Raw genomic sequence first — 57,671 nt, forward strand, 5'->3', positions numbered from 1 at the left:
TCGTCGGCCAGGTCGACCACGACGCGGTCACCGTCCCTGATCTCGCCGGCCAGCAGCGCCCGGGCGAGTTGGTCGCCGATGGACGTCTGCACCAGGCGGCGCAGCGGGCGGGCACCGTAAACGGAGTCATACCCAAGACTGGCCAGCCAGTCACGCGCCGCGTCGGAGACCTCGAGGATCAGCCGCCGATCGGCGAGCCGCCGGCTCAGCCCATTGAGCTGAATCTCTACTATTGCCCGCAAATCCTCCGGAGACAATGCGTCGAAGACCACCATGTCGTCGAGCCGGTTCACGAACTCGGGCTTGAAGTGGCCCCGGACGGCGGCGATGACGGCGTCGCGGCGCTGCTCCGCGTTGAGCGTCGGGTCGTCGGCCAGCACCTCCGAGCCGAGGTTCGAGGTCAGGATCAGGATCGCGTTGCGGAAGTCGACCGTGCGGCCCTGCCCGTCGGTGAGCCGGCCGTCGTCGAGCACGGCCAGCAGGATGTCGAACACGTCCGGGTGGGCCTTCTCGACCTCGTCCAGCAGCACGACGGTGTACGGCCGGCGGCGCACCGCCTCGGTGAGCTGGCCGCCCTCCTCGTAGCCGACGTAGCCGGGCGGGGCGCCGACCAGCCGGGCGACGGTGTGCTTCTCGCCGTACTCGCTCATGTCGATGCGCACCATCGCGCGCTCGTCGTCGAACAGGAACTCCGCCAGCGCCTTGGCCAGCTCGGTCTTGCCCACGCCGGTCGGGCCGAGGAAGAGGAAGCTGCCGGTCGGGCGGTCCGGGTCGGCGATGCCGGCCCGGGCGCGGCGCACCGCGTCGGCGACCGCCTGGATCGCCCGCTGCTGCCCCACCACCCGGCTGCTCAGCGACTCCTCCATGCGCAGCAGCTTCGCGGTCTCGCCCTCCATGAGCCGGCCGGCCGGGATGCCCGTCCAGGAGGCGACCACCGCGGCGATGTCGTCGGCGGAGACCTCCTCCTTGAGCATCGCGCCGGAGGACTGCAGGGTGGTCAGCTCGCTCTCGGCCTGGCTCAGCTCGCGCTGCAGCCCGGGGATCACGCCGTAGCGCAGCTCCGAGGCGCGGGCCAGGTCGCCGTCGCGCTCGGCCCGCTCGGCCTCGCCGCGCAACTGCTCCAGCTGCTCCTTGGTGTTGGAGATCTTCTGGATGTGCTGCTTCTCGTTCTGCCAGCGATCGGTGAGCGCGGTCAGCTGCTCCCGCCGGTCGGCGAGCTCCGCGCGCAGCCGCTGCAGCCGCTCGGCCGAGGCGGGGTCGGGCTCCTTGGCCAGCGCCATCTCCTCGATCTCCAGCCGGCGCACGCTGCGCTCGACCTCGTCGACCTCGGTCGGCCGGGAGTCGATCTCCATGCGCAGCCGGGACGCGGACTCGTCGACCAGGTCGATGGCCTTGTCCGGCAGGAAGCGGTCGGTGATGTACCGGTCGGAGAGCGTGGCGGCGGCGACCAGCGCGGCGTCGGTGATCCGCACGCCGTGGTGCACCTCGTAGCGCTCCTTGAGCCCGCGCAGGATGCCGATCGTGTCCTCGGTCGTCGGCTCGCCCACGACCACCGGCTGGAACCGCCGCTCCAGGGCGGGGTCCTTCTCGATGTGCTCGCGGTACTCGTCCAGGGTGGTCGCGCCGACCATCCGCAGCTCGCCGCGGGCCAGCATCGGCTTGAGCATGTTGCCGGCGTCCATCGAACCTTCGCCCTTGCCGGCGCCGACGATCGTGTGCAACTCGTCGAGGAAGGTGATCACCTGTCCGTTGGAGCCCTTGATCTCCTCCAGCACGGACTTGAGCCGCTCCTCGAACTGGCCGCGGTACTGCGCGCCGGCGACCATCGCGGCCAGGTCCAGGCTGACCAGGCGCTTGTCGCGCAGCGACTCGGGGATGTCGCCGGCCACGATCCGCTGGGCCAGGCCTTCCACGATCGCGGTCTTGCCCACGCCGGGCTCGCCGATGAGGACCGGGTTGTTCTTGGTACGCCGGGACAGCACCTGGATCACCCGGCGGATCTCGGCGTCGCGGCCGATCACCGGGTCGATCTTGCCGTCGCGCGCGGCCTGGGTCAGGTCGACGCCGTACTTCTCCAGCGCCTGGAAGGTCTGCTCGGCCTCTGCCGTGGTCACCTTGCGGTCGCCGCCGCGCACCTGCGGGAACGCCGCGACCAGCGCCTGCTCGGTCGCGCCGGACTCCTTGAGCAGCGTGGCGACCGCGCCGCCGACCCGGGCGAGGCCGGCCAGCAGGTGCTCGGTCGAGGTGTACTCGTCGCCCAGCGGCCGGGCGATCTGCTCCGCCGCCGCGATCGCGTTGGCGAACTCGCGGGCGACGTTGGGCTCCACCACGCTCGAGCCGCGGGCGCTGGGCAGCCGCTCCACGGCGTGCAGCGCGGCGCGGCGCACGTCGGCCGGATTCGCGCCCACCGCGCGCAGCAGGCCGGCGGCGGTCGAGCCGCCCGTGTCCAGCAGCGCCAGCAGCAGGTGCCAGGGTTCAACGGTCGCGTGCCCGCGCTGGCTCGCCGCGTCCACGGCGGCCTTGATGACCTCGCGACTCTTGGTGGTCAGACGTTCGGCGTTCATCGACTCCCTCGCTCCAGTGCGTCCTTGCCAGGTACGACACCCGTGAGGTTGAGTCTATTCCACTCAAGTCTGAATTGCTGAGTTCTTTCTACCGCGCGCTCACCGCAACGTGCGCCCAGTTACACCGCTTGTCGGCGACGGTGCACAGCCAGACCTGGCCGGACTGCTGCGCCGGGTACCCCAGAATCGTGGTCGCGTCGAGGCGGCGCAGCCGGTAGATCAGCCGGGCGGCCGGGTCGCGGGTGCGCTGCGTCATATCCACCGTGAACACGCCCTGGCCGCTGGCGACCAGCAGCGTGCCGCCGGGCAGCACCTCGGCGCTGAACACCTCGGCGACCTCCCGCATCACGGTCGCCTCGGTCCATCCGCCGGGCATCTTGCGGGCGGCGAAGCGGGCGCCGACCACCCAGACGTCGGAGCCGTCCGGGGCCACCACCGGCCGCACGACCACGTCGGGGTCGGCCGCGCGGGCGGTGCCCTGCGCCCGCCAGGTGCGGCCGCGGTCGGCGCTGCTCCAGACCGAGATCTCGGTGCCGCCCGGCTGGGTGGTGGTGTCGGGGGCCTGGGCGGTCAGCCACAGGGTGCCGTCGGCGGCGGCGGTCAGGCCGGTGTACCGGTGGGTGCCGGCCGGCCGCGACGGCAGCGCCTGGCGGTTGCCGTCGTCGCCGACGACCCACGGCTGCGGATCGGCGCAGCCGCTCGCGGCGGTGTCCTCGCAGCCGACCGAGTACTGCGGGTCGGCCAGGCCGAGCTCGGCCGGCGGCGGGCTGAGCGGCCGCCGCTCGAAGGTGTTGCCGGTGTCGCGGGAGACGAAGTACCCGGCCGGGGACGCCTTCAGGACCAGCACGTTGCCGCGACCCAGGTGCATGTCCACGTCGATCGCGTCGTCGAAGGGCAGCTTGCGGGCCACCCAGCTGGCACCCCCGTCGAGCGTGATCACCAGCCCGACCTCGCAGGCCCGCCCGGCCACACACGAGGTGAACAAGGCGTACCCCGTATTCGCGTCGGCGAACTCGACGCCGCGCGGCGAGGTGCCCTTGGGCACCGGGACCACGTTCTGGCGCTCGTTGGGGTCCTCGGAGCCGTTCGGGGCGGGCGGGAGCTCCTCGTAGGAGACGTCGTCGCCCGGGGTCTGCTCGGGCTGGGCGGTGCCCTTCGGCGCGCACGAACCGGCGCTGAGCGTCGCGACCAGGGCGGCGGCCAGCGCCACGGCCAGCCCGCGCCGGCCGGTCCGGCGCGCTGCTACCAACGCCAGCGCCAGAATCTGCGCTGGTAGCGGACCCGGACGCTGCTGCTGCGCACCTCGCCGTCGATCCGGAAGACGACGCCCTGCCCGGGCTGGTCGTAGACGGACGGCACCTTCTGCGTCAGCGAGCTGGCGTGGGGCGCGATGCTGTCGATGTCGGCGGTCGCGCCGCGCGGCAGGACGAGGTCGACGGAGCTGGACCGCGCCTCCAGGTGGATCTCGACCACCGGCCCGGTGAAGACCGCCTCGGTGAAGTCGAGCTTGACCGACCCGGCCCGGGTGCTGATGTTGAGCCGGCGCGGGACCGTCCAGCGCCCCTGGCGCTTGAGGCTCGAAGCGTGGTTGCGGATCTCGAGCTGCTCGGGGACGGCGATGGGCCCCTTCTGCGGCAGGTCGCCGACAAACGGCTCGATCTCGCCGAACGTGCGCGAGCGCAGCACGCCGTCCACGCGCTCCTCGAACTCCGGCAGCGTCAGCCGGCCCTCGGCGACAGCCGCATTGAGCTGGGCGACCACGAGCTCCCGCTCGGCGTCGGAGATGCGCATGTCCGGACGGTCCGTGCTCACGACGACACTGTAGACCTCAACCGGAATCATTGACATCCTGCATTCCCTCGCCCGCTTTAGCCGGAAAAATGCCCTTATACGGGGGTTTACCGAGAGTAAGGGAGTGCTCGCCTCTTCCGTAGCATGGCGCTGGCGGGCTAAGTTGTCGCCGAAACCACGCCCTTGGCGATATGGCGGACTCGCCCAGGGATCACCCGCTGGCCACGGGAGCTGATGGTGAGCGTGACACAAGCGGGATTCCGGGGCTTCCAGAACCCGGTCGACCCTAGCGCAGCCGAACTGCGCGCGTGGGCCTACCACCCGGACGCCACGCTGCTGCAGACCATGCCCCCCGACTGGGACTTGCTGGTGGCCGGCGACCGGCTCATCGGCACCTTGTTCGACCTGGCGATGGACCCCCGCTGCCCGGCCCGCCGGTTCGCGCTGCACTGCTTGTACATCTACGCGGCGGACGGGATTCGGACGCACTTTCGCGCCCATCCGAAGCGGCGGTTGAAGAAGTTCGTCGAGCAGGCGGAGGAGAACGGGGACGAGCTGCTGATGACGTGGGCGCACAACGTGCGGATGCTGCTGGCTCGGCCCGAGCTCTTCGAGTATCACGACTGGTGCGAGGGCGGGTTGGTTCGGCAGGGCCGGCGACTGTCTTAGCCGAATCCCGGACGCTTATCCCCTCTCCTGACGTCCTGGTTACGGTCTCCTATTGCGCCTTCGGCGCATTGGTTGGGGTCCGAAATCCTAGCCACGCGCGACTTCGTCGCGGCGCTTGCCTGGGGGGGTTCCCACCCCACCCCCCATGGCCGCTGCGCTGCCACCTTTCCCGCGCTGCGCGCCCCTGCGTCCCGGTCGCGGGGCGGGCGTATGTCTCCGTGATCATGATGTTCGTCGTGGCCGCACCGCGGGTTTGCCATGATCCCGGAGACTTTCGGTACACGGGTGTACATGGACACTCCGTGATCATGAAAAACCCTTGGTGTCGGCGGCGGGTGCGGCATGATCACGGAGACTTCTAGTGTAACTATTCAGGTGGTTGGCGGCAGGGACTTGATCGTCTGGGTGGTTTAGGGCACGGTGTCCGTTGTGAGTGCCGGTCCGCGTCCCAGCTATGACGAGTTGGCGGCGTTGGTGGTGGTCCAGGCTGAGCAGATCGCGGTGTTGCGGGCGCGGGTGGCGGAGTTGGAGCGGCGGTTGGGGCTGGACTCGCACAACTCGTCGAAGCCGCCGTCCTCGGATGGGCTGGGGAAGCCGGCGCCGCGGTCGCAGCGGCGGGCGGCGGGCCGCCGGGCGGGCAAGCAGCCCGGCGCGCCGGGTGCGGCGTTGACACAGGTGGATGAGCCGGATGCGGTGGTGGATCACCGGCCGGTGGCGTGCGCCGGGTGCGGTGAGGTCCTGGCCGGTGTCGCGCCGGTCGGGTTCGAGGCGCGGCAGGTGTTCGACCTGCCGCCGATGCGCTTGGCGGTGACCGAGCACCGGCTGTGGCGGTGCGCCTGCGCGTGCGGGACGCACACCACAGCCGCGGCGCCGGTGGGGGTGGACGCGCCGGCGCAGTACGGGCCGTCGATCGCGGCCCTGACGGTCTATCTGCTGGTCGGCCATCACACGCCGGTGGACCGTACCGCGCAGATCCTGGCTGATCTGTTCGGTGCGGCGCCGTCGGCGGGGTGGATCGCCGGGCTGACCGGGCGCGCCGCGACCCGGCTGACCGGCTTCACGCAACGGCTGCGGCAGGTCCTGCGCACCGCGGCGGTGGTGCATTTCGACGAGACCGGGCTGCGGGTGGCCGGCCGGCTGCGGTGGCTGCACGTGGCCTGCACCCCGCTGGGCACCTTCTACCACCTGGACGACAAACGCGGCCGGGACGCCATCGACGTCATCGGTGTGCTCACCGCGCTGGGCGCGGGCCAGACCGCGGTCCACGACGGCTTCAAGTCGTACCTGCACCCCGCCTACGACACCGCCGGGCATGCCTTGTGCAACGCTCACCACCTGCGGGAACTGGACGGCTGGGCCGAACACGACCCGGCCCACACCTGGGCCGGGACCCTGGCCGGGCTGCTCCGCGAGGGCAAACACCAGGTCAACCAGGCCGTCGCCGCCGGCCGGGACCGTCTCGACCAGACCGTCCTGACCGATCTGCTGCACCGCTGGGACCAGGCCGTCCAGGCCGGCTACGCCGCCAACCCACCCCCACCAGCGGCGGCCGCGGCAAGATCCTCGCGCTGATCGACCGGATGCACGGATTCCGGCGCGAGATCTGGCGCTTCGCCCACACCTTCACCGTCCCGTTCGACAACAACCAAGCCGAACGCGACATCCGCATGGTCAAAATCCAGCAGAAGATCTCCGGCGGCTGGCGCACCCCCCACGGCGCCCAGCACTGGCTGACCGTGCGCAGCTACGTCTCCACCGTGCGCAAAAACGGCCTGCACGTCCTCACCGCCCTGCGCGACGCCCTCACCGGCAACGCCTGGCTCCCACCCCAACCTGAATAGTTACCTTCTAGTCGCTGCGCTGTGCAGCGCCGGCCGTGTGGGATCGCGGTCGCCTGGAGGCGTAGGCCGAACATCGCGGTGGTGGCGGGTATGGCGGCTCCGGGCGGCAGTGGGCGCGGCCCCCTGATTGCGCCTCCGGCGCAGGGGCTGGGCTTCCTGTCGCGCCTCCGGCGCGGTGGCTGGGCTTCCTGTCGCGCCTCCGGCGCAGGGGCTGGGGTTTTTGTTGCGCCTCCGGCGCATTTGGCTGGGGGCCGAAAGCTAGCCACGCGCGACTCCGTCGCGGCGCTAACCCTGGGGGGTTCCCACCCCAGACCCCCCATGGCCGCTGCGCGACCACTTCTTCCCGCGCTGCGCGCCCCTGCGTCCTGGGCGCGGTCGCCTATCGCGCCTCCGGCGCCGTGGGCGCCGTCACTTGTCGCGCCTCCGGCGCGGTGGGCGCGGTCCCTGATTGCGCCTCCGGCGCAGTCGGTGCGGCCCCTGATTGCGCCTCCGGCGCAGGGGCTGGGGTTTTTGTTGCGCCTCCGGCGCATTTGGCTGGGGTCCGAAAGCTAGCCACGCGCGACTCCGTCGCGGCGCTAACCCTGGGGGGTTCCCACCCCAGACCCCCCATGGCCGCTGCGCGACCACTTCTTCCCGCGCTGCGCGCCCCTGCGTCCTGGGCGCGGTCCCCTGTTGCGCCTCCGGCGCCGTGGGCGCCGTCACTTGTCGCGCCTCCGGCGCGGTTGGCGCGGTCCCTGATTGCGCCTCCGGCGCAGTGGGTGCGGCCCCTGATTGCGCCTCCGGCGCGGTCGGTGCGGTCCCTGATTGCGCCTCCGGCGCAGTCGGTGCGGTCCCTGATTGCGCCTCCGGCGCGGTGGCTGGGGTTTTTGTTGCGCCTCCGGCGCATTTGGCTGGGGTCCGAAAGCTAGCCACGCGCGACTCCGTCGCGGCGCTAACCCTGGGGGGTTCCCACCCCAGACCCCCCATGGCCGCTGCGCGACCACTCTTTCTGCGCTGCGCGCCCCTGACGTCCCAGTTGCGGTCGCCTATCGCGCCTCCGGCGCCGTGGGCGCCGTGGGCGCCGTCCCCTGTTGCGCCTCCGGCGCTGTGGGCGCCGTCCCCCTGTTGCGCCTCCGGGGCGGTGGGTGCGGTCGCTTGTTGCGCCTTTGGCGCGCGGCGGGAACGCCGAGGGGCGGCTCCGTCTTGGAGACGCCCCTCGGGTGACCACACCCCTGCGCCGTGGCTCGGTCAGCCTCCGGGCCGGCGGCGCTTGTTCCCGACTTGGGGTTGCCCCCTTGGCGGGGGTGTCAAACGTTCTTCGTCGGGCGCCAGACGACCAGGGCCGTCTGGTGCTGGGGGGATGGGACCAGGTCGCGGCGGGGGAAGACCGTCGCTTCCATCTGGGCGAGTCTCGTCCTCGTGCGGAGCAGCTCGGCCTCGAGCTCCACCACCCGCTGGCGGAGGTCGCCGACCAGGCCCTCCAGCTCGATGATCCGCTTGATGCCGGCCAGGTTGACGCCCTCCTCCTGGCTCAGCCGCTGCACCTCGCGCAGGAGCGCCACGTCGCGCTCGCTGTAGCGGCGGCCGCCGCCGGCGGTGCGGCCGGGCTGCACCAGGCCCATGCGGTCGTACTGCCGCAAGGTCTGCGGGTGCATCCCGGCCTGCCGGGCCGCGATGGAGATGATCAGCACCTTCGCGTCGGAGACCGCTCCGAAGCTGAGGAAGACCTCGGTGCGGTCCATGCCGTCGTCATCGTTGTTCATAGCTGCTGCGCTCCCGTGCGATCGCGTCGAGCCGCTCGCGGGGGGCGGGCGGTCCGGCGGACGCATAGTCGGACAGGGCCTTCCGGGCCGCCTCGGACAGCTCGGACGGCACGTGAACGTCGATGGTGACGAGCAGGTCACCGACGTTGCCGTCGCGCCGGGCGACGCCCTTGCCGCGCACCCGCAGCGTCCGGCCGCTCGGCGTGCCCGGAGGCACCCGCAGCGTCACGGACGAGTCGAGCGTCGGCACGCGCAGGTCGGCACCGAGGACCGCCTCCGCGAACGTCACCGGCACCGTCAGCGTCAGGTCGTCGCCACTGCGGCCGAAGACCGGATCGGGACGGACCTTGATGAGCACGAACAGGTCGCCGGGCGACCCGCCCCGGGTGCCCGGCTCGCCCCGGCCGGCCAGCCGGATGCGCTGGCCGTCGGAGACGCCGGCGGGGATCCGCACGTTGATCGTGCGGGTCTTGGTGACCCCGCCGGTGCCATGGCACTCCGGGCACTTCTCGTCGACGATGGTGCCCACGCCCTGGCACTCGCGGCAGGGCTCGGTGAAGCTGAACGAGCCCTGGTTGCTGCTCACGACCCCCATGCCGCGGCACTTGGGGCACGCCCGCGGGGACGTGCCCGGCGCCGCGCCGTTGCCGTCGCAGGTCTCGCAGGTGCCGGGCGTGCGCAGCGTGATCGGCAGCGTCGCGCCCTGCACGGCGTCGGCGAAGTTGAGCACGACCTCGGTCTCGACGTCACGCCCGCGGCTTCGGCGGCCGACCGTCGGCCCGCCTCCGCCACCACCCGAAAAGATCGAGCTGAACAGGTCCGAGAAGCCGGCGCCGCCGAAGCGGCGGTCGCCGCCGGCGGGCGTGCCGCCGCGAGGGCCGGCCGCGCCGTTGCCGAACAGGTCGGAGAAGTCGAACCCGGGACCGCCCGCCCCGGCCGGGCCGCCGGCCCGGGCGTTGCGGCGGAACTGGCCCGCCCCGAACAGCGACCGCATCTCGTCGTACTCTTTGCGCCGCGCCGGGTCGGAGAGCACGTCATAGGCCTCCGACACCGCCTTGAACCGCTCCTCGGCCGCCGCGTTGTTCGGGTTGCGGTCGGGGTGCAGCTCGCGGGCGAGCTTGCGGTACGCCTTCTTGATCTCGTCGGTGGGAGCGGATTTGGTGACGCCCAGAACCGCGTAGAAATCCTTCTCCAACCAGTCCTTCGAACTCATTGCGCCACCTCCTCCAGCGTTCGTCTACTCCGGGTCGGCAACCGCGACCAGCGCCGGTCGCAGCAGCCGCTCGCCGAGGAGGTAGCCGCGGCGCATCACGTCGATGCAGGTTGGCTCGCTCACTTCAGTCGAGGTCAGGTGGGCCACCGCCTCGTGGCGGGTCGGGTCGAACGGGTCGCCCTTGGCCCCGAAGACGGTCAGCCCGAACTTGCTCAACGCGGCGATCAGCTGATCCGCCACCGCCCCGAACGGCCCGACCAGGTCACCGTGTTCACGGGCCCGGTCGAGGTCGTCGAGGACGGGCAGCAGCGCGCCGAGCACATTGGCGCTCGCCTGCTCGACGACCAGCGCCCGGTCGCGGTCGACCCGCTTGCGGTAGTTGGCGTACTCGGCGGTGACCCGCTGCAGGTCCCGCGTGCGCTCGTCGAGCTCGGTGCGCAGGGCCGCCAGCTCCGCGCCCAGCCCGTGCTGGTGCGCGTCGTCGGTCGTGCCCTGCGCCGCCGCCTGGTTCGGTCCGCCCGCCGGGGCGTGCATCGTGAACTCCTCGTCCACGATCTCGCCCTCGACCGGCTTCTCCTCTTCCGGCTCCTCAGTGGCCTCGGTCGTCATATCGATATCGTCGACGACGTCGGCCTCAGGCGCCTCCGGCGCGGCCGGCTCCCTGGCATCCGTCACTTCTTGTTGTCCTCGTCGATGATCTCGGCGTCGACCACGTCCTCGGGACCGCTGCCCGCCTGAGCGCCGGCGCTCGTGCCGCCGGTGGCGCCGCTCGCGTCGCCCGCGGCCTGCTGCCGCTGCTGCTCGTAGAGGGCGCTGCCGGCCTGCTGGGAGACCTGGGCCAGCTTCTCGTGCGCGGCCTTGATCCGCTCGGTGTCGTTGCCGCCGAGCGCGCTGCGCAGGTCGCCGAGCGCCTCGTTCATCTGCTCCTTGGCGTCGGCGGGGATCTTGTCGCCGCTCTCGGCCAGGAACTTCTCGGTCTGCCACTGCAGGGCCTCGGCGAGGTTGCGGGTCTCGGCCTCCTCGCGGCGGCGCTTGTCCTCGTCGGCGTGGTCCTGCGCGTCGCGCATCATCCGCTCGATGTCGTCCTTCGGCAGCGCCGAGCCGCCGGTGATCGTCATCGACTGCTCCTTGCCCGTGCCCAGGTCCTTGGCGGACACGTGCACGATGCCGTTGGCGTCGATGTCGAAGGTGACCTCGATCTGCGGGACGCCGCGCGGCGCCGGCGGGATGCCGGTCAGCTCGAAGGTGCCGAGGCGCTTGTTGTACGCCGCCATCTCCCGCTCGCCCTGGAAGACCTGGATGAGCACGGAGGGCTGGTTGTCGTCGGCGGTCGTGTAGACCTCGGAGCGCTTGGTCGGGATGGTCGTGTTGCGCTCGACCAGCTTGTGCATGATGCCGCCCTTGGTCTCGATGCCCAGCGACAGCGGGGTGACATCGAGCAGCAGGACGTCCTTGACCTCGCCCTTGAGCACGCCGGCCTGCAGGGCGGCGCCGACGGCGACGACCTCGTCCGGGTTGACGCCCTTGTTGGGCTCCTTGCCGGTGAGCTGCTTGACCAGGTCGGTCACCGCGGGCATGCGGGTCGAGCCGCCGACCAGGATGACGTGGTCGAGCTTGGCCACGTTGACGCCGGCGTCCTTGATCGCCTGCTCGAACGGCACCTTGGTGCGGTCCAGCAGGTCCTGCGTCATCCGCTGGAACTCCGAACGCGAGAGCTGGGTGTCCAGGTGCAGCGGGCCGTCGGGGCCGGCGGTGATGTACGGCAGGTTGATCGAGGTGGTGGTCGCCGCGGACAACTCGATCTTGGCCTTCTCGGCCGCCTCGCGCAGCCGCTGCATGGCCATCTTGTCGGCCGACAGGTCGATGCCGTGCTGGCCGCGGAAGGTCTTGATCAGGTGATCGATGATGCGCTCGTCCCAGTCGTCACCACCGAGGTGGTTGTCGCCGGAGGTCGACTTGACCTCCACGACGCCCTCGGCGAGCTCGAGGACGGACACGTCGAAGGTGCCGCCGCCGAGGTCGAAGACCAGAACGGTCTGCTCCTTGGAGCCCTTGTCCAGGCCGTACGCGAGCGCGGCGGCGGTGGGCTCGTTGACGATGCGCAGCACGTTGAACCCGGCGATCTCGCCGGCCTCCTTGGTGGCGGTGCGCTGCGCGTCGTTGAAGTATGCCGGCACGGTGATGACCGCGTCGGTGATCTGCTCGCCGAGGTAGGCCTCGGCGTCGCGCTTGAGCTTCATGAGGACCCGCGCGGAGATCTCCTGCGGGGTGTACTTCTTACCGTCGATGTCGATGGCCCAGTTGGTGCCCATCTCGCGCTTGACGGAGCGGATGGTCCGGTCCGGGTTGGTGACGGCCTGCCGCTTGGCGACCTCACCGACGAGGACCTCGCCGTTGCGGGCGAACGCGACGATCGACGGCGTCGTGCGCGCACCCTCGGCGTTAGCGATGACGCTGGGCTCGCCGCCCTCCAGGACACTGACCACCGAGTTGGTGGTTCCGAGGTCGATGCCGACCGCACGTGCCATAGCTTCCTGACCTCCATGCGGCAGTCGGCGCGGACGCCGGCTGCGAAGTTGAGTGACTGTCACTCAATAGTGCCACGAGACTCTCGATCGTCAAGTGGAACCTTGAGTCTGACAGACGCAACCCCGGCGGCCTCCGGGTGATTCCCGGGAGTGGTTGCGCTCGATCACATCGATGCTCACGCTCGTTCCATAGCGCTCACGGGCCGTATCGTGCACGCTTTACCCGTGACCACACAGGGCGAGTCGCTGTCCGCCCGGTCGACGATCCCTGCCCAAACGGCGGATGATCGCTCAACCGGTCGGCCCCCACGCCCCGAGGACGGCCGGACACCGCAGGAGGAAGGCCGCATGCCGCGCCAGCGGGAGCCGGAGCAGCCGCTCGTGAGCGCGCTCGTCGAGCTGCGCGACACGGTGAAGGGCGGCCGTTACGCCCTGCCCCTGCCCAGCGCCGAGCGGGCCGGCACGGTGGCGGCCGCGATGGCCGCCCAGCTCGACGACTACCTGCTGCCCCGGCTGGAGCGGCTCGACGCCCCGCTGCTGGTGGTGGTCGGCGGATCCACCGGCGCCGGCAAGTCCACGCTGGTCAACAGCCTGGTCCGGACCCCGATCAGCCCGGCCGGGGTGCTGCGGCCGACCACCCGGGCCCCGGTGCTGGTCTGCAACCCGGCCGACATGTCCTGGTTCACCCGGGCCAACCTGCTGCCCACGCTCACCCGCACCAGCGGGCCGAGCGGCGACCCCCGCACGCTGCAGGTCGTGCCGGCCCCGGCGCTGAGCCCGGGGCTGGCCCTGCTCGACGCGCCGGACATCGACTCGGTCGTGGAGGCCAACCGGCAGCTGGCCGGGCAGCTGCTCGCCGCCGCCGACCTGTGGCTGTTCGTCACCACCGCGGCCCGCTACGCCGACGCCGTGCCCTGGGGATTGCTGCGCACCGCGCGCAACCGGGGCACCGCCGTCGCGCTCGTGCTCGACCGGGTGCCCGGCGGCGGCGCCGCCGACGAGATCGGCCCGCACCTGGCGGGCATGCTGCGCGAGCAGGACCTGGGCGGGGTGCCGCTGTTCGCCCTGCCGGAGGCCCGCCTGGACAGCCAGGGGCTGCTCGGTGAGGAGCAGATCGGGCGGCTGCGCGACTGGCTGGGCCGGCTCGCGCGCGACGCCGAGGCGCGGGCGGCGGTGGTCCGCCAGACGGTCGGCGGGGCCATCGACGCGCTCACCGTGGACGTGATCATCCTGGCCGCCGCCGCCGAGGACCAGCTCGCGGCCGCGCGGGCGCTGGGCGACGCGGTCCACACCGCCTACCGCGCCGCGACCGAGTCGGTGGACATGGGCATCCACGACGGCGCGCTGCTGCGCGGCGAGGTGCTGGCCCGCTGGCAGGAGCTGGTCGGTACCGGCGACATCATGAGAGCCCTGCAGGCCCGCGTCGGCAAGCTGCGCGACCGCGCGGTCGCGGCGCTCACCGGGCGCCCGGCGCCGGGCGAGCGCTTCCAGGAGGCCCTCGGCTCGGGGCTCGCCGTGCTGCTCAAGGGCGCCGCGACCGACGCCGCCGAGCGGGCCGGCACGGCCTGGCGGGCGCATCCGGCCGGGGCGGTGCTGCTGGAGGCCGCGCCCAACCTGGTGCACCCGTCCGACGACCTCGACGAGCGCATCGACCGGCTCATCCGGGACTGGCAGCGCTCCGTGCTCGAGCTGGTCCGCGGCGAGGCCGGGGACAAGCGGGTGATCGCCAAGGCCAGCGCATACGCGGTCAACGCCACCGGCCTGCTGGTCATGGTCAGCGTCTTCGCGGCCACCGCGTTCATCCCCACCGGCGCGGAGATCGCGGTCGCCGGCGGCACCACGATCGCGGCCCAGAAGCTGCTCGAGGCGATCTTCGGCGACCAGGCGGTGCGCTCGCTCGCCACGCGCGCCCGGCAGGAACTCGAGGAGCGGGTCGCCGCGCTGCTCGACGACGAGGCCGCCCGGTTCCGCACCGCGCTGGCCGGCGCCGGCGTCGACGGGGAGCTGTCGCCCCGGCTGCGCGCGCTCAGCAGCGCCATCCATCACGCCCGGCCGGAGGTCGACCGCACATGAGCATCGTGGAGCGGGTGAAGCAGCTGGTGCCGCGGCAGCCGGTGAACGCCGACCGCCTGGCCGCCCGGGTCGAGGCGCTGCAGCGGTTCGTCGCCGCGGCCGAGGGCCACGTGCCCGAGGAGCAGCTGGTGCCCGCCCGCACGGTGATCGACCGGGCCGGCGAGCGGCTCGCGCTGTCCCGCGCGCACACCGTGATCGCGCTCGCCGGCGCCACCGGCAGCGGCAAGTCCAGCCTGTTCAACGCGGTCTCCGGCTTCCAGCTGTCCCGGGTCGGCGTGCGCCGGCCGACGACCGGCGTCGCCCACGCCTGCGTGTGGGGGCAGGAGGGCGCCGGGCCGCTGCTGGACTGGCTCGGCGTGCCGCCCAACCGGCGGTTCACCCGGGAGAGCGCGCTGGACGGCGACGACCAGGCCGCCCTGCGCGGGCTGGTCCTGCTCGACCTGCCCGACTTCGACTCGGTCGAGGAGCGGCACCGCATCGAGGTCGACCGGCTGCTGCGCCTGGTCGACCTGGTCGTGTGGGTGCTCGACCCGCAGAAGTACGCCGACCGCGTGGTCCACGAGCGCTACCTCAACCAGTTCCAGCGGCACCGTGACATCACCGTGGTCGTGCTCAACCAGGCCGACCGGCTCACCCGCGCCGACGCCGAGCGGATCATCGAGGACCTGCGCCGGCTGCTCGACGCCGACGGCCTGGGCGAGGTGCCCACGTTCGCCACCTCGGCGAAGGGCCAGCCCGGCCTGGCCCGGCTGCGCACCGGGCTGGAGCGCACGGTCGCGGCCCGGCTCGCCGCGCTGCTGCGCCTGGACGCCGACGTCACCGACGCGGTGGCGGGCCTGCAGCCACTGGTGGCCTCCGGGGCGAAGGTTTCCCCGGAGGTACCGCCGGAGACCGTCGACCGGCTGGCCCGGGCGCTCTCCGACGCCGCCGGCGCGCCAATCGTCGCCGCCGCGACCGAGCGCACCTACCGCCACCGCGCGGCGGGCTCGCTGGGCTGGCCGGTGCTGCGCTGGGCCCGCCGGCTGCGCCCAGACCCGCTGCGCCGCCTGCACCTGGACACCAAGCCGGCGCCGCGCCCCGACGCCACCTCCCTGCCCGAGTCGACCGCCGCGCAGAAGGCCGCGGTCACGCTCGCCTCGCGGGAGGTCGCCGCGGCCGCCGCCAAGGGCCTGCCGGAGCCGTGGCCGGCCGCGGTCTCCGCGGCGGCGCGCTCACGGGTGGACGACGTGCCCGACGCGCTGGACGTCGCGGTCGCGACCACGACCGGCGAGCTGGGCCTGGCCCGGCGGCCGATGTGGTGGCGGCTCGTCGGCGCGCTGCAGTGGCTCGGCGCCGCGGCCGCCCTGGCCGGGCTGGTCTGGCTGGCGGTGCGGGCGGTGTTCGCCTTCCTCGGCCTGCCCGACATCAGCGGGCCCGCGCTGGGCGGGTCGGGCGGCCTGCCGCTGGCGACCGTGCTGCTCGCCGGCGGCCTGCTGTTCGGCGCGCTGCTCGCGGTGGTGGTGCGGCCCTTTGCCGCCGTCGCGGCGCGGCGGGCCCGGGCCCGGGCCGAGCGCCGGCTGCGCGAGTCCATCGCCGCGGTGGCGGTCACGCACATCGTCGAGCCTGTGCAGGATGTCCTGCGCTCGTACGATGACGCGCGTGAAGCCCTCGCTGCCGCCGCCTAGCCTCCTGCGCCCGGTCCGCCGGCTGGGCTTCGGCCTCCTCGGGCTGCTCAACCTCGGCTGGGGCGGCTGGGCGGTGGCAGTGCCGGGGCGGTTCTACGCCACGTTTCCCGGGTTCGGCCTGCACTGGACCGCGGCCTACCCGCCGTACAACCAACATCTGATCATCGATCTGGGCGCCACCATGCTGACCCTGGCCGTGCTGTTCCTCGGCGCGGCGATCGTGGACCGCCCGGCGGTCAGCTGGCTCGCCGGGATCGCCACGTCCGTGTTCGGCACCCTGCACTTCGGCTACCACTTCCTGCACGGCGGGCAGATGGGCACCGCCGACCGGGCGATGAGCCTGCTCAGCCTGGTCGCCGGGGCGCTGGCACCGCCCCTGCTCGCCGCCACCCACCACCTGGAGAAGCCCCGCTGATGGACCTTTCGTACTTGCGGGAGCACCCGGCCCAGCTGCCCGTCTTCATCCAGCACCAGCGCATCCGGGAGACGCCGGTCGCGGGCGGCTCGATCTGCGTCGCCCAGCGGCTCACCCTCGACGACGGCAACTCGGTCTTCGCCAAGTCGCTCGCCGACCCGCCGGAGGGCTTCTTCGCCGCCGAGGCGGCCGGCCTGCGCTGGCTGCGCGCGGCGGGCGGCGCGCCGGTCCCGGAGATCATCGCGGAGCTGCCCGGCATGCTCGCCCTGGAGTGGATCGACCACGGCGAGGCCACCCCGCGCGGCGCCGAGGAGCTCGGCCGGGGGCTCGCGCACACGCACCGGGCGGGTGCGGAGACGTTCGGGGCGCCCTGGCCCGGGTACATCGGCGCGCTCCCGCTGCCCAACGAGCCATCGACCCTGCCGTGGGGCCCGTGGTTCGCCCGGTTCCGCCTGCAGCCGTTCCTGGAGGCCTCCACCGGGGCGCTGACCAGCGACGACATCGCCGGCGTCGAGCGGGTGATGTCCGAGATTTCGGGGTACGGCGGGGATGAGCCGCCTTCGCGCGTCCACGGCGACCTGTGGCCGGGCAACGTGCTGTGGGACCGTGACGGGCGGGCCTGGCTGGTCGACCCGGCCGCGCACGGCGGCCACCGGGAGACCGACCTGGCCCTGCTCGGCCTGTGGGGCGGGGTCGCACACTACGACCGGCTGCTGGCCGCCTACCGGGAGTCGTGGCCGCTGGCCGACGGGTGGCGCGAGCGGCAGCCGCTGCACCGGCTCTATCTGATGCTCGTCCATACCGCGCTGTTCGGCGCCGCTTACGGGGAGTCGGTCCGATCGCTCCTTCGCGCACTCTGAATGCGGGCGCTCGTTCGGGTACCGTTCGGGGCATGACCCAATCGGTGCCGCTTGAGCCACCCGGGGCCGGCCTGGCCGACCGGCACGGCCGCGTGGCGACCGACCTGCGGGTCTCCCTGACCGACCGGTGCAACCTGCGCTGCACCTACTGCATGCCGGCCGAGGGCCTGGACTGGCTGCCCAACCCCACGCTGCTCACCGACGAGGAGGTCGTGCGGCTGATCGACGTCGCCGTGCACCGCCTCGGCGTCACCGACGTGCGGTTCACCGGCGGCGAGCCGCTGCTGCGCCGCGGGCTGATCGAGATCGTCCGCGCGGTCCGCGCGCTGCCCGGCCGCCCGCGCACCATGCTCACCACCAACGGCATCGGCCTGGCCCGGCTGGCCGCGCCGCTGGCCGAGGCCGGCCTCGACCGGGTGAATGTCTCGCTCGACACCACCGACCCGACGCGGTTCAAGGCGCTCACCCGCCGGGACCGGCACGCCGACGTGGTCGCCGGGCTGGCCGCCGCGGCCGAGGCGGGCCTGCTGCCGGTGAAGATGAACGCGGTGCTGCTGCGGGGCGTGAACGACGACGAGGCCGTCGCCCTGCTGCGCTTCGCCCTGGAGCGCGGCTACGAGCTGCGCTTCATCGAGCAGATGCCGCTCGACGCCGGCCACACCTGGCGCCGCGAGCAGATGGTCACCGGCGCCGACATCCTGGCCCAGCTGCGCGCCGCCTTCACCCTGCACCCCGACCCGGGCGCCCGCGGCGGCGCACCGGCCGAGACCTGGCTGGTCGAGGGGCACACCGGCGTCGGCGGCCGCCCGGCGAAGGTCGGCGTGATCGCGAGTGTCTCCAGCCCGTTCTGCGGCGCCTGCGACCGCACCCGGCTCACCGCCGACGGCGCGGTGCGCTCGTGCCTGTTCAGCCAGGAGGAGACCGACCTGCGCGGGGCCCTGCGCGCCGGGGCCAACGACGAGGAGCTCGCCGACCTGTGGCGCAAGGCGATGTGGGGCAAGCCGGCCGGGCACGGCATCAACGACCCGCGCTTCCTGCAGCCCGCCCGGCCGATGTCCGCGATCGGAGGCTGACCGCACTCGTGCTGCTCGTGCGCTATTTCGCCGGGGCCCGGGCGGCCGCAGGCGTCCCCGAGGAGAAGGTCGCGGCGGCCACGCTGGGCGAGCTGGAGGCGGCGATCACCGCCGACCGGCCGCGGCTGGCCGCGGTCCTGACCGCCTGCTCGTTCCTGGTCGACGGCACGTCGTGGCGGGACCGCGAGGCGCTGCTGCCGGACGCCGCCACGGTCGACGTCCTGCCCCCCTTCGCGGGCGGCTGACCGGGTGCTCGTCGTCCTGCTGGCGGTGGTGCTCCTCATCACCGCCCTCCTGCATTGGTACCTGTGGAAGCGCCTGGTCAAGGACACCACCCGCACGCGGCGGGGGCGCCGGATCGGCACCGTCGTCGTCGTGCTGCTGGCCCTGGTGATTCCGGCGACGCTGACCCTCTCCCGGGCGCTGCCGCACTCCCGGCAGGTGCTGGTTGCGTGGCCGGGCTTCCTGTGGCTGGCGCTCATGTTCTACCTGCTCGTGACGCTCCTGCTGCTGGAGATCCCGCGCCTGGCGCTGCGTCTCCCGCGGCCTTCCTCGCCATTTAACCGAAATATCGTAGATGTCCGTTATGAAGTGGCGGACATTTCCGGTCCCGAGCCTCAGGTCGATGCCGGGCGGCGACTGCTGCTCGGGCGGTCACTCGCCGTCACCGCCGGGGTGCTGTCGGCGGGAGCCGTCGGCATCGGCGTATACCAGGCGCTCGGGGCTCCGAAGCTCAAGCGGGTGCCGATCCGGCTGGCCAAGCTGCCGGCAAGCATGGAGGGCTTCCGCATCGCGCTGGTCTCAGACATCCACCTCGGGCCGCTGCTCGGGCGGGCGCATACCGAGCGGATCGTGCGCATGATCAACGAGGTGGACGCCGACCTCGTGGCCGTGGTCGGGGATCTCGTCGACGGCAGCGTCGCCGAGCTCGGGCCGGCCGCCGAGCCGCTGCAGGACCTGCGGGCCCGGCGCGGGAGCTTCTTCGTGACCGGCAACCACGAGTACTTCTCCGGTTATCAAGCGTGGATCGACGAGGTCAACTCGCTGGGCGTGCGCGTGCTGCGCAACGAGCGGGTCGAGGTGCTCGGGCTCGACCTGGCCGGCGTCAACGACGTGACCGGCGGCAGCGTCGGCGACGGGCCCGACTACGCCCGGGCGCTGGACGGCCGGGACGCCGCGCGGCCCGTCGTGCTGCTCGCGCACCAGCCGGTCCAGGCGCACGAGGCGGCCCGCCACGGCGTCGACCTGCAGCTGTCCGGGCACACCCACGGCGGGCAGATGGTGCCGTTCAACCTGCTCGTCGGGCTCCAGCAGCCGGTGGTGGCGGGGCTGGGCCGGGTCGACGGGACGCAGGTGTACGTCACCCGCGGCGCCGGATTCTGGGGCCCGCCGGTGCGCTTCGGTGCACCGCCGGACATCTCGGTCGTCGTACTGCACGGCGCGTAACCGGCGCCGCCCGGCGGCTCTGTGGCAGGATGCAGCGTGCCCTCGAACGCCGCTGCTGAGTCGTATGTCGCGGATCTCCACATTCACTCCCGCTACTCGCGAGCCTGCAGCCGCGACCTCAGCATCGAGACGCTCACCTGGTGGGCCCGGCGCAAGGGCATCGCGCTGCTCGGCACCGGCGACTTCACCCACCCGGCCTGGCACGACCACCTGCGTGAGGCGCTCGTCCCGGCCGAGCCGGGACTCTTCCGGCTGCACCCGGACCGCGAGGCGGACATCCTGCGCCGGCTGCCGGCCCGGCTGGGCGTGGCCGAGCGGGCCGTGCGGTTCATGCTGTCGGTGGAGATCTCCACGATCTACAAGCGCGGCGACCGTACCCGCAAGGTCCATCACCTGATCTACCAGCCCGACTTCGAGGCGGCCGGCCGGTTCAACACCGCGCTGGGCCGCATCGGCAACCTGGGCTCCGACGGCCGGCCGATCCTCGGGCTCGACTCCCGCGACCTGCTGGAGATCACGCTGGAGGCGAGCCCGGACGGGTTCCTGGTGCCGGCGCACATCTGGACGCCGTGGTTCTCCGCGCTCGGCTCGAAGTCGGGCTTCGACGCGATCGCCGACTGCTACGCCGACCTGGCCGAGCACATCTTCGCCGTGGAGACCGGCCTGTCCTCCGACCCGGAGATGAACTGGCGGGTGTCATCGCTCGACCGGTACCGGCTGGTCTCCAACTCCGACGCCCACTCCGCGCCGGCGCTGGCCCGGGAGGCGACGGTGCTCGACGGCGAGCTGTCGTACCTGGGCGTCCGCGACGCGCTACGCACCGGCGAGGGCCTGGCGGGGACGATCGAGTTCTTCCCCGAGGAGGGCAAGTACCACGCCGACGGGCACCGGTCCTGCGACGTCAACTGGCCGCCCGCCCGCACCCGCGAGGCGCAGGGGCGCTGCCCGGAGTGCGGCAAGCCGCTGACCGTCGGGGTCCTGCACCGCGTCGAGGAGCTCGCCGACCGGCCGGAGGGGTTCGTGCCGCCGGGCGCGCCGGGCGTGACCCACCTGATCCAGCTGCACGAGATCCTGGGCGAGATCAATGGGGTCGGGCCGAAGTCGAAGACGGTCGACGAGAAGCTCGCGACGCTCGTCGCGGAGCTTGGCTCGGAGCTGTCGATCCTGCGCGAGGTGCCGGTCGACGAGGTCACCCGGGCCGGCGGGGAGCTGCTCGGGGAGGGCATCGCGCGGCTGCGGCGCGGCCAGGTGCACCGCACGCCCGGCTATGACGGCGAGTACGGCGTGATCCGCCTCTTCGAGCCCGCCGAGCTGCGGGGGAACGCGCACGAGGACGCCCTGTTCGACGTACCGACGCCGGCTCTTCCAAAACAGCGCAAAGCGGAAGCGGCCCCGAAGCAGCAGGCCCGGCGGCGCCCCAGACCCGTGGAAGAGGCGCCGCCGCCACCGATCGCGCCGCCGCCGTCGCCGCACGAGCCCCTCGAACCGATGCTCGCCGGCATGGAGGAGGTCGGCACCGGCCTGCTCGACCGGCTCGACGCGCTGCAGCGGGTGGCCGCCTCCGCGCCCGGCGGCCCGCTGCTGATCGTGGCCGGCCCCGGCACCGGCAAGACCCGGACGCTGACGCACCGCATCGCGTATCTGTGCGCCGAGCTGGGCGTGTTCCCCGAGGAGTGCCTGGCGATCACGTTCACCCGCCGCGCCGCGGAGGAGCTGCGCGAGCGGCTGGAGGGGCTGCTCGGCCCGGTGACCGAGGCGGTGACCGTCTCGACGTTCCACGCGCTGGGCCTGTCGATCCTGCGGGAGAACGCGGCGGCGGTCGGGCTGACCCCGCAGTTCCGCATCGCCGAGGAGGCCGACCTGCTCGCCGCGCTCGATCCGCTGTCGGAGCGCGAGGCGCGCAAGGCACTGACGGCGATGGAGCCGGCCACCCGGGAGTCGCTGGCCAAGGCGCTGCGGGCGCGCGACCTGGTGTCGCTGGACGAGCTGCTCACGCTTTCCGTGCAGCTGCTCGGCGAGACGCCGGCGCTGATCGAGCGGTACCGCGCGCGCTGGCGATGGATCTTCGTGGACGAGTACCAGGACGTCGACCCGGTGCAGTACGAGCTGCTGCGCCTGCTGTGCCCGCCGGGCGGCAACCTCTGCGCGATCGGCGACCCGGACCAGGCCATCTACTCCTTCCGCGGCGCCGAGGTCTCCTTCTTCCTGCGTTTCACCGGCGACTTCTCCACCCGCGACGTCGACGCCCGGGTGGTCCGGCTGACCCGCAACTACCGCTCGTCCGCGCCGATCCTCGCCGCCGCCGTGCAGGCGATCGCGCCGACGACGCTGGTGCCCGGCCGCCGGCTCGACCCGGCCCGGCTCGACCTGGAGGCGCCGATGGTCGGGCTGTATCCGGCCGTCTCGGTCGCCGACGAGGCCGACTTCGTCGTGCGTACCGTCGACGAGCTGGTCGGCGGCCTGACCCACCGCTCGCTCGACGGACGGGTCGACCCCCGGGCCGCGGTCGGGGCCATGTCGTTCTCCGACTTCGCCGTGCTCTACCGCACCGACGCCCAGGCCGCGCCCATCGTCGACGCGCTGTCGCGGGCCGGCGTGCCGGTGCAGAAGCGCTCCCACGACCGGCTGCTCGACCGGCCCGGCGTCGCGGCGATCGCCCGCGAGCTGCGCTTCGCCGACGGCCTCGGCGGCTCGATCGCGGCCCGGGTGCGCCTGGCCGGCCAGGTCGTCGCCGGGCGCTGCGGTCAGCTCGACAGCGATCTGATCGGGCTCAGCGAGGCCGACGTGTGGAACGCGGTCGACCTGATGACCCCGCTCGCCCTGCGGGCCGGCAGCGACCTCGACGAGTTCCTCGGCGCACTGGCCACCGGAGCCGAGGTCGACGGCTGGGACCCGCGGGCGGACCGGGTCAACCTGCTGACCCTGCACGCCTCGAAGGGCCTGGAGTTCCCGGTCGTGTTCCTGGTCGGCTGCGAGGACGGCCTGCTGCCGCTGCGGCCGTTCGCCGGCGCCCGCCAATCGGAGGACGACGTCGCCGAGGAGCGCCGGCTGTTCTTCGTCGGCCTGACCCGCGCCCAGGACCGGCTGTTCGTCTCGCACAGCCGCAGCCGGTTCCGCTACGGGTCGGATCGGGAGATGGCGCCGTCGCCGTTCCTGTCCACGATCGACCCGGGCCTGCTGGAGCGGCGCGGCCCGGCGGCGCCGCGCAAACCGAAGGACCGCCAGCTCCGCCTGATCTGAACCCTGGTTGGCGCGAATCCGTGAGGTCGAGGGGGGCCTGGATGGCGCTACCGTAGCTGCATTGACGCCGATAGGCTCACGACGCCGACCACCGGCCGCAGGACCAGGAGGAGATCATGTCGGGTTATGGACCGCCGGGCGGACCGTCCCGGGGCCAGCCCCAGGACCCATGGCAGCAGGGCGGTCAGGACCCCTACGGAGCGCCGGAGCAGGACGGCGGCGGCTACGGCCAGGGCGGCGGCTATGGCAACCAGGGGTACAACAACCAGGGCTATGGCAACCAGGGTGGCTACGGCGACCAGGGCGGCGGATACGGCCAGGGCGGCTACGGCGATCAGGGCTACGGCAACCAGGGGTATGGCAACCAGGGCTATGACGACCGGCGCGGGTACGGCGACGACCGTACCTACCAGCAGCCGGGCGGCTACCAGCCCTATGGCGGCAACGACCCGACCGGCTACCGCGACGAGCCGCAGTGGGGCCCCGGCCAGCAGTCCGCGCCCCCGCCGCCGGAGAAGAAGCGCTCGGGCGGCATGATCGCGCTGGTCGCCTTCCTCGTGCTGCTGCTGTGCGGTGGTGGCGGCGTGGGCGTCTACTACTTCGTGCTCAAGGGCAACAACAAGAGCGACACCACCTCCTCGGGCTCCCAGCCCACGTCGGGGGCCAACCCGTCCGCCGGCGCGAGCGGCGACGCCGGCGCGGCCAACGGCGCCAGCGCCGCGCCGACGGCGAGCGCCAGCAAGCCGGGCGGCGGCGTCCAGGCCGGCGACGCGGGGACGGTGAAGACCGGCGAATGCCTCAAGAACGTCGGCACCGACAACGACCACCCGAAGATGCAGAAGGTGCAGTGCGGCCCGGGCACTTACGAGGTGCTCAAGCGGATCACCGGCACCACCGACAAGAACAAGTGCGAAGGCACCCAGGGGTACTCGCACAACTACTTCTTCGACAGCCCCGTCGACTCGCAGGACTTCGTGCTCTGCCTGAAGCTGCGCAGCTGACCAGCCCCTTTCGCGACCGGCCCGGGCCACCGCCCGGGCCGGCGTGTTTTCGGCCCCCCTTGCGACGGGCTCCCCGCGGGGTGTAGTACATTAGTTCGAGCCTGCCATCGAACGCGCGTTCGATGGGTCCTTATAAGGCTGTCTTGCGCATGCGCTAGACAGCCGTAGATGTTCCACGACGACACGCCGTAGAGCTTTCTCTACGCGGTTCTAGCGTGCGCGCTAGAGAGCCCGATAATGTGCGATTCGTGGATCCGGTTCGCAACCCGTATGCCCCCGGCGCCGGCCAGCGCCCGCCGGAGCTCGCCGGCCGCGACCGCGAGCTGCACGCCTTCGAGGTGGTGCTGGAGCGGGTCGCCCGGGGCCGCCCGGAGCGTTCGCTGATGCTCACCGGCCTGCGCGGTGTCGGCAAGACCGTGCTGCTCAACACGCTGCGCTCGGAGGCGATCTCGCACCTGTGGGGCACCGGCAAGATCGAGGCGCGCCCCGACCAGTCGCTGCGCCGCCCGGTCTCCGCCGCCCTGCACATGGCGGTCCGCGAGCTCGCGCCGCACCACCGCGCGCCGGACCGGATCGACGAGTTCCTGGGCGTGCTCAAGGCGTTCGCGCTGCGCGAGGACCCGCGCAAGCCCCCGTCGAAGCTGCGCGACCGCTGGCAGCCCGGCATCGACGTGCCGGCCGCGACCGGCCGGGCCGACTCCGGCGACATCGAGATCGACCTGGTCGAGCTGTTCACCGACGCGGCGAGCGTGGCCACCGACGTGGGCACGGGCGTGGCACTGTTCATCGACGAACTACAGGACCTGGCGGCCGACGACATCTCGGCGCTGTGCGCGGCCTGCCACGAGCTGTCACAGACCGGCGCTCCGCTGATCGTCGTCGGCGCGGGGCTGCCGCACGTGCCGGCGCTGCTGTCGGCCTCCAAGTCGTATTCGGAGCGCCTGTTCAAGTACCAGCGCATCGACCGCCTGGACCGCATCGCCGCCGACCTGGCCCTGACCGCACCGGCCGAGCGCGAGGAGGTCGAGTACGAGGCGAAGGCGCTCGACGCGCTCTACGAGGCCTCCGGCGGCTACCCGTACTTCGTCCAGGCCTACGGCAAGGCCACCTGGGACAACGCGCCACGCTCCCCTATCACCGCCGCCGACGTGCGGGTCGCCGCCCCGGAGGCGGAGGCGGAACTGGCAGTCGGCTTCTTCGGCTCCCGCTACGAGCGCGCCACCCCCGCCGAGCGCGAGTACATGCGCACAATGGCAGCGCTGTTACCGGCCGTCGACGTCTCGGAGGCGGTGCCGACCGCGGAGATCGCCCGCACCCTGGAGCGCCGCCCGGCCAGCCTGTCTCCGGCCCGCGACGCCCTGATCAAGAAGGGCCTGATCTACTCCGGCGAACGCGGCACGGTCGCCTTCACGGTCCCCCACTTCGCCCGCTACCTGCGCACTCAACCAACCGAGTAGCCCCCCCACCCCACGTAGCCCCCCGCCCCGCAGGCCGCCGTGCGCCTCCGCCGCACGTCTCAGCCGCCTGAGCACCAAGGACGCAGCCACGCGCGGACCCGCACACATCACGGCCCGCGCCACACCCTGCGGCCCGCTTGCGGCGGCCAGCGCCTGATCGTGGTGGTTGTTGTTACCGGCTCAGGCGGCGGCCGCCGCGGCTGGCCGTCGCTGGCCGCCGGTGCCGACGCGTGCGGCGGCGCGTGCGGCGGCGCGGCAGGGCGGGCGGTGCGCATGTCTCGCCGCGTCGGGCGACACATGCGATCGGTGTGGCCGGGCGGACGTATGTCTCCGTGATCATGATGCCCGTCGTGCCCGCACCACGGGTTTGCCATGATCCCGGAGACTTTCGGTACACAGGTGTACATGGACACTCCGTGATCATGAAAACCCTTGGTGTCGGCAGCGAGTGCGGCATGATCGCGGAGACTTCTGGTCGCTGCGCTCCACGGCGCGCAGCGTCCCGCTAGGTGGGCGACCTGATCGCGGATCGCTCGCCATACGCCCGGGACGGCGCGGCCATACCGGACCCGCACACATCGCGCCCCGCCCGCAGGTCGCATGCGGCCCGCGCCGCACCCCACGCCCCGCGCCGCGCCAGGCCCGCACCCTGTCCGCGCCGAACCACGGTCGGCCCACGCCGCATCCCACGACCCGCCCCGCGTCTCACGGCCCGCCTGGGACGCGGCGACGCCGGGCCGGCGCAGGGCGCGGTCCGGGCGCGGCCGAGGTGCGGCCACTGGCGGATCCGCGCCTGTCGCGGGTCGGCCCGTCGGCGCGGCGTCGGCCCGTCGGCGCGGTCAAGGTGCGTTCGTCGGGCCTCCGCTCCGCCCGCTGCCGGCGGGCCCGGTCGACTGAGCCGCCGCGGCGCGCTCCATGATCGCGCGTAGGTCGCGGCGCTCGATCGCGGCGGCCATCAGTTCCGGGAACACGTCCGGCGTGCAGGCGAAGGCCGGGACGCCGAGCGCGGCGAGCGCCGCCGCGTTCTCCCGGTCGTAGTCGGGCGCGCCCTCGTCCGACAGCGCCAGCAGCGCGATCACCTGCACGCCGGCCGCCGTCATCGCGGCCACCCGGCGCAGCATCTCCTCGCGGACGCCGCCCTCGTAGAGGTCGCTGATCAACACGAAGATCGTGTCGCGGGGCCGGGTGATGAGCTGCTGGCCGTAGGCGATCGCCCGGTTGATGTCCGTGCCGCCGCCCAGCTGGGTGCCGAACAGCACGTCGACCGGGTCGCTCAGCCGGTCGGTCAGGTCGACCACCGCCGTGTCGAACACGACCAGCGACGTCTTCAGCGAGCGCATCGAGGCCAGCACCGCGGCGAACACGCCGGAGTACACCACCGAGGCGGCCATCGACCCCGACTGGTCCACGCACAGCACGACGTCGCGCTGCACCGCCTGGGCCCGCCGGCCGTAGCCGATCAGCCGCTCGGGCACGATCGTGCGCTGCGCGGCCTGGTAGTGCTTGAGGTTGGCCCGGATCGTGCGGTCCCAGTCGATGTCGTGGTGCCGCGGCCGGTTGATCCGCGCGGCCCGGTTCAGCGCCCCGCTGAGCGCCGTGCGGGTCGGCTGCGCGATCCGCCGCTCCAGCTCGGCGACGACCTTGGCCACCACCTTGCGCGCCGCCCGCTTGCTCTTGTCGGGCATGACCCGGTTCAGCGACAGCAGCGTGCCCACCAGATGGACGTCGGGCTCCACCGCGTCGAGCATCTCCGGCTCGAGCAGCAGCCGGGTCAGGTTGAGCCGCTCGATCGCGTCGGCCTGCATGACCTGCACGACGGTCGAGGGAAAGTACTGCCGGATGTCGCCCAGCCAGCGCGCCACCCGCGGCGCCGACGCCCCCAGTCCCGCCCCGCGCTGCCGGGCCTCGCCGCCGTCCCCGCCACCGTCGTAGAGCGCCCCGAGCGCGGCGTCGACCGCCGCATCGGTACCGCCGAGCGAATACCCGGTCCCCTCGGCCCCCGGCGCCCCACCGAGCGCCAACCGCCACCGCCGCAGCCGCTCCTCATCCGCCGCCAGCTCCTCAGACATTCGGCTCCCTCCTCACCAGCCGGGCCGCGGCCGGCAGCAGCGGCCCGCGGAGCACCACCGCCGGCCGCCGCGACCGCTCCACACCTGCCGCCGGATCGTCAGACATGCAGCTCCCTCCCCAGGAGACGGGCCACGACCGGCAGCAGCAGCGCGCCACGGACCGGATCCACGTCGTCGTCCGCGCCGGCGCCGGACCGTCCGGTGCCGATGTTGGCGGCCCGCTCGCCGATCATGCGGCGCTGCGGTGCCGGATAGCCGCTGAACGTGCGCCGCAGCAGCGGCAGCGCCTCGAGGAACGCCTCCGCCGGTATGCCGCTCAGCCAGGCGTCGACCAGCCCGAGCAGCCGCTCGTCGTGCACCAGCAGCAGCCCGTCGCCGGCCAGGAACCCCTCGATCCACGCCGCCGAGCGGGCCACCGGCACGCCGACCGTCAGCACCAGCGCCATCCGGGCGCCGATCTCGTCGGCGTCGACCGCCCCGGCGTCCAGCAGTAGCCGGTTCATCCGGCCGGTGAGCAGGCCGTGCAGGTCGTCACGGGTGGACAGCCCGGCCAGCACCCCCTGCCAGCGCTCCTGCGCCTCGGCGTCGTCGACCAGGGCGAGCGCCCCCTGGACCCCGTCGATCCGGTCGCGCATCACCGCCGCGGCGGTGTCGTCGAGCCCGCCGACCGCGGCCGGCAGCCCGACGCAGATGCGGGTGATCATGCCGAGCGTGACCCCGCGCAGCGCGGACAGGTCTGTGCCGCGGACGTCGCCGTAGCGCAAGGTGCGCGCCAGCGCCGGCAGCGCTTCCATCAGGTGCGCCACGTCGGCGTCGAGCGCCATCCGCTCGTCGAGCGCGTCGAGCACGCCCGGCAGCGCGTCCGGCAGGTCGGCCAGCAGGCACCGCTCGACCAGCGTCGTGACGTCGGCCAGCGTCGCCGCCGCCGCGGCCTGCTCGGCCACCCGGGCGGTGGCGGCCTCGAGCACGGTCGTGCCGTAGGCACCCGCCTCGACCAGGTCCACCGCGAACTCCGGCTGCCAGGCGATCTCCCACTCCTCGCGGAAGGTCCCCTTCCCCTTGGCCGCGGCCAGCACCTGCCCCCACTCGACGCCGAGCAGCCGGAGCCGGTGCAGCAGCCGGCTGCGCTCGAGGTCGAACGGCTGGCGCAGGTCGAGCCGCAACTCCCGCCGCTCGACCCGGGGCGGCAGCCGCAGCCGCCGCTGGCTGCCGGCCACGTCCTTGGCGATCGGCACCCCGGGCGTGCGGTCCGGCACCCGCCCGAGCCGGTCCCCGACCACGAGCCGCCGGTTGATCAGCGCGAGCCGCAGGTCGTCGCCGTCGCACAGCACCGCCCGCGCCGCGTCGGTCACCTCGGCGAGCCCGGCCAGCGGCCGCCCGCGCATCGTGGCCAGCGCCTCGGCCAGCCGGGTCGCCTCGATGACGTGCGCGCTGGAGACCGGGACGCCGTCCTTGCGCAGCACGCCCGCGGCCCGCACCAGCCACCGCTCGATGACGTGCGCGTCGACCGAGGTGAACAGATGGTGGTACCACCCGGGCGAACGCACCCCGGCCCCGTAGCCCTGCCACGACGCCAGCCGGGCGTGCGTCCACGGCACCCAGGTCATGGCCACCTTGACCTTGGGCAGCCCGCGCACGACCGCCGCATCGGCCGCGGCGGCGGGCAGCGGCCCGGTCAGCGCCGGCACGTGCCAGGCGCCGCAGACGACCGCCACCCGGTCGAACTCCTTGAGCGCCGTCCGCAGCCCGATCCGCATATACGCCTCGCGCCGCTCCTCGTCGACCCGCTCCGCCTCGGGCAGCCGCGGCGCGTGCGCCCGCACGACGCTCATGGCCTCCGCGATCGCCGCAAAGGGCCCGCTCGCCACGGCCAGCTCGGCCTCGTCAATGCTCGGCGCAACCGCGAAAATCCCAACCCCGCCCATCTCCGCAAAATCGGAAATGTCGGAAATGTCGCCTGCCATCCCAAGCCCGCCAGCGCCGGGAGCGCCGACCTCAGCGCCGGGCGGCACCGAGGCTGGACCTCCATCAGGCACGGACGAACCCGCCCCATCCGCCGACCCCGCCGACCCGGCGCCCGGCGGACGCCCGACGGGAGCACCCGGCAAGCGCGAGGCCGCAGCGCCAGCCGGATGCGAGCCGGCCGCACGCACCGACGGCGGGGCGGCCGAGCCAGGAGGCGAGGTGGCCGAGCCAGGAGGCGGAGTGGCCGGCGGCGGAGCGGGTGGAGTGGGGTCGCCGAAGCGGTGTTCGACGACGTCCTCCCACCAGCGCTCCGGGTCGTCGTAGCCGGCGGCCTCGGCGAGCGCCCCGATCGGGTCGAGCCGGACCTCGTCCTCGTCGGAGAGCTGGCCAGCGGCGGCGGCCGGGGAGGCGAGGCGCACGGCGGCGGGCATGTCGATGAAGCGGACCGGGACCTCCCGGGCCACCGCCCACCGGATCGCCTGCCACTCGGGTGAGAACTCGGCGAGCGGCCAGAACGACGCGCGCAGCTTCGGGTCGGCGTTGTCGGCCGGATACGCCAGCAGGGCGACCGGCGCGCGCATGTCCTCGTCGCCGGCATACGGCACCAGGGCGTCGGCCTCAGGCGGGCCCTCGATCAGCACCACGTCGGGCCGGAACGCGGCCAGGGCGCGGCGCACGGCGCGGGCCGAGCCCGGGCCATGGTGGCGCACGCCGAGCAGCAGCGGCTCACTCGCCACGGCGGGCCGCTCGGTAGAAGTCGCGCCAGCCCTCGCGCTCGCGGATGACCGTCTCCAGATACTCCTGCCAGACCACCTGGTCGGAGACCGGGTCCTTGACCACGGCGCCGAGGATGCCCGCGGCCACGTCGCCGGCGCGCAGCACGCCGTCGCCGAAGTGGGCGGCCAGCGCCAGGCCGTTGGTGACGACGGAGATCGCCTCGGCGGTGGACAGGGTGCCGCTGGGCGACTTGAGCTTGGTGCGGCCGTCCTCGGTGACGCCGTTGCGCAGCTCGCGGAAGACGGTGACCACGCGCCGGATCTCGTCGACCGCGGGCGGCAGCTCGGGCAGCTCCAGGGCCTTGCCGAGGGCGGCGACGCGCCGGGCCACGATGTCGACCTCCTCCTCGACGCCGGCCGGCACGGGCAGCACGACCGTGTTGAACCGGCGCCGCAGCGCGGAGGAGAGCTCGTTGACGCCCCGGTCGCGGTCGTTGGCGGTGGCGATGACGTTGAAGCCCTTGCGGGCCTGGACCTCCTGGCCGAGCTCCGGCACCGGGAGGGTCTTCTCGGACAGGATGGTGATGAGCGTGTCCTGCACGTCGGACGGGACGCGGGTCAGCTCCTCGATCCGGGCGATGCGCCCCTCGGCCATGGCGCGCAGCACCGGGCTGGAGACGAGGGCGTCGCGGCTGGGGCCCTCGGCGAGCAGGCGGGCGTAGTTCCACCCGTAGCGGATGGCCTCCTCGGGCGTGCCCGCGGTGCCCTGCACCAGCAGCGTCGAGTCGCCGCTGATGGCCGCGGCCAGGTGCTCCGACACCCAGGTCTTGGCGGTGCCCGGCACGCCGAGCAGCAGCAGCGCCCGGTCGGTGGCGAGGGTGGCGACGGCGACCTCCATGAGGCGGCGGGGCCCGACGTACTTCGGCGTGATGACGGTGCCGTCGGCCGTCTCGCCGCCGAGCAGGTAGGTCACGACGGCGGCCGGGGAGAGCCGCCAGCCCGGCGGCCGGGGCCGCTCGTCGGCGGCGGCGAGCGTCACGAGCTCCTCGGCGAACTCGTCCTCGGCGTGGCGCCGCTGCACCGTCTCGGCGACGGGCGCGCCGTCGACGTGGGCGGCGGTGACATCGACAGTGCTGCTCACGCGAGCTCCTCAAGCGATTCGTGGGGGAGGTGCGGCGCCGTCACGAGAGCTCCTCGAGCATGTCGCAGCGGAACCGGAGGGTGTCGGCGAAGCGGCCGACGATGGAGGACATCGGGTCGTCGGAGGGCAGTGCGGTGGCGAGCGCGGTGGCCCGCTCGGCGGTGCCGGCCGGCAGGCGCAGCGCGGCGAGCTCGCACAGCCCGGCCAGGCGCCAGCCCGCGGAGCGGCGCCCGCCCAGGTCGTCGAGCGCGCCGAAGACGGCCTCGACCAGCGGCTCCGGCCAGGGGCGCGGGCACAGCTCGAGCACGTGCTCGACACCGACGGCGGCGGCGCCGGCCAGGCCCCGGCGCAGCACCTCGACGGCGATGGTCGCCAGTGCCCGGGAGGGCAGGGCGTCATAGAGCGCCTCGAGCAGGAGCCGGTCGTCGGGGCGGCCGCCGGCGGCGACCTCCTCGGTGAGCCGGCCGGTGAGCGCGGTGGCCCAGGCCGCGTCGCGCTGCCCGGCAGCGGCCCGGGCCAGGCCCCGGCGCAGCACGGCGGCCCACTCGTCGGTGACCGGCAGGGCGAGGAACTCCTCCGGCTCGCCCCACACCCGCAGCGGCGTGCGGGTCAGCAGCTCCTCCAGCCACCAGGCGCGCTCGCCGACGCCGGCCGGCGGGCGGGGGGTGATCCCGTCGCGGCGCATGGCCTTGTCGCAGGCGCTGGGCGGGAGGACGTGGATGCGGCCGCCGGCGACCCGCACGCAGGCGGTGGTGCGCTCGATCATGCGCCGCGCATATGCGCTGTCGGGCAGCCGGGCCAGCAGGTCGAGCCCGGCGATGCGGACCTCCTTGCGCCGGTCGTCGAGCGCGGTCTCCAGCATCGGCTCGTCGGCGGCGGACAGGCCGGTGGCCAGGGCGCCGAGCAGGGCGGCCCGGTCGTCGGGCGTCTCGGCCGCCCAGACGGCGGTGAGCATCTCCCGGGCCCGCTGCTGGCCCGCCGGCCCGCCGCGGCGCACGGCGGTGAGGATGCCGACCCGCCGGCCGATGGTGCCCAGCTCCCAGCCCTGCTGGTCGTCGGCGGCCGCGGCCCCGGCGGCCCGATCGGCCGCATCGGCGGCGTCGAGATAGCTCCAGTCGGGGCGCTGGGCGGCCAGCCACCCGGCGCGCGGGCCGCCGGCGGCGGCGATGAGCGGGCGCAGGGCCCGCTGCCGCCGGCCGATCTCCAGCAGTGCCGGGAGCAGCTCCCCGGGGACGCGCCGGTCGCCGACCGCGCCGAGCCACTCGGCGAGCAGCTCGACCCGGCCGTCGGCGTCGCGGACGGGCACGGCGTTGCTGGCGCCGTAGCCGGCGGCGTCGACGGCGAGCAGGTCGGCCGCCCGGGCCGCGGCGGACCAGGAGACCAGGGGGATCGCTGCGTCGTCGGGCGCGGGCGCCGGGACGGCGACCCCGGTGCGCGGCCGGAACCCGGCCCGCCGGTAGAGCGTGAGCGCCCCGGCCGCGTCGAGCAGGGCGTCGGTCGGGTCGGCGGAGGCGTCGCCGCCGACCCCGGCGGGCAGGGTGCGCCGCTGGGTGCCGACGAGCGCGGTGGCGAGGACGTCGCCCCAGTCGGGCAGCGCGCTCACAGCCGCACCAGCCGATCGTCGGCCCACACGCCGAGCGGGCGGAAGCCGGCCGCAGACCACTCGCCGGTGACGGTGGCGGGCCGGCCGGCGGTGACCGCGACGAGCCGCCACGGCTCCCCGGCGGCCGGGTCGAGCGGCAGGGCCGTGCCGCCGGGGTCGGCGAGCAGCCAGGTGGCGCCGTCGCGGACCGGGCAGACGGCCTCGAGCACCATCGGCCAGTAGTCGAGCCAGGGGTCGCCGGCCAGCGCCTCGGCGTGCGCGCGCAGGCCGGCCTCGATGCCGGCCCCGCCGGCGACGGCGTGCATGCGCTCCGGCGGGGCATGCCGCTTGGCGATGAGCGCCCGCTCCGGCTGCCCGCCCGGATAGAGGCAGACGTCGGCGTCGAACTCGGTGCCGGGCAGCAGGTCGATCGGCAGCGACTGCCCGGCGACCGCGAACGACAGCACGATCAGCGGCCGGCCGGAGCCGGCCCCGCGCAGCCAGGCGCGGCGGACGGTGAGCTGCTCCTCGATCTCGTCGCGCACGCCGTGGACCTGCCAGCGGTCGCGCACGGCGGGCCCGGCCAGCACGGCCTCGGTGGCGATCGGCACGCCGACCCGCATCCGCACGCTCGCGGCGAGCTCCTCGGGCAGGTCGGCGAGGCGCTGGTAGCCGCCGACCAGCAGGTGCAGCCGGGCCAGCTCGCCGAGCAGCCGCTCGGGGGAGCCCAGGACGGCGATGGTGCGGCGCAGGATGCCGGCGGCGCTCGCGGCCTGGGCGTCGACCAGCCGGGCGATCATCGTGTCCCACCCGGCGCCGCCCTTGCCGGCCCCGGCCAGCCCGGAGCGGACCTGGTCGGCGAGCCAGCGGTCGAGCTCGTCAAGGCCGCCGGCGATCCGGTCGGCCCGCCGGGCCTGCGCCTTCTCGCCGGGGGCGGCCCGGCCGGACCCGCCTCCGCCGCCGGACGCCTGCTCCGGCGGGCCGTCCGCGGCCCGGTTGGCCCGGTTGGCGCGGGCGGCCCGGGCCGCCTGCCAGGCGCCGGCCCACGAGGGCGCGACCGCCTCGGGCACGGAGCCGGCGGACCAGCGCAGCAGCAGGCCGAGGGCGTGCTTGCAGGGAAACTTGCGGCTCGGGCAGGTGCACTTGAACGCGGGCTCGGTCAGGTCGACGGCCGTCTGATACGGCGTGTTGCCGCTGCCCTGGCACAGCCCCCAGAGCGTGGGGTCGAGGTCGTCGGCGACGCTCAGCCCGGTCTCCAGCCAGGCGCGATCGCCGGCCAGCCCGCGCGCCGCCCGCTGCGCGGACGAGTCGGGCGCCAGCGCCATCACCTGGTCGGTGGTCCAGACCGTGGTGACCGTCGTTGTTTCCGCCATGCCGCTAACCGTAGTGAGGGGGTACGACATTTCTCGGGTGGGTATGTTTTGCGTCATGAGACCCGTACGCACCGCGGCCCGGTCGATGCTGGCCGCGCTGTTCGTCATCCAGGGCTGGTCCGCCTTCCGTGAGCCGCAGAAGCTCGCCGACCGGGCACGCCCGGTGACCGACCGGCTCGGGCCGGGCATCAAGGCGCTGCACCCGGCCCTGCCCAGCGACGCCGAGACGCTGGTGCGGATCAACGGGGCGGCCCAGGTGGCGGGCGGGCTGCTGCTGGCCACCGGGCGCGTCCCCCGGCCGGCGGCGCTGCTGCTGGCCGGGTCGCTGGTGCCGACCACGCTGGCCGGTCACCCGTTCTGGGCCATTGAAGACCCGCAGCAGCGCGCCATGCAGCGCGTGCAATTCCTCAAGAACGTCTCCCTGTTCGGCGGCCTGCTGATCGCCGCGCTCGACACCGAGGGCCGCCCGGGCCTGCGCTGGCGGGCCGGTCACGCGGCCAAGCAGGCCCGCCGGCGGCTCAGGGACAGTTCACCCACTCCTCTTCGCCGTCGGTGAAGACCTGACGCTTCCACACCGGCAGCCGCGCCTTGACCTCGTCGACGAGCCGGGCGCACAGCGCGAACGCCTCGGCCCGATGGGCGCTGGACACCGCGGCGACCAGCGCCACGTCGCCGATCTCGAGCCGGCCGACCCGGTGCGACACCGCCAGGCCGTGCACGGCCGGGTCGGCGGCGATCTCGGCGGCCACCTCGGCGAGCACGTCACCGGCGCTCGGGTGCCCCTCGTACTCGAGCTCCACCACGCCGCGCCCGCCGTCGTGGTCGCGCACGACGCCCGCGAACGACACGACCGCCCCGGCCGCGCTGTGCGCGACGGCGAGCTCGTGCGCGCGCACGTCCAGCGGCTCGGTGGTCACCAGGGTCTTGATCACGATCGTTCACCGTCCAGCAGCGGTACGAGCTGAGCCACCGCCCCGGCCCGCCCCTCGGTGCCGGGCGGGATCACGGCGAAGCCGACCGAGCCGGCCAGCCCCCGCAGCATCGCGGACCCGACGTGCGCCACCGGGCGGGCGCGCCCGCCGTCGAGCGTGACGAGCGCCAGGTGGGTGAAGTCGCCGCGCCCGGGCACGTCGGCGCCGAGGGTCACGCTGCTCAGCGTGGGCAGCGCGCGGCCGGTCAGGCCGGCCAGCAGTGGAAGTACCAATGAAACCAAAGCGACGAACGTGGACTGCGGGTTGCCGGGCAGGCCCGCGACGAACTGGCCGCCGGGCAGCCGCGCGACGAGCATCGGGAAGCCGGGGCGCACCGCGACCGTGTTGACCACGTATTCCGCGCCCAACTCGGCCAGCGCCGGGTGGAGGTGGTCGACCGGCCCGTGCATCGTCCCGCCGGTGGTGCAGATCACCTGCGCGCCCGCCTCGACCGCCCCGCGCAGCGCGGCCACGTGGTCCTCGAGCGTGTCGCCGACCGGACCGTGCGCGGCCACCACCTCGGTGCCGGCCCGGCGCAGCCAGGCGGGCAGCGCGGGGCCGAGCGCGTCGCGGACCCGCCCCTTGCCGGGCAGGCCGGCGGTGAGCAGCTCGTCGCCGAAGACCAGCAGCGCGGTGCGCGGGGCCGGGCGGCAGAGCAGGGTGTCGTAGCCGCACGAGGCGGCCAGCCCGATCACCCCCGGCGTGACCGGGGTGCCGGCCGGCAGCAGTTCCTCACCCGCGGCCGCCTCCTCACCCCGGCGGCGCCAATCGGGCAGCTTGCGCGGCTCGCCGGTGACGGCGCCGCCGGTCACGGTCGAGTCCTCGACCCGGACGATGGCGGTGGTACCGGCCGGAACCATGCCTCCGGTGGCGATCTCCACGCAGGTGCCGTCCGCGGCGAGCGGCTCGGCGGCGTCACCGGCGAGCACCCGCCCGACGATCCGCCACGGCGCGGGGCCGCGGGCCGCCCAGCCGTCGACGCTGGAGGTCGGGAAGGCGGGCAGGTCGGTCAGGGTCACCAGGCCGGCGGCGAGCGTCAGGCCGTCGGACTCGGCGAGCGGGACCGGCACCGCAGCGGGTGCGGCCGCCGACCCCGCCTCGAACACCGCCTCGCGGGCGGCGGACCACGCGATCGGTAACGTCACGCGAAAAGCCTAGTCGGTCAGTGGTCTCCGCCGCGCAGTTGGTCGACGGCGTGGGCCAGCACCGGGCCCAGCACGGCCAGGCCGTCCTTCGCCCCGCCACGCGAACCGGGCAGGTTGACGATCAGCGTGCGGCCGGCCACGCCGGCCAGGCCGCGGGACAGGATCGCGGTCGGCACCTTGGCGGCGCCGGCCGCTCGGATCGCCTCGGCGATGCCCGGGATCTCGTAGTCGAGCACCCGGCGGGTCATCTCCGGGGTGGCGTCGGTCGGGGTGATCCCGGTACCGCCGCTGGTCAGCACCACGTCGGCGCCGCCGGCGACCGCCTCGCGCAGCGCGGCCTCGACCGGCGGGCCGTCGGGGACGACGACCGGGTCGCCGACCTCGCAGCCGAGCTCGCGCAGGCCGGCCACCAGGATCGGGCCACTGGTGTCGGCATACACCCCGGCCGCCGCCCGGTTGGACGCGACCACGACGACCGCCCTCACGACCGCTCCCACAGACCGGTCTTGCCGCCCTCTTTGCGCAGCACCCGCACCGACTCCAGCAAGGCCGCCGGGTCGACCGCCTTGATCATGTCGATGAGCGCGAGGCCGGCGGCCGCGACCGCGGTCAGCGCCTCCATCTCCACGCCGGTGCGGTCGGCGGTGCGGGTGACCACCTCGATCTCGACGCGATCGTCACTCAGCGTCAACTCAACGGTCACGCCGTGCAGGGCGATCGGATGACACAGCGGGATGAGGTCGGGGGTGCGCTTCGCGCCCATGATCCCGGCGATCCGGGCGACCGCCAGCGCGTCACCCTTCGGCAGGGCTCCGTCGCGCAGCAGGTTCACCACTTCGCTTGTGGTACGGACGAATCCGGCCGCGACGGCCCGCCGAGCGGTCACGTCCTTGGCGGTCACGTCGACCATCCGGGCAGCGCCCGAAGCGTCCACATGGGTCAGCTCTTGAGCCACTCAGCGAGCTTAATCCCTCCGCGCGGAAGGTCGGATGATCATGCACCCTAAGGGATAGCCGGGTCGAATCAGCTATACGGAGCGTCACATTCGCCTCACCAAATCGTGACAAAGCCCGCTATAGTTCGCAAACTATGATTCGACCGACAAATCGCCTTGAGCATCTTGCGTTTTGCACCCTAGGCTGCGTTCAGTGCACGAGACGTCGATGACCTTCGATATCTCGAATGACCTTTGGGGGCAGAGATGCTGCGCGATCACGACTGGGGCTAAGCCCGCACCGCGGGTTGACAACACGCCACCATCGGCAACGATGGCCTTCTACGGCAATGCAGAAACCACCGCGAACCGACGACGCGACCAACCAGCGCCTGTGGCGTCTTGTTGGTCCCGTCGTCGTCGGTGGGATATCCGTTCACCTCTGGGCGTTGTGGCACGTCGGGGCCTACAGCGCGCAGTTCCTGCCGATGCTGATCCTGGTCGCCGTCATGGTCGGCAACGGGTTCATCCTGATCCGCGTGCGGGTCCGCGCGACGACGATCGAGACATCGCCGACCACCGCCGTGATCACCCTCGCCGCCGCATTCCTGCCGGCGCCGCCGCTGATTCTCGGCGTCGTGTGCGGGAAACTGATCAATCAGCTCACCCGCCGGCGCACAGAACCCGTAAAAATCGCATTTAACGTGGCAAAAGAGACGGTATGTGCCGCGGCCGCGGCCTTCGCTGCGGAAGCAGCGGGAACCGTACCGATTTTGTTACGCCCCGAAGCGAGCGTCGGCGGCGTCATTCCCGGCATGTTCGTCGGATTCCTGGCCTACACCGTCGCCGACGAGATCATCTCGCAGGCGCTGTTCGCGATCGTCACCCACACCTCCTACCGCAAGCGCCTCGTCGCCCAGGTCAACGCCCAGGTGATCCCCCGGCTCGGGCTCTTCGCGGTCGCCCTGGCCACCGTCGCGGCGTACCAGGTCAGCGAGTGGCTCCTGCTCGTGCTGCCGCCGCTGGTGTACGCCATCCACCTGGCCGCGGCCAACCAGGTCCGCACCCGGCAGGTCAACGAGGCGTGGCAGCGCCTGGCCGAGGCCACCGACGAGTTCAACTCCGTCGACCAGACCGCCGTGCTCTACGCCGCCGTCCGCCGCGCCACCGACATCTTCTCCACCGACGAGGCCGAGGTCGAGATCCACCCGCCGACCGGCGACGCCCGCCTGGTGCGCAGCAACGGCGAGCGGATCCTCTTCGACGGCCGGCCCGGCGACGCGCCCACCGCCGACGGGTTCGTCATCCCGGTCGCCCTGGAGAGCTACCGCGGCGACGCCGACCTCGGCGAGCTGCGGCTGCGCTTCCGCGGCTCGGAGACGGTCGGGCTCACCGAGCGCGAGCAGTACACGCTGCGCACCTTCACCGCCGCGCTGTGCACCGCCATCCGCAACGCGGCCACCTTCGCCGAGACCCAGCGCCTCGCCGACAGCCACGCCCGGGCCGCCGCCCAGGACCCGCTCACCCGGCTGGCCAACCGCCGCCGCCTGCAGCAGTACGGCGACGAGGTCCTCTCCGCCGGCGGCGTCGTCGGCGTCATGCTGATCGACCTCAACCACTTCAAAGAGGTCAACGACACCCTCGGACACTCCGAGGGCGACAAGGTCCTCATCGCCGTCGCCGAACGCCTCACCGCCGCCGCCCGCCCCGGCGACCTGGTCGCCCGCTTCGGCGGCGACGAGTTCGCGATCGTCCTCACCGGCCTGAGCGCCCCCGCCCTCGGCGAGCTGCGCGCCCACGCGATGCTCGACGCCCTCGCCCCGCCGATCGAGCTCGACGACATGCGCATCAGCGTCGAGGCCAGCTGCGGCGTCACCACCGCCACCGGCGGCAACGTCGGCGAGCTGCTGCGCCGCGCCGACGTGGCCCTCTACCAGGCCAAACAGGAGGGCCAGCGGGTCGTCGTCTACGCCCGGGCCCGCGACACCGCCGACATCGGCAGCCTCGCCCTCGGCGGCGACCTCGCCCGCGCCGTCGCCGAGCAGCAGTTCGCCGTCCACTTCCAGCCCATCGTCGACCTGGCCAGCGGCCGGGTCATCGCCGCCGAGGCGCTCACCCGCTGGCAGCACCCCGACCGCGGGTACCTCTCGCCGGACCGCTTCCTCGGCGCCATCGAGCGCTCCGGCCAGCTCGCCGCCTTCGCCGACGCCGTGCTCGACCAGGCCCTCGTCGCCGTCACCCAGTGGGCCGACGCCGGCCACCAGATCCCGGTCGCGGTCAACGTATCCCCGCGCAGCCTGCTCGACCCGTCCTTCCCCGACGCGGTCGCCCGCCGCCTCGGCGCCCGCGGCGTGCCCTCCTCCGCCCTCGTCATCGAGCTCACCGAGTCGGTCACGCTGAGCAAGCTGGAGGTCGTCGACGAGGTCCTCGCCGCCCTGCGCGACCAGGGCATCCGCCTCGCCCTCGACGACTTCGGCACCGGCTTCTCCTCGCTGGCCACCCTGGCCCGGGTCCCCGTCGACGAGCTCAAGATCGACCGCAGCTTCGTCGCCGCCATGAACGCCTCCGCCCCCGGCGCCGTCGTCCGCTCCACCATCGACCTCGGCCGCAGCCTCGACCTGCTGATCGTCGCCGAGGGCGTGGAGCGCGAGGAGCAGCGGCGGCAACTGTGGGAGCTCGGCTGCCCGGCCGGCCAGGGCCACCTCTTCGCCCGCGCCATGCCGGCCGACCGGCTCCTCGCCGCCCTCGACCGCGGCGACGGCCACCTCGCCACCCCGCTGCACGACACCGGCGCGGTCATCCGCATGTCCCGCAGCCGCCGCGCCCGCCGCATGAGCATGGGCGGCGAGCCACCCGGCCGCGAGCGCTCGACATAGGACGTCCTGCCAGAATGGTGCGATCAGCACCGACCTGCGCGCCCGCCTCGTAGACGCCGCCGGCTACGCGCTCTGCGCCGCGTTCGCCGGCGTCACCGCCCTCACCTCCACGCTCCTGCCGCACCGCGCCTGGGGCGAAATCGCCTGGATCGGCTATGCCGTTGCCGTGGTGGCGGTACTCGTACTGGGCCGCCTCCGCGTCGTACCCCTCGTCTTCGCCGCCACCGCCCTCGCCCCGCTGCTGGTCGAGGCGGTGCAGCGAGCGGCCGGGCGCACCGACCGCGCCCAGGAGGAGGTCCTCGTAGTCGAGCGGATGGGCGAACGTCTCGCGCACACCGGCACCCCGTACCTCGGCCACACCGCGATCGCCGCCCTGCCCGACGGCGAGCGACTGCTCGGCTACGCGCCGTACCAACCGGGCATGGCCCTCTTCGGCCTGCCGCGCGCCGCCTTCGGCCCGGCGTGGTGGACCGACGCGCGCGTGTGGTTCGCGGTGGTCACCGTCCTCTGCCTGGGGTACACCATGAGCCTGCTCCGCCCGGTGTCCGCCCCGGCCCGTTCACTCCGCCTGGCGCAGGCCGTCGCGGTGCTCCCGCTGTGCACCCTGACCCTGGCCACGGGCGGCGACGACCTGCCCGTCCTCACGCTCTGCCTGCTGGCCACCGCCCTGGCCGCCCGCGCCCGGCTCACCGCCGCCGGCGTCGCTGTCGGCCTGGCCGGCGCGCTCAAGCTCTTCGCCCTCCCGGTCGCCGCCGTGCTGCTGGTCCTGGCGTTCACCCGGGCCGGCCCGCGCCGCGCCGCGCAGTACGCGCTGGCCGCGTTCGGCATCCCCCTGCTGGCCCTCGTGCCGGCGCTGCTCGTCGACGCCGACGCCTACATCGAGAACGCCGTACGCTTCCCGGCCGGCCACGGCCTGGTCACCAGCCCGGCCCAGTCCCCGCTACCCGGCCACCTCATCGCCACCGCCGTGCCGGCCGGCCGCGCGATCGCCCTCGCCCTGCTCCTGCTCGCCGGCGTCGCCATCGCCTTCCTCCTGCTCCGCCGCCCGCCGGACACCGCGGGCACCGCCGCCGCGTACGTCGCCGCCGGCCTCACCACCGCTATCTTGCTCACGCCGAGCACGCGGTTCGGCTACTTGCTGTATCCGGTCGCCTTCCTCGCCCTGTGGTGGTCCCTGCGGGAGGACGCACCCACCGACCGGGTGACGCCACCGTCGCACCCGGCGTAGACAGGAGATATGGGCGTGCGGCACACCTTCCGCAACCGGCTCGAAGCGGGCGCGGTGCTGGCCGAACGCCTGTCCCGATACGCCGACCACCCGGACGCGATCGCCCTGGGCCTGGTCCGCGGCGGCGTCCCGGTCGCGGCCGAGGTCGCCCGCCGCCTGCACATCCCGCTCGATGTCCTGGTGGTCCGCAAGCTCGGCGTCCCATGGGCCCCCGAGGTGGCCTTCGGCGCCCTGGGCCCCGGCGGCGTCCAGGTGCTCAACGACGAGATCGCCGGCCGCCTGGAGCCCGGCGAGATCGACCTGGTGATCCGCCACGAGACGGCCGAACTCCGCCGCCGCGAACGCCTCTTCCGCCTGGGCCGCCCACCCTTGGACCTGACCGGCCGCACCGCCCTCATCATCGACGACGGCCTGGCCACCGGCGCCACGGCGGGCGCCGCGGTGGCGGTGGCCCGCACCTTGTCGGCCGCCCACGTGGTCCTGGCCACCCCGGTCGGCGCCGCGTCCGCCGTCTCCCGCCTGTCCCACCTGGCCGACGAGGTGATCTGCCCACTGTCGGAGTCCGACTTCGGCGCCGTGAGCCGCTACTACGACGACTTCCACCAACTAGCCGACACGGACGTGACCCGCCTCTTGGCCTGACCCCGCCCTGAACTACTAAAACTCTCCACGATCATGCACACCACCACTTGCCACCACGCCTTTGCCATGATCACGGAGAGATTATGTACACATAGGTACATTTCCACTCCGTGATCACGAAAAACCCCATTACGCGGCCCACCTACCTCATGATCACGGAGACTTCCGGTCGACCCGGCACCCCTCGGTCCAGCGCCCCTCGATCGCCCGCGGCCCGACACCCTTCGACCCGGCCAAGGGCCACGCCCCGTGCTAGCGGCAGACACCCGATGAGGCGCACGGCGCAAAGCCTCGCCTCGCCGAACCGCACCGCCGGGCCGGCCCCCGCTCGACCCGCCCGGCCCACCGCGACCACCGGGCCAGGCCCCACTCCTCCCCGTTCCGCTCCCGGCGCCGCGCCTCGCCCGGCCCTCCTGCCGCGCCCGCGGTCCGGCCCGGTCGCCCCGCTCAGCCCACCACGCCCGGCCCGCCCGCCCGCCCGGCCCGCCCGCCCGCCCGGCCCGCCCGTGCCGCCCGTCCCAGCGCCGCGCCTCGCCCGGCCCTCCTGCCGCGCCCGCGGTCCGGCCCGGTCGCCCCGCTCCGCCCGCCCGCTCCGCCCGCCCGTGCCGGCTGGCCGCCCGGCCTGGCCGCCCGTGCCGGCCACCGGTTGGGCCCGGCGCGGGGCCGCGGTCAGATCGCCATGTCGACGAACCGCGAGAGGTGCAGCTGCGCCGCGACCGTGATCGTGTCCGTCGGGCCGTTACGGTGCTTCGCCACGATGAAGTCCGCCTCTCCGGCCCGGGGTGACTCCTTGTCGTAGTAGTCGTCGCGGTGCAGCAGGATCACGACGTCGGCGTCCTGCTCGATCGAGTTATGGGTCGCTATGCCGTTGGCCACGAAGTTGTGCGCGCCCGGGACGGTCGCGTCGTAGACCTCCTGCTCACCCAGGCTCTCGATCGAGCGGATCTCGTCCCAGAAGACGTCGTTCGTGGCGTGGAGATCGAGGTCGGCGCTGTCGAGGACCGCGGCGATCCGGGCCAGGCGCGGCCGGCTCGGCGCGCGCTTCCACATCGAGCTGCCGCCGAACCGCGTGCCCGTGGCGCTGGCGAACTCCCGGTGAGAAATCCCCTGGTCCAGCAGGATCGAGCGGACCGAGCCCCACACCTCCTTCGGCACCGTATCGACGTTGGTGTTGCTCTGCGTCACCTCGAGCCGCGCCCGCAGTCGCTCACACGCCGCGCCGCGAGCACCATAGACGCCGATCTCGCGAAGGAAGCGGAGTTGGTCATCGCGGCCGGACACGTCCAGGGTCCATTGCGGCCGATACACCCCCGGCGTGACGGCGCGGATCCGGGCCGTGACGCCGAACCGCAGCAGGAGGCGCGAGATCCCGTTGAGCATCGCCTGGCTCGTCGACGCGAAGCAGATGCGCCCGCTGCCTCCGTCCGTCCGGGTCGTCACCGAACCGTCGGTGGCCCACAGATGCCGCAGGAACAGCCGGACCTGATCCTTCGGCAGCGAGAACAGCGCCTCGGGCAGGAACTTCTCATGGGACCGCAGCCCGAACAAGCCCAATCCGTCGAGCCACGCGGCGATCGGATCGCGCCGGCCGCGGGCGAGGCGGAAGGGCGCTGGAAGGCGCAGCGAGGTGACTCTCGCGGCCGCGTAGTCATCGCGCACAGCGGTGATACCGAAATGACGGGCCGCCTCGGAGACGGCCTCCAGGTTGGCCTCGTCGACGCTGGCGTAGCGAATCGGCTGCCGCCGGACGAAGGAGCCGTCGCCCAGCAGGTGGGCCAGGAGAACCACCTCGGGCTCGGGCCACGGCTGGATCTCCAGCGGCGGCGGAACGTGGCGGGGAACCGCCACCCGCCCGCCGACCGCCAGGTCGCCAAGCGGGACCCAACCCGTGAACGTCAGGAACGGATGGTTGGCCGTCGCCTCGATCGTCTTGCCGGACGTCAGCCGCATCCGGTAGACCTCCTTGCGTCCGCTCGAGAACGCATGCGTCATCGTGCGCGACACATATTGCAGCTTCTCGTTCAGCGCCCAGACCGGAATGTCGCGGGCGCCCGACCGCAGGATCTCGCCGATCGTCGTCTCCGCGTTGGTGTCGGCCCGCATGATCCTGGTGCCGGCGGTGAGGCATCCCGACTCGCGCAGGTCGGACAATTGGGGGCGCTTGTCGGTGCGTTGCTCGGGGCCGCGGTTGAGCTGGCTGACCGCGACCACCGGGCACTCGACCTCCTTGGCGAGCAGCTTCAGGCCGCGGGACAGGTCGGCGACCTCCTGCTGGCGGCTCTCGGTGCGCTTCGGGCTGGTCATCAGCTGCAGGTAGTCGACCACGATGAGCTTGAGGTCGTGGCGCTGCTTGAGCCGCCGGGCCTTGGCCCGGATCTCCATGAGGTTCATGTTCGGGGTGTCGTCGACGAACAGCGGGGCCTCGCTGATCTCGCCCATCCGCCGGGCGAGCTTGGTCCAGTCGTCGTCGGAGAGTTGCCCGGAGCGCAGCACGTGCAGCGGCACGCGGGCTTCGGCGGAGAGCAGCCGCATGACGATCTCGACCTTGGACATCTCCAGGCTGAAGATCGCCGAGGCCATGTTGTGCTTCACCGACGCCGCCCGGCTGAAATCCATAGCGGCGGTAGATTTGCCTAAACCCGGACGGCCGGCGACGATGATCAGCTGGCCGGCGTGCAGGCCGTTGAGCAGGCGGTCCAGGTCGCTGAAGCCGGTCGGGACGCCGGTCATCATGCCGCCCTGGGCGCCGACCGCCTCGATCTCGTCGAGGGTGGGCTGCAGCATCTCGGCGAGGACCGCGAAGTCCTCGCTGACCCGCTTCTCCGTGACGTCGTAGATGGCCTGCTGGGCCAGGTCGACCACGTCGTCGACGTCGCGGCCGCCCGGGCCGCCGGCGCCGTAGCCGAGTTGCACGATACGGGTGCCGGCCTCGATCACGCGGCGCAGCACGGCGCGCTCGGCGACGATGCGGGCGTAGTAGCTGGCGTTGGCGGCCGTGGGGACGGTCGTCATCAGCGTGTGCAGATATGGCGCGCCGCCGATCTTCGCGATCTGGCCCGCGTCGGTCAGGGTGGCGGCGACGGTGACGGCGTCGGCGGGCTCGCCGCGGCCGTAGAGGTCGAGGATCGCGTCGAAGATGACGCTGTGGGACGGCTTGTAGAAGTCGTGGGTCTTGAGGATCTCCACGACGTCGGCGATCGCGTCCTTCGACAGCAGCATGCCGCCCAGGACGCTCTGCTCGGCGGCGACGTCCTGGGGCGGGGTGCGCTCGAACGAGCCGCCGCCCCCGGAGGGTGCGCCACCGCCGCCCGCGTCAGGGCCGCCGCGCGGCTCGGCCGGCGTCGCGCCCTCCCATGGATCCGTTCGCCTGTCATCGGTGACCGACACTTCGCCCCCCAACGCCGCACCCCTGCGAGGACTAGTAGACCTCGGGGGTACGACAAAAACTCGCCGGCGCGCGACGCGCCCGGGCAACGGTATGGGGCGACTGGCGTTCGATGAAAGTTAGCCGGTGGACAAGCCTCTGGACAACCTGTGGATGAACCCGCCAGACCTTGGGATACCTTGTGGACACGCCTGTGGACAACGCTTCCAGGGGTACCAATAAATGGTCTTTGACCTGGCGATTCGCCATCCACAGGCTGTGTGCGGTAAAAAGAGGGAGGCAAATTTTCCGACTGGACGGCCGATGGCGAAAAGGTCACGAACGGGTGACGCTCCGCCCGTGGGATACCCGGAGTGGGAGAGATCACGCGACGGCCGCGACCGCCAGGTGCCGGAAACCGGCCGGTGGGATCTGCGGCAGGAGCGGTGGGTCCCTCAGCCGCGCAATCCCGATGACGAGGACTACGGCATCGAGCCGTTCCCGGCGCGCTCGGATCCCTATCGGCGCCCGGGCCAGGGTCGTGTCCTCGACTACGAAGACTGGGACGGCGGCTACCAGCGGCGCCCGGAGCCGTATCCGCCGGCCCGGCGCGATCCCAGCGGCGACTTCCGCCGCCCGCCGCGGTCGCTGCCGCCGGAGGACTTCGAGGACGACGACGATTACGAGGACGACGAGGACGAGCCCGACCAGCGCAGCGTCTACATCGGCTCGTTCATCGCCACCGCGTGCTGGTATCTGGTGGCGATCGCCGCGTATGCGGGCTGGTCGCTGACGCTGTCGACCGATCCGCGGCCGGGGTGCACCAATGCCTTCGGGCTGCCGTGCCCCGCGCCGCGCACCGAGGCGCTGACCAACCTGTTCAACATCGTTCCGCAGATCGCCGTGGCGATGGCGATCAGCATCACCATCGCGATGTTCCTCGGCTGGCTGACGACCGGCTGGCGGGCGCTCGCGATCGGGTTCGCCTCGGCCGTGCTGGGCGCGGGCGTGGCGACCGTGCTGTTCGCGGTGCTCGAGACGCAATTCTAACGTTCGATCACTGTCGGGTCACCGTCCGGTCACGGCGGGAGCCGCCCGCGGTGTACCGCCGTCTGACTGGCCACACACCTTCGAGGAGGCATGATGGCCAGCCGAAATCTGCGCTTCGCCGTCGTCGTGGCGCTCGTCGCCACCGCACTGGCGGCCTGCAGCGCGGCGTCGGAATCTGATAGCGGTACCGCGGACCAGGCGGCCCCGGCCAACGGCTCCGGCGCGATGCCGGATGGGCTCGCGGGCGGGGCGGCGGCGACCGGTGCACCCGCCGACCGCGCGGACGAGGGAGCGGGAGAGGTGGCGGCGGCCGACCGGCCCGTGTCGACGTTTGCGGTGGACGTCGACACGGCGTCGTATGGCTTCGCGCGGCGCACCTTGCTGTCGGGCCAGCGGCCGGCGGCGAGCACGATCCGCCCGGAGGAGTTCGTCAACGCGTTCGATCAGGGGTACCGCCAACCGAACGGCAACGGCTTCGCGATCACGGCCGATGGGACCCGCCTGCCCGAGACGCATCGCGGTGCCGGCGCCGACGCCCGGCTGCTGCGGGTGGGGCTGCAGACCGAGGCCGGCACGGATGCCGGTCGGCCGGATGCGGCGCTGACGTTCGTCGTGGACGTCTCGGGCTCGATGGCCGAGCCGGGCAAGCTCGACCTCGTCCAGCACGGCCTGGACACGCTGGTGGACCAGCTCCGGCCGGCCGACTCGGTGGCGCTGGTGGCGTACTCGGACCGGGCCGAGGTGCTGCGCCCCATGACGCCGGTGCGGGATCGCCGCGCGCTGCATGACGCGATCGGGCGGCTGCGGGTGGCGGGGAGCACGAACCTGGAGGCGGGCCTGCGGCTGGGCTACGACACGGCCCGCGACGGGTTCCGGGCATCGGCGACGAACCGGGTCATCCTGCTCTCCGACGGCCTGCCGAACGTCGGCACGACCGACGCCTCGGCGCTGGTCCGCGTGATCCAGGAGGCGGCCGCGAAGCAGATCACGCTGCTCGGGGTCGGCGTGGGCAGCGACTACGGCGACAAGTTCATGGAGCAGCTCGCCGACAAGGGCGACGGCTACGTCGTGTACGTCAGCGACGAGACTGAGGCGGACCGGGTCTTCGTCCAGCAGTTCCCCTCGACGGTGGCGCTGCGCGCGCTGGACGCGAAGGCACAGGTCGAGTTCGACCCGCAGGCGGTGCGGTCGTACCGCCTGATCGGCTATGAAGACCGCGCGCTGTCGGCCTCGGCGTTTCGCAACGACCGCGTCGACGGCGGCGAGGTGGGCCCGGGACACGCGGTCACGGCGCTGTATGCCCTGCACCTGCGCCCGGGTGCGCAGGGCCACCTGGCCGACGTGCGGGTGCGCTGGCAGGACCCGAAGACCCGGGAGCCGAGCGAGCTCGCCCAGCCGGTGACGGTCGACGCCCTGGACGGGGCCTTCGCGGAGGCGTCGCCCGCGCTGCGCACCTGCTACGCGGCGGCCTACCTCGCCGAGGTGCTGCGCAACAGCCCCTACGCGACGGAGGTGCGCCTCGCCGACCTGCGCGAGATCGCCCGGAGCGCCGATGATTCGCCCCAGGCCCGCGAGCTGGAGGGCATGATCGCCGCCGCCGTCCCGCTCTACTGAGGACGCGAAAGGGGCCCCGGCGATCCGCCGGGGCCCCTTTGCATGTAACTACTTCGCGGCCGAGACCTTCAGCGTGAAGACCGCGGCGACCTCGGGGTGCAGCTTGATCTGCACCTTGTAGTCGCCGACCGACTTCACGTGGCCCGGCAGCTCGAGGCGGCGCCGGTCCAGCTGCGGGCCGCCGGCCTTCTGCACGGCCTCGACGACCTCGGCCGGGGTGACCGAGCCGTAGAGGCGGCCTTCCTTGCCGGCGCGCACGGACAGCCGGACGGTGAGGCCCTCGAGCTGGGTCTTGACCTCGTTGGCGTGCCCGAGGTCGCGGATCTCCCGGGCCGAGCGGGCCCGCTTGATCGTCACGATCTGCTTCTCGGCACCCCTGGACCACGGGATCGCGAAGCCCTGCGGCAGCAGGTAGTTACGCCCGTAGCCGTCCTTGACCTCGACGATGTCGCCGGGGGACCCGAGGCCGCTGACCTCCTGGGTGAGGATGATCTTCATGTCGGCCCGCCCCCTTAGCGCGTGGTCGCGGTGTAGGGCAGCAGCGCCATCTCGCGCGCGTTCTTGACGGCGCGCGCGATCTGCCGCTGCTGCTGGGCGGTCACGCCGGTCACCCGCCGAGCGCGGATCTTGCCGCGGTCGGAGATGAACTTCCGCAGCAGCGCGGTGTCCTTGTAGTCGATGTAGGCGATGCCCTCCTTGTCGAGAGGGTTCACCTTCTTCTTCGGTTTGCGCAGGGCCGCAGCCTTCGCCATTGCTCTTGCTCCTGATGCCATTAGAACGGGGGCTCGTCGTCGAAGGATGAGCTCGACCTGCTGCTGCTGCCGCCGCCGGCCGGGGTCGCGTTGGCCCACGGGTCGTCGTTGTACCCGCCGCCGCCACCACCGCCTCCGCCGCCGGCGCCGTTGCCCGAACCGAAGCCGCCGCCACCACCGCCGGAGCTGCGCGACATCTTCTGCACCTTGGCAGTCGCGTAACGCAGCGACGGGCCGATCTCGTCGACCTCCAGCTCGATGACGGTGCGCTTCTCACCCTCGCGCGTCTCGTAGGTCCGCTGCTTGAGCCGACCGGAGACGATCACCCGGGCCCCCCGCTGCAGCGACTCGGCGACGTTCTCCGCCGCCTGCCGCCAGACCGTGCAGGCCAGGAACAGCGGCTCGCCGTCCTTCCACTCGTTGGTCGAGCGGTCCATGAACCGGGGGGTCGAGGCCACCCGGAACTTGGCGACCGCCGCTCCCGACGGAGTGAAACGCAGTTCAGGATCGTCGGTCAGGTTGCCTATGACCGTGATCGTGGTATCTCCCGCTGCCATATGAGTCAACTCCTCGCGCGCTGGTGTATGGCCACCATGTCACAGGGGTACGACAGTTTTCCCGTCGCGCCCGCGACGCATGGCCGGGCGAAGCAGATCGATCTCGCCCGAATCCGCGTCAGCGGACCTCGGGCCGGATGACCTTGGTGCGCAGCACGGACTCGTTGAGTCGCAGCTGACGGTCCAGCTCTGCCACGGACTCAGGCGAGGCCTGAAGGTCGATGACGGCGTAGATACCCTCGGTCTTCTTGTTGATCTCGTACGAGAGGCGCCGGCGGCCCCACACGTCGAGCTTCTCCACCGAGCCACCCGACGTCCGGATCACGTTGAGATACGTGTCGAGCGACGGGGCGACGGTGCGCTCCTCGAGACTGCCGTCGAGGATCACCATGATCTCGTAATGACGCAAGACGTTCTCACCTCCTACGGGCTAAGCGGCCGCGGTCCATCCGCGGCAGGAGGTCATGCGTCGTCCACCACGCAGAGGGCGATGGACCGAACCAGAGTACACGCTGAGGTGTCAAGACAGAAAAAGACCGCGGGGCGCGTCATCCGCTTCGTTGGGTGGGACCTGGGGAGGAACGACCACACCGGTGCGTTGGATGACGGCGCCCCGCGGAGCTATGGAAATTGTACCTTAAGCGAAGCTAGTCCGTGATGCCCGCTGAGCAATAATAGCCCGAATTGCGGCGATTCCCACGCCGACCACGCAGACCGTCGCGACGAGCGCCAGCAGGCCGGCCGGGCCGTTGCGCGCCGGGCCGCTCGCGGCCACCGGCTCCTCCACCGTTACCCGGTCGTCGGCCGCTCCACTCGGGTCCACGCCCACGCCCGGCGCCGCCGTGGCGCTCGGGTCCAGCAGGGCCGGGTCGATCGGCTCGGTGCCCAGGTCGTCGGCGGTGTCGGTGGCGGCCGGCGCGGCGGTCTGACCCTGGGCGGTGCGCGTACCGCGGGCGGCGGCGCCGGTGCGGTCGGTGATCACGTTGTTCGCCGCGCCGGCCGCGGCGCCCGCGGGGCCGTTCGGCGGCGCCTGGGTCTTCGCCGGCGCCGTCTTCGCCGGGCCCGTCGTGCTCTGCCCGGCGGGCGCGGCCGGCGGCGCGGTCACGCCGACCGAGACCGGCTTGAACTGCTGTACCACGCCGACGCCGCAGTCGAAGGTCATCGCGACCTCGACCGGGCCCTTCTTGAAGACCACCGGCACCTGCTGATTGGGCGGTACGGAGGCCACCGACTTGCCGTCGACCTTCAGGAACGCATCCTGACCGAGCCGGTTGACGAAGTTGACCCGCGAGTCGGCCGGCACCGACACGTCGCCGGCGCTCGGCTCCGACTTGCACACGAGCAGGCTCAGCACGCTGCCGCCGGTAAATTCCACGGTCGGCGTGGCGGGGGCGGCGCTCACCGGGCCGGCGGCCACGGTCAGGGCCGCGGCGGCGAGTGCCGCGGCGGTAGCCGCCAGGCGGACTGCCGATCGGTGTCCGGACAAGTTAGCCATCCAGGGTTGGGGATCGATTTGGGGGTCGTTCCATCGAGCTGTGCCAGCCTCCCGCGGCTCGCCGAAGCGATCACGGGCGGCTACGTGCGTAACGACGCGATCGACGGGACGGTGACGGAAGCCGCGCATTCCGGACGCTTCGGTCGCCGCTCGGAGACGGGTCGAGCGAAGTGTCGTACCCTCGTCGTAGGCTCTGCGGCATGCGAATCGGTGCTCACGTCGACCCCGCTGAGCCGCTGGCCGAGGCAGCCGCGCGCGGCGCGGACCTCATCCAGTTCTTCCTGACCGACCCGCAGGGCTGGACCGACCCCACGGACCGCGATGACGCGGAGGCGATCCGTGCGGCCGAGGTCGGCGTTTACATCCACGCGCCGTATCGGATCAACGTCGCGTCGTCCAACAACCGCATCCGCATCCCCAGCCGCAAGCTGCTGTTCAGCCATGCGGCCGGCGCGGCGAAGGTGGGCGCGCAGGGCCTCATCGTCCACGGCGGCCACGTCGAGAAGGCCGAGGGCCTGAGCGCGGGCTTCGACAACTGGCGCAAGACCTTCGCCTACGCCGCCGACCAGGGCGGGTTCGCCACGCCGGTGCTGATCGAGAACACGGCCGGCGGCGACAACGCCTGCGCCCGCCGCCTCGACAACCTCGCCCGGCTGTGGGACGCGATCGGCGACTACGAGGTCGGCTTCTGCCTCGACACCTGCCACGCGCACGCCGGCGGCGAAGACCTGCTCGGCATCGTCGACCGGGTCAAGGCGATCACCGGCCGCATCGACCTCATCCATGCGAACAATTCGCGCGACGAGTTCGACTCCGGCCGCGACCGGCACGACAACATGACATCGGGCGAGATCGACCCGGAGCTGATCGTGGCGGTCATCCGGGCCGCCGGGGCACCGGCGCTCGTGGAGACACCGGGCGGCGCCGAGAGCCAGGGCGCCGACATCACCTACCTGCGGGAGCGGCTGGCGTGAGCAACGTTTCGTCGGAGCCGACGGTGTCCGAGGAGCCCTCGTCGGAAGAGCCTGCTCCGGATTCGGTACTGCGAGATGCCCCCCGAACCGCCCAGCCCCACCCGTCCACGCGGGAGAATCCCAACGGGGCGGACGGCCACCACAAGCAGGACGGCAGGGTGGACGAGGAGACGGACGGCCCCCGCACCGCGAGCGGCGCCACCGACGCCGAGCCGGAGCACGCGGGGCTGCCTGACGCTGTGTTGCCTGACGCTGTGCTGCCTGACGCCGAGCTGCAGGGCGCGGAGCCGGAGGACACGGAGCCGGAGGCGGAGGCGGCAGCGGCCTTGGCGGACGACCACCGCGGCGACGGTGGCGCACCGGGCCGGGCGAGCGGTCGCGGCAGCCGCGGCGGTGCTCGCCGCGCGGCCAAGACCACCGCGAAGGCCGAGCCCGCCACCGACGCTCAGCCTGCCACCGACGCTCAGCCTGCCGCTGACGCTGAGCCCGAGACCGCCGTGGGGGCAGGAGCCGACGCCGCTGCAGGGGTCGAGGCGGCCAGCGATACGGACAAAGCGGGCGTAAAGGGCGGCGAGGAATCGGAGGCGCCGGGGGATCCGTTCTCCGCATTCGCGCCCGAGCCCGAGTATGTGCCGGGGCGGGCGCGGCGCGTCGCCGCCCGGGTCGGGGCCGCGGTGGGGCGGTTCTTCGCGCACGAGTGGACCCTCGCGGCGCTCGGTTCGGTGGCGCTCGCGGTCGTCATGACCTGGCCGGCGCTGCGGCATCCGGCCAGCACGATCCCCCAGGACATCTGGGACCCGACGTTACAGGCCTGGCAGATGTCCTGGGCCGGGCACATCCTGACGACCGACCCGCTGCGGCTGTGGCAGGCCAACGCCTTCTATCCCGATCAGTACAGCTACGCCTTCTCCGACACCCTGTTCGGATACGCGCCGGCCGGCATGATCGGGTCGGGGCAGATGGCGGCGCTCGTGCGGTACAACATCATCTTTGTCTTGATCTTCGCGCTGGCCTTCTTCGGCGCCTATGCGCTCGTGCGGCAGCTCGGGGCGGGGCGGACCGGGGCCGCCGTGGCCGGTGCGGCGTTCGCCTACGCGCCGTGGCGCCTCGGCCAGGCCGGTCACCTGCACGTGCTGTCGATCGGCGGCATCGCGCTGGCGCTGGCGATGCTGGCGCGCGGGCACGGGTTCTCGCTGCGGCGCGGCTACGAGCCGGACAAGCGGCGATGGGGCTGGGTGCTCGCCGGCTGGCTGGTCGCGGCCTGGCAGATCAGCCTCGGGTTCGGCATCGGCATCCCGTTCGCGTATGCGTTGCTGATCATCGTGCTGGTCTCGGCCGTCATGTGGGGCTACCGGCACGTGCGGCGGCCCGCCGACCGCCGGCCCTTCGGGTGGAAGCTGCTGCTGACCAACCTGGGCGGCGGGGTGGTGTTCGCCGCGGTGAGCGCCATGATGGCCTACCCCTACCTGCAGGTCCTCAAGCAGCACGCCGAGGCCAAGCGCAGCGCGGAGATCATCTCGCTGTTCTCGCCGCCGCTCAAGGGCTTCTTCATCTCGCCGCCGGAGTCGTGGCTGTGGGGCGACGCGTATGCCAACGCCCGGTCCACCCTCGGCTGGGCGCCGGAGATGGCGCTGCTGCCGGGCTTCTTCCTCTACGGCCTGGCGTTCGTCGGGCTGTTCGTCTCCGTGTGGCGGCTGCAGCACCGCGTCCTGCTCGGCCTCGGCGTCGTGGTGACGACCATGCTCGCGATGGGCTCGCACGGCCCCGACGGCGGCGAGATCGGCTACATGGCGCTGTACCGCTGGCTGCCCGGCTTCGAGGGCATCCGCACCTCCGGCCGGCTCATGGTCTGGGTGACACTGTTCCTGGCCCTGCTCGCGGGCGGCGCGGTGAGCGCGTTCACGGAGCGCGCCGTCGAGCTGTTCGCCGACCGGACGCACTCCGACGTCGGCACCCAGGCCGGCGTGTGGCGGATCGTCACCCTGATCCCGCTGGTCCTCGTGCTGGCCGAAGGCGTGCACAAGCCCGGCCCCAACCCGGAGGTGCCGACGTCGCCGATCGCGATGAGCACCTTGCAGGGCCCGCTGGTCGTGCTGCCCACCAACGAGCTGTTCGACATGAACGTCATGCTGTGGAGCACCGACGGCTTCCCCAAGATGATCAACGGCGGCAGCGGCTTCACCCCCGACGACCAGGAGACCCTCCGCCTCAACCTGCAGCAGTTCCCCGACGAGGCAACGGTGACGCAACTGCGCGAGCTGCAGATCCGCACGGTGGTCGTGCTCCGCGACCACGCCGTCGGCTCGCCCTACGCCCACGCGATCGACGCCCCGATCGACGGCCTGGGCCTCACCCGCACCGAACAAGGCAACGTGATCCTCTACAAGATCGACGGCTGACCCTGGCGCCCCCACCCCAGCACCACCGACCTCCGCGAGCCACCCCGAGCGCAGCCACGTATACGAAGCCAGCGCCTGATCGCGCTTGGTTGACGTCATGGGGCCAGGCCACGACCGCCGCACACTGGGCGTCAATGGTCACCGGCGGGGCACAGCCGGTCATGACGCCGACCCTTGCCCGGCGCGGCCCGGCCCGACCCTTGCCCGGCGCGGCGCGGCGCGGCACGGCACAGCTGCGCCACGAACACCGTCCCCCGCCCCACCCCGGCTCGCCCCACCCCGGCTCGGCTCGGCCCGCCCCGCCCCGGCTCGGCACGGCGGGGCGGGGCGGGCGCGGCGGACGTTGCGTATGTCGCACCCGCCGGGCGCACCATCCGATCCGCACGGCCGGGGCGGACGTATGTCTCCGTGATCATGATGCCCGCGGTGACCGCACACCGGGTTTTTCATGATCCCGGAGACTTCTGGTACACGGGGGTACATCAGCACTCCGTGATCATGAAAAACCGTTGGTGTCGGTGCCAGGTTCGGCATGATCGCGGAGACTTCCGGTCGCTGCGGCCTGTAGTGCCCGGCATGTGAGACGTGATCGCCGATCGTGCCCGCCCCGGGGTGCCTGGACGCGCGGGCCGGGCACCATTTGGTCGCCGGCGGGGATGACGGCCAGCGGTGTCGATTCCGGGTGGCGCCGGCCGGTGCGGGGGTGCGGGGTCCGGGCGGAGCACGGCGGCTGCGAACCGGCCACGCCGGCCGCACGCGCAACATCACGGCCGTGCCGGGCCGGCGACGTCACGCCCAAGAGGGCGGGCTTAGGGCGCGGCGCCCGGCCGACAAGCAGGCGGGCCGCGCATGGCTGGCGGTCGGGTCACAGAGCTGCGGCCATGTCGGGGCCGGGGACCAAGGGTCGGGGACCAAGGCGTCGGGGGCCAGGGGCCGGGGGCCAGGGACCAGGGACCGAGGGGCCGAGGGGCCATGGACCAGGGACCGGGGGCCAGGGACCGAGGGGCGAGGGGTCGGGGGTCGAGGGCTGTGGGACGGGGGTCGGGAGGGCCGGGACCGATCGCCGGGGCGAGGGCCGGGCGAGCGGCGGCGGTAGAGGACGGGTAGGAGGCCTCGGCGGAGGTTGGCGGAACGCTAAGGACGGCGACCCGGCTCGAGGTGGGGCATCGAGCCGGGTCGTTGTTGATTCACGTGAAACCGGCTAAACCGCTCGGGCCAGGGCTGGGGAGGGTGGGGGTTCGAGGGGCTCCTCGTTGAGGTGGTCGTCGTTGTAGACGCCGCCGTCGGGGTCCTGGCCCTCGTAGGTGTGGCGCACGACGTCGGTCTCCGGGTGGCGGATGTCGTGGATGACGAAGCCGACCACGACGGCGAGGGTGACCAGGCGCAGGAGTGAGGCCAGCACGAACACGCCTTCGGGGAAGACCTGGCGGCCGGAGGCGCCCATGAGCTCGCCGTAGAAGGAGACGAAGTAGAGGACCTCGGCCACCTGCCAGGCCAAGAATGCGCCCCAGCGGGGGCGGGCCAGCACGGCCAGGGGGATCAGCCACAGGACGTACTGCTGCGACCAGACCTTGCCGGTGATCAGGAACGCGGCGACGATCAGGAACGCCAGTTGGGCGAGGCGGGGCTCCTTCGGCGCGGTCAGGCCGAGGATCAGGATGCCCGCGCAGCAGATCAGGAACAGGCCCAGGTAGAGGATGTTGAGCGTGGCGTGCTGGGGGTCGGTGTCGAGGTTCTGGAAGAACGGGAAGCCGTACTGCCCGGAACCGCGCGGGAAGTGCGCCCCGATGTACCACAGGGTGCCCCAGTCGATTCCGCGCAGCTGGTTGAACTGCCAGAACTTGACCCACGCGTCCCAGAAGAAGAAGGCGACGGGCGCGTTCAGCGCGAGCCAGGTGACGGCGCCGGTGCTGACGGCTATGAAGAAGTCGCGCCATTTGCCGGTGCGGATGCTCAGCACGAGCAGCGCGCCGATGATCAGCATCGGATAGAACTTCGCCGCGGTCGCCAGGCCGAGAAAGACGCCGGCGAGCACGGGTTTTCGTTTGGCCCAGTAGGCCATTGCCACGGCGGTGAGGCCGACCGTGAACAGGTCCCAGTTGACGGTCGCCGACACGAACAGTGCCGGCGCCAGGGCGAGCAGGGCGGCGTCCCACGGGCGGCGGCGGCGCACCGCGAGGGTGGCGGCCACGGCCACGATGCCGAAGGCGCCGAGGACGATGGCGTTGACGTCGTAGAACGTCTGGCCGTCGTTCTGGACGATGCCGCGCTGGTGCAGGTCGTGCACCGGCAGGCCGAGGACGCCCATGAACGCGCCGGTCAGCACCGGATACTCGACCTGGTGGTCGGCGTAGGGGACCTGGCCCTCGTTGAGGCCCTCGGCGTAGTAGAGCGCGAGGACGTCGGTGTAGCAGAAGTACTTGTACTGCTTCATGTCCACCCACGCGGCGTCGCGGCAGGGGGACTTCTGCATCCAGTGGAAGCTCAGCATGGCGCAGATCAGCAGGAGCACCACGCGGGCCGGCGTCCAGAACCGGCCGCCGCCGGGCAGCCAGCCGCGCCGGACGGCGTGAGAACCGAGAGGGCCGCCGATCGACTCGGACAGGCCGTTGATGAAGCGGTCGGAGTTGGCGGGCTCGTCGACCACATGCTCAGGGCGCACACTCGGCTGGATCGGCATTGCGTCACCGTACCGTCGCGGGCTCGGAGGCGGGTGAAAGGCCCGGCGCGAGGCGGGAGTCCGCGCGGATCGGCAGGGCGAACAGCAGGGCGACCATCAGCAGCAGGTACCAATTCTTGATCAGGAAGCCGGGCACGCCGTGGCCCCAGGGGTCGACCGGCAGGCCCTGCTCGAACCAGGACACCAGGCCCAGCCCCACGGTGACCGCGATGACCACGGCCAGCCAGGCCCGGCGGCGCACCGCGGCGAGCACGATGATCGCCGGCACGAACCAGTAGATGTGGTGGACCCAGGTGATCGGGCTGATCAGGCAGCCGACGAGGCCGGTGAGGGTCAGGCCGGCCACCTCGTCGCCGGCGAGCGCCGCGCGGCGGGCCCGCCAGAGCCCGAAGCCCAGGGTCGGCAGCGCCAGCGCGGCCCAGATCAGGGTGTTGGCGTCGTGCGGGGCGGCGAACCGCGCCAGCATGCCGTAGTAGGACTGGTTGAACGTGTAGGCGGCGTTGCCGATGCCCTCGCCCTGCCACAGCGCGTCGGTCCAGAAGTCCCAGGAGGCGCGCGGACCGATGG

45 protein-coding genes and 1 pseudogene (2 of these 46 running past the window's edge) are annotated in these 57,671 nt (G+C 72.9%); 21 read left to right on the top strand and 25 right to left on the bottom strand.

Annotation, left to right across the window (positions count from 1 at the left end; all coding sequences use genetic code 11):
* The 3 genes from clpB to ACQPXD_RS56095 all read right to left on the bottom strand — a co-directional run.
* Nucleotides 1-2,564: the 5' portion of an ATP-dependent chaperone ClpB gene (gene clpB / locus ACQPXD_RS56085; protein WP_432833396.1), read on the bottom strand. The gene continues 31 nt to the left of window position 1, outside the view; the window shows 2,564 of its 2,595 coding nt (coding positions 1-2,564); the start codon lies at nucleotides 2,562-2,564; its stop codon lies off the left edge, out of view.
* 88 nt (nucleotides 2,565-2,652) lie between these two features.
* Nucleotides 2,653-3,813, bottom strand: coding sequence for a hypothetical protein (locus tag ACQPXD_RS56090; protein ID WP_432833398.1), 1,161 nt, complete (start codon nucleotides 3,811-3,813; stop codon nucleotides 2,653-2,655).
* Entirely contained in the window at nucleotides 3,807-4,376 is a 570-nt protein-coding gene (locus ACQPXD_RS56095; protein ID WP_432833400.1) for a DUF1707 SHOCT-like domain-containing protein, read from the bottom strand. The genes ACQPXD_RS56090 and ACQPXD_RS56095 overlap by 7 nt, the downstream gene beginning before the upstream one ends.
* 213 nt (nucleotides 4,377-4,589) lie before the next feature.
* Here ACQPXD_RS56095 and ACQPXD_RS56100 point away from each other — a divergent pair, with 213 nt between their 5' ends.
* The 3 genes from ACQPXD_RS56100 (at nucleotide 4,590) to ACQPXD_RS56110 (ending at nucleotide 6,865) form a co-directional block, all read left to right on the top strand.
* Nucleotides 4,590-5,024, top strand: a complete 435-nt coding sequence (locus ACQPXD_RS56100; RefSeq protein ID WP_432833402.1) for a hypothetical protein — start codon at nucleotides 4,590-4,592, stop codon at nucleotides 5,022-5,024.
* A 429-nt stretch (nucleotides 5,025-5,453) separates the two neighbouring features.
* Nucleotides 5,454-6,596: an IS66 family transposase gene (gene tnpC, locus ACQPXD_RS56105; protein ID WP_432824394.1), complete on the top strand. Its 1,143-nt coding sequence runs from the start codon at nucleotides 5,454-5,456 to the stop codon at nucleotides 6,594-6,596.
* 8 nt (nucleotides 6,597-6,604) lie between these two features.
* A complete protein-coding gene (locus ACQPXD_RS56110; protein ID WP_432827772.1) occupies nucleotides 6,605-6,865 on the top strand; it encodes an IS66 family transposase in 261 nt (86 codons plus the stop codon).
* A 1,286-nt stretch (nucleotides 6,866-8,151) separates the two neighbouring features.
* Here the strand turns inward: ACQPXD_RS56110 and ACQPXD_RS56115 are convergent.
* From ACQPXD_RS56115 to dnaK, 4 genes and pseudogenes are all read right to left on the bottom strand, one after another.
* Nucleotides 8,152-8,586 (bottom strand): heat shock protein transcriptional repressor HspR, encoded by a 435-nt coding sequence (locus ACQPXD_RS56115; protein WP_432844338.1) that lies wholly within the window; start codon nucleotides 8,584-8,586, stop codon nucleotides 8,152-8,154.
* A gap of 7 nt (nucleotides 8,587-8,593) precedes the next feature.
* Entirely contained in the window at nucleotides 8,594-9,820 is a 1,227-nt protein-coding gene (gene dnaJ, locus ACQPXD_RS56120) for a molecular chaperone DnaJ (RefSeq protein WP_432833404.1), read from the bottom strand.
* 24 nt (nucleotides 9,821-9,844) lie between these two features.
* A pseudogene (gene grpE, locus ACQPXD_RS56125) lies at nucleotides 9,845-10,477 on the bottom strand (nucleotide exchange factor GrpE); the annotation flags it as partial.
* Nucleotides 10,478-10,491: 14 nt separating this feature from the next.
* Nucleotides 10,492-12,348: a molecular chaperone DnaK gene (dnaK, locus tag ACQPXD_RS56130; RefSeq protein WP_432833406.1), complete on the bottom strand. Its 1,857-nt coding sequence runs from the start codon at nucleotides 12,346-12,348 to the stop codon at nucleotides 10,492-10,494.
* Nucleotides 12,349-12,696: 348 nt separating this feature from the next.
* Between dnaK and ACQPXD_RS56135 the strand changes: the two genes are divergently transcribed.
* The 10 genes from ACQPXD_RS56135 to ACQPXD_RS56180 all read left to right on the top strand — a co-directional run bounded on the left by ACQPXD_RS56135 (nucleotide 12,697) and on the right by ACQPXD_RS56180 (nucleotide 25,577).
* Nucleotides 12,697-14,421: an ABC transporter gene (locus ACQPXD_RS56135; protein ID WP_432833408.1), complete on the top strand. Its 1,725-nt coding sequence runs from the start codon at nucleotides 12,697-12,699 to the stop codon at nucleotides 14,419-14,421.
* The gene (locus ACQPXD_RS56140) at nucleotides 14,418-16,085 is read left to right on the top strand and encodes a GTPase (RefSeq protein WP_432833410.1); all 1,668 of its coding nucleotides are present in this window, start codon (nucleotides 14,418-14,420) and stop codon (nucleotides 16,083-16,085) included. Before ACQPXD_RS56135 ends, ACQPXD_RS56140 begins: the two co-directional genes overlap by 4 nt.
* Nucleotides 16,060-16,500: a hypothetical protein gene (locus ACQPXD_RS56145; protein WP_432833412.1), complete on the top strand. Its 441-nt coding sequence runs from the start codon at nucleotides 16,060-16,062 to the stop codon at nucleotides 16,498-16,500. The genes ACQPXD_RS56140 and ACQPXD_RS56145 overlap by 26 nt, the downstream gene beginning before the upstream one ends.
* A complete protein-coding gene (locus tag ACQPXD_RS56150; protein WP_432833414.1) occupies nucleotides 16,500-17,360 on the top strand; it encodes a fructosamine kinase family protein in 861 nt (286 codons plus the stop codon). The genes ACQPXD_RS56145 and ACQPXD_RS56150 overlap by 1 nt, the downstream gene beginning before the upstream one ends.
* A gap of 32 nt (nucleotides 17,361-17,392) precedes the next feature.
* Nucleotides 17,393-18,433 carry a GTP 3',8-cyclase MoaA gene (moaA, locus tag ACQPXD_RS56155; RefSeq protein ID WP_432833416.1) on the top strand — a complete coding sequence of 347 codons (1,041 nt, stop codon included), beginning with the start codon at nucleotides 17,393-17,395 and terminating at the stop codon, nucleotides 18,431-18,433.
* Nucleotides 18,434-18,441: 8 nt separating this feature from the next.
* Entirely contained in the window at nucleotides 18,442-18,678 is a 237-nt protein-coding gene (locus ACQPXD_RS56160) for a MoaD/ThiS family protein (RefSeq protein WP_432833418.1), read from the top strand.
* 4 nt (nucleotides 18,679-18,682) lie between these two features.
* A complete protein-coding gene (locus ACQPXD_RS56165) occupies nucleotides 18,683-19,879 on the top strand; it encodes a metallophosphoesterase (RefSeq protein WP_432833420.1) in 1,197 nt (398 codons plus the stop codon).
* 21 nt (nucleotides 19,880-19,900) lie between these two features.
* On the top strand, nucleotides 19,901-23,119 hold the full coding sequence (locus tag ACQPXD_RS56170) for a UvrD-helicase domain-containing protein (RefSeq protein ID WP_432833422.1): 3,219 nt from the start codon (nucleotides 19,901-19,903) through the stop codon (nucleotides 23,117-23,119).
* A gap of 116 nt (nucleotides 23,120-23,235) precedes the next feature.
* The gene (locus tag ACQPXD_RS56175) at nucleotides 23,236-24,120 is read left to right on the top strand and encodes an LppU/SCO3897 family protein (RefSeq protein ID WP_432833424.1); all 885 of its coding nucleotides are present in this window, start codon (nucleotides 23,236-23,238) and stop codon (nucleotides 24,118-24,120) included.
* 248 nt (nucleotides 24,121-24,368) lie between these two features.
* Nucleotides 24,369-25,577, top strand: a complete 1,209-nt coding sequence (locus ACQPXD_RS56180) for an ATP-binding protein (protein WP_432833426.1) — start codon at nucleotides 24,369-24,371, stop codon at nucleotides 25,575-25,577.
* Nucleotides 25,578-26,416: 839 nt separating this feature from the next.
* Here the strand turns inward: ACQPXD_RS56180 and ACQPXD_RS56185 are convergent.
* The 5 genes from ACQPXD_RS56185 to ACQPXD_RS56205 all read right to left on the bottom strand — a co-directional run bounded on the left by ACQPXD_RS56185 (nucleotide 26,417) and on the right by ACQPXD_RS56205 (nucleotide 34,423).
* Nucleotides 26,417-27,646: a VWA domain-containing protein gene (locus ACQPXD_RS56185; protein WP_432833428.1), complete on the bottom strand. Its 1,230-nt coding sequence runs from the start codon at nucleotides 27,644-27,646 to the stop codon at nucleotides 26,417-26,419.
* Between the two features lie 98 nt (nucleotides 27,647-27,744).
* Nucleotides 27,745-30,348 carry a DUF5682 family protein gene (locus ACQPXD_RS56190; protein WP_432833430.1) on the bottom strand — a complete coding sequence of 868 codons (2,604 nt, stop codon included), beginning with the start codon at nucleotides 30,346-30,348 and terminating at the stop codon, nucleotides 27,745-27,747.
* A complete protein-coding gene (locus tag ACQPXD_RS56195; RefSeq protein ID WP_432833432.1) occupies nucleotides 30,338-31,468 on the bottom strand; it encodes an ATP-binding protein in 1,131 nt (376 codons plus the stop codon). Before ACQPXD_RS56195 ends, ACQPXD_RS56190 begins: the two co-directional genes overlap by 11 nt.
* A 40-nt stretch (nucleotides 31,469-31,508) precedes the next feature.
* The gene (locus ACQPXD_RS56200) at nucleotides 31,509-33,071 is read right to left on the bottom strand and encodes a DUF5691 domain-containing protein (protein ID WP_432833434.1); all 1,563 of its coding nucleotides are present in this window, start codon (nucleotides 33,069-33,071) and stop codon (nucleotides 31,509-31,511) included.
* Nucleotides 33,068-34,423 carry an SWIM zinc finger family protein gene (locus ACQPXD_RS56205; RefSeq protein WP_432833436.1) on the bottom strand — a complete coding sequence of 452 codons (1,356 nt, stop codon included), beginning with the start codon at nucleotides 34,421-34,423 and terminating at the stop codon, nucleotides 33,068-33,070. Before ACQPXD_RS56205 ends, ACQPXD_RS56200 begins: the two co-directional genes overlap by 4 nt.
* Before the next feature lie 55 nt (nucleotides 34,424-34,478).
* Here ACQPXD_RS56205 and ACQPXD_RS56210 point away from each other — a divergent pair, with 55 nt between their 5' ends.
* Nucleotides 34,479-34,979 (top strand): DoxX family protein, encoded by a 501-nt coding sequence (locus ACQPXD_RS56210; protein ID WP_432833438.1) that lies wholly within the window; start codon nucleotides 34,479-34,481, stop codon nucleotides 34,977-34,979.
* On the opposite strand, the gene ACQPXD_RS56215 is transcribed toward ACQPXD_RS56210, so the two are convergent.
* From ACQPXD_RS56215 to ACQPXD_RS56235, 5 genes are all read right to left on the bottom strand, one after another.
* On the bottom strand, nucleotides 34,942-35,355 hold the full coding sequence (locus ACQPXD_RS56215; protein WP_432833440.1) for a molybdenum cofactor biosynthesis protein MoaE: 414 nt from the start codon (nucleotides 35,353-35,355) through the stop codon (nucleotides 34,942-34,944). The two genes, ACQPXD_RS56210 and ACQPXD_RS56215, sit on opposite strands and share 38 nt — an antisense overlap.
* Complete coding sequence (locus tag ACQPXD_RS56220) at nucleotides 35,352-36,539, bottom strand: molybdopterin molybdotransferase MoeA (protein ID WP_432833442.1); 1,188 nt, start codon at nucleotides 36,537-36,539, stop codon at nucleotides 35,352-35,354. Before ACQPXD_RS56220 ends, ACQPXD_RS56215 begins: the two co-directional genes overlap by 4 nt.
* A 17-nt stretch (nucleotides 36,540-36,556) precedes the next feature.
* Entirely contained in the window at nucleotides 36,557-37,036 is a 480-nt protein-coding gene (locus ACQPXD_RS56225; protein WP_432833444.1) for a MogA/MoaB family molybdenum cofactor biosynthesis protein, read from the bottom strand.
* Nucleotides 37,021-37,449, bottom strand: a complete 429-nt coding sequence (gene moaC, locus ACQPXD_RS56230; protein WP_432844340.1) for a cyclic pyranopterin monophosphate synthase MoaC — start codon at nucleotides 37,447-37,449, stop codon at nucleotides 37,021-37,023. Before moaC ends, ACQPXD_RS56225 begins: the two co-directional genes overlap by 16 nt.
* A 490-nt stretch (nucleotides 37,450-37,939) precedes the next feature.
* Nucleotides 37,940-38,131: a hypothetical protein gene (locus tag ACQPXD_RS56235; RefSeq protein WP_432833446.1), complete on the bottom strand. Its 192-nt coding sequence runs from the start codon at nucleotides 38,129-38,131 to the stop codon at nucleotides 37,940-37,942.
* Between the two features lie 115 nt (nucleotides 38,132-38,246).
* Here ACQPXD_RS56235 and ACQPXD_RS56240 point away from each other — a divergent pair, with 115 nt between their 5' ends.
* From ACQPXD_RS56240 to ACQPXD_RS56250, 3 genes are read left to right on the top strand one after another with little or no spacing between them, the layout of a single operon-like run.
* Entirely contained in the window at nucleotides 38,247-40,349 is a 2,103-nt protein-coding gene (locus ACQPXD_RS56240; protein ID WP_432833448.1) for a putative bifunctional diguanylate cyclase/phosphodiesterase, read from the top strand.
* 22 nt (nucleotides 40,350-40,371) lie between these two features.
* Complete coding sequence (locus tag ACQPXD_RS56245; protein WP_432844342.1) at nucleotides 40,372-41,577, top strand: glycosyltransferase 87 family protein; 1,206 nt, start codon at nucleotides 40,372-40,374, stop codon at nucleotides 41,575-41,577.
* A 15-nt stretch (nucleotides 41,578-41,592) separates the two neighbouring features.
* A complete protein-coding gene (locus tag ACQPXD_RS56250; protein ID WP_432833450.1) occupies nucleotides 41,593-42,219 on the top strand; it encodes a phosphoribosyltransferase in 627 nt (208 codons plus the stop codon).
* A 669-nt stretch (nucleotides 42,220-42,888) separates the two neighbouring features.
* Here the strand turns inward: ACQPXD_RS56250 and ACQPXD_RS56255 are convergent.
* Nucleotides 42,889-45,606, bottom strand: a complete 2,718-nt coding sequence (locus tag ACQPXD_RS56255) for a replicative DNA helicase (protein ID WP_432833452.1) — start codon at nucleotides 45,604-45,606, stop codon at nucleotides 42,889-42,891.
* A gap of 337 nt (nucleotides 45,607-45,943) precedes the next feature.
* On the opposite strand from ACQPXD_RS56255, the gene ACQPXD_RS56260 reads away from it, so the two are divergent.
* Nucleotides 45,944-46,633, top strand: a complete 690-nt coding sequence (locus ACQPXD_RS56260) for a hypothetical protein (protein WP_432833454.1) — start codon at nucleotides 45,944-45,946, stop codon at nucleotides 46,631-46,633.
* A gap of 90 nt (nucleotides 46,634-46,723) precedes the next feature.
* Nucleotides 46,724-48,247 carry a YfbK domain-containing protein gene (locus ACQPXD_RS56265; RefSeq protein ID WP_432833456.1) on the top strand — a complete coding sequence of 508 codons (1,524 nt, stop codon included), beginning with the start codon at nucleotides 46,724-46,726 and terminating at the stop codon, nucleotides 48,245-48,247.
* A 48-nt stretch (nucleotides 48,248-48,295) separates the two neighbouring features.
* Here the strand turns inward: ACQPXD_RS56265 and rplI are convergent, their stop codons facing one another.
* The 5 genes from rplI to ACQPXD_RS56290 all read right to left on the bottom strand — a co-directional run bounded on the left by rplI (nucleotide 48,296) and on the right by ACQPXD_RS56290 (nucleotide 51,051).
* Nucleotides 48,296-48,745, bottom strand: coding sequence for a 50S ribosomal protein L9 (gene rplI, locus ACQPXD_RS56270; protein ID WP_432833458.1), 450 nt, complete (start codon nucleotides 48,743-48,745; stop codon nucleotides 48,296-48,298).
* 14 nt (nucleotides 48,746-48,759) lie between these two features.
* The gene (rpsR, locus tag ACQPXD_RS56275; RefSeq protein ID WP_223100246.1) at nucleotides 48,760-48,999 is read right to left on the bottom strand and encodes a 30S ribosomal protein S18; all 240 of its coding nucleotides are present in this window, start codon (nucleotides 48,997-48,999) and stop codon (nucleotides 48,760-48,762) included.
* Nucleotides 49,000-49,019: 20 nt separating this feature from the next.
* Nucleotides 49,020-49,556 carry a single-stranded DNA-binding protein gene (locus ACQPXD_RS56280; RefSeq protein ID WP_432833460.1) on the bottom strand — a complete coding sequence of 179 codons (537 nt, stop codon included), beginning with the start codon at nucleotides 49,554-49,556 and terminating at the stop codon, nucleotides 49,020-49,022.
* Nucleotides 49,557-49,674: 118 nt separating this feature from the next.
* Nucleotides 49,675-49,965, bottom strand: coding sequence for a 30S ribosomal protein S6 (gene rpsF / locus ACQPXD_RS56285; RefSeq protein WP_033359943.1), 291 nt, complete (start codon nucleotides 49,963-49,965; stop codon nucleotides 49,675-49,677).
* A gap of 228 nt (nucleotides 49,966-50,193) precedes the next feature.
* Nucleotides 50,194-51,051, bottom strand: a complete 858-nt coding sequence (locus tag ACQPXD_RS56290; RefSeq protein WP_432833463.1) for a hypothetical protein — start codon at nucleotides 51,049-51,051, stop codon at nucleotides 50,194-50,196.
* A gap of 200 nt (nucleotides 51,052-51,251) precedes the next feature.
* On the opposite strand from ACQPXD_RS56290, the gene ACQPXD_RS56295 reads away from it, so the two are divergent.
* A complete protein-coding gene (locus ACQPXD_RS56295) occupies nucleotides 51,252-52,025 on the top strand; it encodes a deoxyribonuclease IV (protein ID WP_432833464.1) in 774 nt (257 codons plus the stop codon).
* Between the two features lie 158 nt (nucleotides 52,026-52,183).
* The gene (locus tag ACQPXD_RS56300; protein ID WP_432833465.1) at nucleotides 52,184-54,424 is read left to right on the top strand and encodes a hypothetical protein; all 2,241 of its coding nucleotides are present in this window, start codon (nucleotides 52,184-52,186) and stop codon (nucleotides 54,422-54,424) included.
* A gap of 1,201 nt (nucleotides 54,425-55,625) precedes the next feature.
* Here ACQPXD_RS56300 and ACQPXD_RS56305 read toward each other — a convergent pair.
* The gene (locus ACQPXD_RS56305; protein ID WP_432833466.1) at nucleotides 55,626-57,104 is read right to left on the bottom strand and encodes a glycosyltransferase family 87 protein; all 1,479 of its coding nucleotides are present in this window, start codon (nucleotides 57,102-57,104) and stop codon (nucleotides 55,626-55,628) included.
* Nucleotides 57,105-57,108: 4 nt separating this feature from the next.
* Nucleotides 57,109-57,671, bottom strand: partial view of a glycosyltransferase 87 family protein gene (locus ACQPXD_RS56310; RefSeq protein ID WP_432833468.1) — the 3' end only. The gene runs 646 nt beyond the window's last position; only the last 563 of its 1,209 coding nucleotides appear in the window; its start codon lies off the right edge, out of view — the gene reads right to left on this strand; the stop codon is at nucleotides 57,109-57,111.

This window comes from Dactylosporangium sp. CA-092794 (genome assembly GCF_050948465.1).
Lineage (GTDB): Bacteria > Actinomycetota > Actinomycetes > Mycobacteriales > Micromonosporaceae > Dactylosporangium.

What these genes read in the sequence shown, in the direction of transcription:
- ACQPXD_RS56205 (WP_432833436.1), bottom strand. Translation starts at nt 34,423, where the DNA reads ATGGCGGAAACAACGACGGTCACCACGGTCTGGACCACCGACCAGGTG.
- ACQPXD_RS56305 (WP_432833466.1), bottom strand. Translation starts at nt 57,104, where the DNA reads ATGCCGATCCAGCCGAGTGTGCGCCCTGAGCATGTGGTCGACGAGCCC.
- rpsR (WP_223100246.1), bottom strand. Translation starts at nt 48,999, where the DNA reads ATGGCGAAGGCTGCGGCCCTGCGCAAACCGAAGAAGAAGGTGAACCCT.
- ACQPXD_RS56185 (WP_432833428.1), bottom strand. Translation starts at nt 27,646, where the DNA reads ATGTCTGAGGAGCTGGCGGCGGATGAGGAGCGGCTGCGGCGGTGGCGG.
- ACQPXD_RS56175 (WP_432833424.1), top strand. Translation starts at nt 23,236, where the DNA reads ATGTCGGGTTATGGACCGCCGGGCGGACCGTCCCGGGGCCAGCCCCAG.
- ACQPXD_RS56150 (WP_432833414.1), top strand. Translation starts at nt 16,500, where the DNA reads ATGGACCTTTCGTACTTGCGGGAGCACCCGGCCCAGCTGCCCGTCTTC.
- ACQPXD_RS56135 (WP_432833408.1), top strand. Translation starts at nt 12,697, where the DNA reads ATGCCGCGCCAGCGGGAGCCGGAGCAGCCGCTCGTGAGCGCGCTCGTC.
- ACQPXD_RS56295 (WP_432833464.1), top strand. Translation starts at nt 51,252, where the DNA reads ATGCGAATCGGTGCTCACGTCGACCCCGCTGAGCCGCTGGCCGAGGCA.
- rplI (WP_432833458.1), bottom strand. Translation starts at nt 48,745, where the DNA reads ATGAAGATCATCCTCACCCAGGAGGTCAGCGGCCTCGGGTCCCCCGGC.
- ACQPXD_RS56100 (WP_432833402.1), top strand. Translation starts at nt 4,590, where the DNA reads ATGGTGAGCGTGACACAAGCGGGATTCCGGGGCTTCCAGAACCCGGTC.
- ACQPXD_RS56290 (WP_432833463.1), bottom strand. Translation starts at nt 51,051, where the DNA reads ATGGCTAACTTGTCCGGACACCGATCGGCAGTCCGCCTGGCGGCTACC.
- ACQPXD_RS56115 (WP_432844338.1), bottom strand. Translation starts at nt 8,586, where the DNA reads ATGGACCGCACCGAGGTCTTCCTCAGCTTCGGAGCGGTCTCCGACGCG.
- dnaJ (WP_432833404.1), bottom strand. Translation starts at nt 9,820, where the DNA reads ATGAGTTCGAAGGACTGGTTGGAGAAGGATTTCTACGCGGTTCTGGGC.
- dnaK (WP_432833406.1), bottom strand. Translation starts at nt 12,348, where the DNA reads ATGGCACGTGCGGTCGGCATCGACCTCGGAACCACCAACTCGGTGGTC.
- ACQPXD_RS56140 (WP_432833410.1), top strand. Translation starts at nt 14,418, where the DNA reads ATGAGCATCGTGGAGCGGGTGAAGCAGCTGGTGCCGCGGCAGCCGGTG.
- moaC (WP_432844340.1), bottom strand. Translation starts at nt 37,449, where the DNA reads ATGGTCGACGTGACCGCCAAGGACGTGACCGCTCGGCGGGCCGTCGCG.
- ACQPXD_RS56210 (WP_432833438.1), top strand. Translation starts at nt 34,479, where the DNA reads ATGAGACCCGTACGCACCGCGGCCCGGTCGATGCTGGCCGCGCTGTTC.
- moaA (WP_432833416.1), top strand. Translation starts at nt 17,393, where the DNA reads ATGACCCAATCGGTGCCGCTTGAGCCACCCGGGGCCGGCCTGGCCGAC.
- ACQPXD_RS56110 (WP_432827772.1), top strand. Translation starts at nt 6,605, where the DNA reads ATGCACGGATTCCGGCGCGAGATCTGGCGCTTCGCCCACACCTTCACC.
- ACQPXD_RS56265 (WP_432833456.1), top strand. Translation starts at nt 46,724, where the DNA reads ATGATGGCCAGCCGAAATCTGCGCTTCGCCGTCGTCGTGGCGCTCGTC.
- ACQPXD_RS56280 (WP_432833460.1), bottom strand. Translation starts at nt 49,556, where the DNA reads ATGGCAGCGGGAGATACCACGATCACGGTCATAGGCAACCTGACCGAC.